The sequence below is a fragment of the Pseudidiomarina tainanensis genome (assembly GCF_900115255.1).
GTDB lineage: Bacteria > Pseudomonadota > Gammaproteobacteria > Enterobacterales > Alteromonadaceae > Pseudidiomarina > Pseudidiomarina tainanensis.
In genome coordinates, this window is the sequence record NZ_FOYU01000001.1 from 57672 (window position 1) to 114951 (window position 57280).

59 protein-coding genes and 4 tRNA genes (2 of these 63 only partly in view) are annotated in these 57280 nt (G+C 46.5%); 54 read left to right on the top strand and 9 right to left on the bottom strand.

Annotated features, from left to right (window positions below):
- The 4 genes from parC to BM292_RS00260 form a co-directional block, all read left to right on the top strand.
- On the top strand, positions 1-488 hold the final stretch of the coding sequence (parC, locus tag BM292_RS00245) for a DNA topoisomerase IV subunit A (protein WP_092854153.1). 1753 nt of this gene lie to the left of the window's left edge; the window shows 488 of its 2241 coding nt (coding positions 1754-2241); its start codon lies beyond the left edge, outside the window; it ends in the stop codon at positions 486-488.
- A 61-nt stretch (positions 489-549) separates the two neighbouring features.
- Positions 550-1284, top strand: coding sequence for a 1-acylglycerol-3-phosphate O-acyltransferase (locus BM292_RS00250; RefSeq protein ID WP_092854155.1), 735 nt, complete (start codon positions 550-552; stop codon positions 1282-1284).
- Positions 1277-1639 (top strand): ribonuclease E inhibitor RraB, encoded by a 363-nt coding sequence (gene rraB, locus BM292_RS00255; RefSeq protein WP_092854157.1) that lies wholly within the window; start codon positions 1277-1279, stop codon positions 1637-1639. Before BM292_RS00250 ends, rraB begins: the two co-directional genes overlap by 8 nt.
- 55 nt (positions 1640-1694) lie before the next feature.
- Entirely contained in the window at positions 1695-3056 is a 1362-nt protein-coding gene (locus BM292_RS00260; RefSeq protein WP_092854159.1) for a GntP family permease, read from the top strand.
- A 47-nt stretch (positions 3057-3103) separates the two neighbouring features.
- Here BM292_RS00260 and BM292_RS00265 read toward each other — a convergent pair whose 3' ends face one another.
- From BM292_RS00265 to pepA, 3 genes are read right to left on the bottom strand one after another with little or no spacing between them, the layout of a single operon-like run.
- A complete protein-coding gene (locus tag BM292_RS00265) occupies positions 3104-5953 on the bottom strand; it encodes a valine--tRNA ligase (RefSeq protein WP_092854161.1) in 2850 nt (949 codons plus the stop codon).
- Between the two features lie 18 nt (positions 5954-5971).
- Positions 5972-6427 (bottom strand): DNA polymerase III subunit chi, encoded by a 456-nt coding sequence (locus tag BM292_RS00270; protein WP_092854163.1) that lies wholly within the window; start codon positions 6425-6427, stop codon positions 5972-5974.
- Between the two features lie 12 nt (positions 6428-6439).
- A complete protein-coding gene (gene pepA, locus BM292_RS00275) occupies positions 6440-7945 on the bottom strand; it encodes a leucyl aminopeptidase (RefSeq protein ID WP_092854165.1) in 1506 nt (501 codons plus the stop codon).
- Positions 7946-8068: 123 nt separating this feature from the next.
- Here pepA and lptF point away from each other — a divergent pair, with 123 nt between their 5' ends.
- Positions 8069-9175, top strand: coding sequence for an LPS export ABC transporter permease LptF (lptF, locus tag BM292_RS00280; protein WP_092854167.1), 1107 nt, complete (start codon positions 8069-8071; stop codon positions 9173-9175).
- Positions 9175-10245 (top strand): LPS export ABC transporter permease LptG, encoded by a 1071-nt coding sequence (gene lptG, locus BM292_RS00285; protein ID WP_092854169.1) that lies wholly within the window; start codon positions 9175-9177, stop codon positions 10243-10245. Before lptF ends, lptG begins: the two co-directional genes overlap by 1 nt.
- A gap of 23 nt (positions 10246-10268) precedes the next feature.
- Here lptG and BM292_RS00290 read toward each other — a convergent pair whose 3' ends face one another.
- Entirely contained in the window at positions 10269-10811 is a 543-nt protein-coding gene (locus BM292_RS00290; RefSeq protein ID WP_092854171.1) for an RDD family protein, read from the bottom strand.
- A 199-nt stretch (positions 10812-11010) separates the two neighbouring features.
- On the opposite strand from BM292_RS00290, the gene BM292_RS00295 reads away from it, so the two are divergent.
- The 12 genes from BM292_RS00295 (at position 11011) to dnaB (ending at position 20286) form a co-directional block, all read left to right on the top strand.
- Positions 11011-11097: transfer RNA gene (locus BM292_RS00295), tRNA-Leu, on the top strand.
- A 308-nt stretch (positions 11098-11405) separates the two neighbouring features.
- On the top strand, positions 11406-13763 hold the full coding sequence (gene rnr / locus BM292_RS00300) for a ribonuclease R (protein WP_092854173.1): 2358 nt from the start codon (positions 11406-11408) through the stop codon (positions 13761-13763).
- 13 nt (positions 13764-13776) lie between these two features.
- Positions 13777-14523 carry a 23S rRNA (guanosine(2251)-2'-O)-methyltransferase RlmB gene (gene rlmB / locus BM292_RS00305; RefSeq protein WP_092854175.1) on the top strand — a complete coding sequence of 249 codons (747 nt, stop codon included), beginning with the start codon at positions 13777-13779 and terminating at the stop codon, positions 14521-14523.
- Positions 14513-14968 carry a hypothetical protein gene (locus BM292_RS00310; RefSeq protein WP_092854177.1) on the top strand — a complete coding sequence of 152 codons (456 nt, stop codon included), beginning with the start codon at positions 14513-14515 and terminating at the stop codon, positions 14966-14968. Before rlmB ends, BM292_RS00310 begins: the two co-directional genes overlap by 11 nt.
- Before the next feature lie 129 nt (positions 14969-15097).
- Positions 15098-15472 (top strand): 30S ribosomal protein S6, encoded by a 375-nt coding sequence (rpsF, locus tag BM292_RS00315; RefSeq protein ID WP_092854179.1) that lies wholly within the window; start codon positions 15098-15100, stop codon positions 15470-15472.
- A gap of 11 nt (positions 15473-15483) precedes the next feature.
- Positions 15484-15807 (top strand): primosomal replication protein N, encoded by a 324-nt coding sequence (gene priB, locus BM292_RS00320; protein WP_233340218.1) that lies wholly within the window; start codon positions 15484-15486, stop codon positions 15805-15807.
- Positions 15808-15817: 10 nt separating this feature from the next.
- Complete coding sequence (rpsR, locus tag BM292_RS00325; RefSeq protein ID WP_006956988.1) at positions 15818-16045, top strand: 30S ribosomal protein S18; 228 nt, start codon at positions 15818-15820, stop codon at positions 16043-16045.
- A gap of 43 nt (positions 16046-16088) precedes the next feature.
- Complete coding sequence (gene rplI, locus BM292_RS00330; RefSeq protein WP_092854183.1) at positions 16089-16541, top strand: 50S ribosomal protein L9; 453 nt, start codon at positions 16089-16091, stop codon at positions 16539-16541.
- 153 nt (positions 16542-16694) lie between these two features.
- Entirely contained in the window at positions 16695-17264 is a 570-nt protein-coding gene (locus BM292_RS00335; protein WP_245751784.1) for an RNA polymerase sigma factor, read from the top strand.
- Positions 17251-17781, top strand: coding sequence for a hypothetical protein (locus BM292_RS00340; RefSeq protein WP_092854185.1), 531 nt, complete (start codon positions 17251-17253; stop codon positions 17779-17781). The genes BM292_RS00335 and BM292_RS00340 overlap by 14 nt, the downstream gene beginning before the upstream one ends.
- A gap of 13 nt (positions 17782-17794) precedes the next feature.
- Entirely contained in the window at positions 17795-18742 is a 948-nt protein-coding gene (locus BM292_RS00345; RefSeq protein WP_092854187.1) for a DUF4097 family beta strand repeat-containing protein, read from the top strand.
- Positions 18743-18855: 113 nt separating this feature from the next.
- Positions 18856-20286 carry a replicative DNA helicase gene (dnaB, locus tag BM292_RS00350; protein WP_092854189.1) on the top strand — a complete coding sequence of 477 codons (1431 nt, stop codon included), beginning with the start codon at positions 18856-18858 and terminating at the stop codon, positions 20284-20286.
- Positions 20287-20296: 10 nt separating this feature from the next.
- Here the strand turns inward: dnaB and zur are convergent, their stop codons facing one another.
- Complete coding sequence (gene zur / locus BM292_RS00355; protein WP_092856791.1) at positions 20297-20737, bottom strand: zinc uptake transcriptional repressor Zur; 441 nt, start codon at positions 20735-20737, stop codon at positions 20297-20299.
- 69 nt (positions 20738-20806) lie between these two features.
- On the opposite strand from zur, the gene BM292_RS00360 reads away from it, so the two are divergent.
- From BM292_RS00360 to BM292_RS00475, 24 genes are all read left to right on the top strand, one after another.
- Positions 20807-22348, top strand: a complete 1542-nt coding sequence (locus BM292_RS00360; protein WP_092854191.1) for an amidase — start codon at positions 20807-20809, stop codon at positions 22346-22348.
- Between the two features lie 52 nt (positions 22349-22400).
- Positions 22401-23423: a tRNA dihydrouridine(20/20a) synthase DusA gene (gene dusA, locus BM292_RS00365; RefSeq protein ID WP_092854194.1), complete on the top strand. Its 1023-nt coding sequence runs from the start codon at positions 22401-22403 to the stop codon at positions 23421-23423.
- 176 nt (positions 23424-23599) lie between these two features.
- Positions 23600-23878, top strand: coding sequence for a hypothetical protein (locus BM292_RS00370; RefSeq protein ID WP_092854195.1), 279 nt, complete (start codon positions 23600-23602; stop codon positions 23876-23878).
- Positions 23879-24080: 202 nt separating this feature from the next.
- Positions 24081-25265, top strand: coding sequence for a dipeptidase (locus tag BM292_RS00375; RefSeq protein ID WP_092856794.1), 1185 nt, complete (start codon positions 24081-24083; stop codon positions 25263-25265).
- A gap of 347 nt (positions 25266-25612) precedes the next feature.
- Positions 25613-25924 carry a 30S ribosomal protein S10 gene (gene rpsJ / locus BM292_RS00380; protein WP_008488677.1) on the top strand — a complete coding sequence of 104 codons (312 nt, stop codon included), beginning with the start codon at positions 25613-25615 and terminating at the stop codon, positions 25922-25924.
- A gap of 38 nt (positions 25925-25962) precedes the next feature.
- The gene (gene rplC, locus BM292_RS00385) at positions 25963-26607 is read left to right on the top strand and encodes a 50S ribosomal protein L3 (protein ID WP_092854197.1); all 645 of its coding nucleotides are present in this window, start codon (positions 25963-25965) and stop codon (positions 26605-26607) included.
- Between the two features lie 18 nt (positions 26608-26625).
- Positions 26626-27231, top strand: a complete 606-nt coding sequence (rplD, locus tag BM292_RS00390; RefSeq protein ID WP_092854199.1) for a 50S ribosomal protein L4 — start codon at positions 26626-26628, stop codon at positions 27229-27231.
- On the top strand, positions 27228-27530 hold the full coding sequence (gene rplW / locus BM292_RS00395) for a 50S ribosomal protein L23 (RefSeq protein WP_092591572.1): 303 nt from the start codon (positions 27228-27230) through the stop codon (positions 27528-27530). Before rplD ends, rplW begins: the two co-directional genes overlap by 4 nt.
- 14 nt (positions 27531-27544) lie before the next feature.
- On the top strand, positions 27545-28369 hold the full coding sequence (rplB, locus tag BM292_RS00400; RefSeq protein ID WP_092854201.1) for a 50S ribosomal protein L2: 825 nt from the start codon (positions 27545-27547) through the stop codon (positions 28367-28369).
- Between the two features lie 16 nt (positions 28370-28385).
- Positions 28386-28664, top strand: coding sequence for a 30S ribosomal protein S19 (gene rpsS, locus BM292_RS00405; protein ID WP_026860408.1), 279 nt, complete (start codon positions 28386-28388; stop codon positions 28662-28664).
- 12 nt (positions 28665-28676) lie between these two features.
- Positions 28677-29009 carry a 50S ribosomal protein L22 gene (gene rplV, locus BM292_RS00410; protein WP_055438606.1) on the top strand — a complete coding sequence of 111 codons (333 nt, stop codon included), beginning with the start codon at positions 28677-28679 and terminating at the stop codon, positions 29007-29009.
- Between the two features lie 10 nt (positions 29010-29019).
- Complete coding sequence (gene rpsC, locus BM292_RS00415; protein WP_092854203.1) at positions 29020-29709, top strand: 30S ribosomal protein S3; 690 nt, start codon at positions 29020-29022, stop codon at positions 29707-29709.
- 11 nt (positions 29710-29720) lie between these two features.
- Positions 29721-30134 (top strand): 50S ribosomal protein L16, encoded by a 414-nt coding sequence (gene rplP, locus BM292_RS00420; RefSeq protein WP_092854205.1) that lies wholly within the window; start codon positions 29721-29723, stop codon positions 30132-30134.
- Positions 30134-30325, top strand: coding sequence for a 50S ribosomal protein L29 (rpmC, locus tag BM292_RS00425; RefSeq protein WP_055438609.1), 192 nt, complete (start codon positions 30134-30136; stop codon positions 30323-30325). Before rplP ends, rpmC begins: the two co-directional genes overlap by 1 nt.
- Entirely contained in the window at positions 30325-30588 is a 264-nt protein-coding gene (gene rpsQ, locus BM292_RS00430; RefSeq protein WP_092854207.1) for a 30S ribosomal protein S17, read from the top strand. Before rpmC ends, rpsQ begins: the two co-directional genes overlap by 1 nt.
- A 126-nt stretch (positions 30589-30714) precedes the next feature.
- Positions 30715-32685 (top strand): BCCT family transporter, encoded by a 1971-nt coding sequence (locus BM292_RS00435; protein WP_092854209.1) that lies wholly within the window; start codon positions 30715-30717, stop codon positions 32683-32685.
- A gap of 10 nt (positions 32686-32695) precedes the next feature.
- Positions 32696-34039: a tropomyosin gene (locus BM292_RS00440; RefSeq protein ID WP_245751785.1), complete on the top strand. Its 1344-nt coding sequence runs from the start codon at positions 32696-32698 to the stop codon at positions 34037-34039.
- Between the two features lie 53 nt (positions 34040-34092).
- Positions 34093-36114 (top strand): NADPH-dependent 2,4-dienoyl-CoA reductase, encoded by a 2022-nt coding sequence (locus BM292_RS00445; protein WP_092854211.1) that lies wholly within the window; start codon positions 34093-34095, stop codon positions 36112-36114.
- Positions 36098-36940 carry a PHP domain-containing protein gene (locus tag BM292_RS00450; RefSeq protein WP_245751786.1) on the top strand — a complete coding sequence of 281 codons (843 nt, stop codon included), beginning with the start codon at positions 36098-36100 and terminating at the stop codon, positions 36938-36940. The genes BM292_RS00445 and BM292_RS00450 overlap by 17 nt, the downstream gene beginning before the upstream one ends.
- Positions 36941-36993: 53 nt before the next feature.
- Positions 36994-37620 carry an L-threonylcarbamoyladenylate synthase gene (locus BM292_RS00455; RefSeq protein WP_092854216.1) on the top strand — a complete coding sequence of 209 codons (627 nt, stop codon included), beginning with the start codon at positions 36994-36996 and terminating at the stop codon, positions 37618-37620.
- Between the two features lie 6 nt (positions 37621-37626).
- Positions 37627-38460 carry a segregation and condensation protein A gene (locus BM292_RS00460; protein ID WP_092854218.1) on the top strand — a complete coding sequence of 278 codons (834 nt, stop codon included), beginning with the start codon at positions 37627-37629 and terminating at the stop codon, positions 38458-38460.
- Entirely contained in the window at positions 38441-39034 is a 594-nt protein-coding gene (gene scpB / locus BM292_RS00465; protein ID WP_092854220.1) for an SMC-Scp complex subunit ScpB, read from the top strand. Before BM292_RS00460 ends, scpB begins: the two co-directional genes overlap by 20 nt.
- 8 nt (positions 39035-39042) lie before the next feature.
- Entirely contained in the window at positions 39043-40101 is a 1059-nt protein-coding gene (gene rluB / locus BM292_RS00470) for a 23S rRNA pseudouridine(2605) synthase RluB (protein WP_092854222.1), read from the top strand.
- Positions 40098-41141 (top strand): agmatine deiminase family protein, encoded by a 1044-nt coding sequence (locus BM292_RS00475; protein ID WP_092854224.1) that lies wholly within the window; start codon positions 40098-40100, stop codon positions 41139-41141. Before rluB ends, BM292_RS00475 begins: the two co-directional genes overlap by 4 nt.
- Here BM292_RS00475 and BM292_RS00480 read toward each other — a convergent pair.
- Entirely contained in the window at positions 41138-41827 is a 690-nt protein-coding gene (locus tag BM292_RS00480) for an SIMPL domain-containing protein (protein WP_177203767.1), read from the bottom strand. The two genes, BM292_RS00475 and BM292_RS00480, sit on opposite strands and share 4 nt — an antisense overlap.
- Before the next feature lie 33 nt (positions 41828-41860).
- Between BM292_RS00480 and BM292_RS00485 the strand changes: the two genes are divergently transcribed.
- The 9 genes from BM292_RS00485 to BM292_RS00525 all read left to right on the top strand — a co-directional run bounded on the left by BM292_RS00485 (position 41861) and on the right by BM292_RS00525 (position 49316).
- Positions 41861-42331, top strand: a complete 471-nt coding sequence (locus tag BM292_RS00485) for a regulatory protein RecX (RefSeq protein ID WP_092854228.1) — start codon at positions 41861-41863, stop codon at positions 42329-42331.
- Between the two features lie 79 nt (positions 42332-42410).
- The gene (alaS, locus tag BM292_RS00490) at positions 42411-45011 is read left to right on the top strand and encodes an alanine--tRNA ligase (protein ID WP_092854230.1); all 2601 of its coding nucleotides are present in this window, start codon (positions 42411-42413) and stop codon (positions 45009-45011) included.
- Between the two features lie 229 nt (positions 45012-45240).
- On the top strand, positions 45241-45435 hold the full coding sequence (gene csrA / locus BM292_RS00495) for a carbon storage regulator CsrA (protein WP_092854232.1): 195 nt from the start codon (positions 45241-45243) through the stop codon (positions 45433-45435).
- Positions 45436-45637: 202 nt separating this feature from the next.
- Positions 45638-45730, top strand: a tRNA-Ser gene (locus BM292_RS00500).
- A 12-nt stretch (positions 45731-45742) separates the two neighbouring features.
- Positions 45743-45819, top strand: a tRNA-Arg gene (locus BM292_RS00505).
- Positions 45820-45845: 26 nt separating this feature from the next.
- Positions 45846-45922: transfer RNA gene (locus BM292_RS00510), tRNA-Arg, on the top strand.
- A gap of 233 nt (positions 45923-46155) precedes the next feature.
- Positions 46156-46383: an OadG family protein gene (locus tag BM292_RS00515; RefSeq protein ID WP_092854234.1), complete on the top strand. Its 228-nt coding sequence runs from the start codon at positions 46156-46158 to the stop codon at positions 46381-46383.
- A gap of 17 nt (positions 46384-46400) precedes the next feature.
- Entirely contained in the window at positions 46401-48182 is a 1782-nt protein-coding gene (oadA, locus tag BM292_RS00520) for a sodium-extruding oxaloacetate decarboxylase subunit alpha (RefSeq protein ID WP_092854236.1), read from the top strand.
- A 3-nt stretch (positions 48183-48185) separates the two neighbouring features.
- Positions 48186-49316, top strand: a complete 1131-nt coding sequence (locus BM292_RS00525; protein WP_092854238.1) for a sodium ion-translocating decarboxylase subunit beta — start codon at positions 48186-48188, stop codon at positions 49314-49316.
- A 216-nt stretch (positions 49317-49532) separates the two neighbouring features.
- Here the strand turns inward: BM292_RS00525 and BM292_RS00530 are convergent, their stop codons facing one another.
- Positions 49533-51647, bottom strand: coding sequence for a response regulator (locus BM292_RS00530; protein WP_177203768.1), 2115 nt, complete (start codon positions 51645-51647; stop codon positions 49533-49535).
- A gap of 164 nt (positions 51648-51811) precedes the next feature.
- Here BM292_RS00530 and gshA point away from each other — a divergent pair, with 164 nt between their 5' ends.
- Both gshA and BM292_RS00540 read left to right on the top strand, forming a co-directional pair.
- The gene (gene gshA, locus BM292_RS00535; RefSeq protein WP_342742005.1) at positions 51812-53407 is read left to right on the top strand and encodes a glutamate--cysteine ligase; all 1596 of its coding nucleotides are present in this window, start codon (positions 51812-51814) and stop codon (positions 53405-53407) included.
- Positions 53408-53410: 3 nt separating this feature from the next.
- Positions 53411-54019 carry a transglycosylase SLT domain-containing protein gene (locus BM292_RS00540; protein ID WP_092854244.1) on the top strand — a complete coding sequence of 203 codons (609 nt, stop codon included), beginning with the start codon at positions 53411-53413 and terminating at the stop codon, positions 54017-54019.
- A gap of 21 nt (positions 54020-54040) precedes the next feature.
- Here BM292_RS00540 and BM292_RS00545 read toward each other — a convergent pair whose 3' ends face one another.
- Both BM292_RS00545 and BM292_RS00550 read right to left on the bottom strand, forming a co-directional pair.
- On the bottom strand, positions 54041-55309 hold the full coding sequence (locus tag BM292_RS00545; RefSeq protein WP_092854246.1) for an HlyC/CorC family transporter: 1269 nt from the start codon (positions 55307-55309) through the stop codon (positions 54041-54043).
- 87 nt (positions 55310-55396) lie between these two features.
- Positions 55397-56188 (bottom strand): cytochrome C assembly family protein, encoded by a 792-nt coding sequence (locus BM292_RS00550; RefSeq protein ID WP_092856800.1) that lies wholly within the window; start codon positions 56186-56188, stop codon positions 55397-55399.
- A gap of 167 nt (positions 56189-56355) precedes the next feature.
- Here BM292_RS00550 and ffh point away from each other — a divergent pair, with 167 nt between their 5' ends.
- On the top strand, positions 56356-57280 hold the 5' portion of the coding sequence (gene ffh, locus BM292_RS00555) for a signal recognition particle protein (RefSeq protein ID WP_092854248.1). Its footprint extends 449 nt past the window's final position; the window shows 925 of its 1374 coding nt (coding positions 1-925); the start codon lies at positions 56356-56358; its stop codon lies beyond the right edge, outside the window.

Consider the following 57280-nt stretch of genomic DNA (forward strand, 5'->3'; position numbering starts at 1 on the left):
AGGTGCTTATGGCGAAAGATGACCAGCGTTATCTATTAGCTTCAGATGCAGGTTATGGTTTTATTTGTAAGTTTGGAGATTTGGTAAGCCGTAATAAGAACGGCAAGGCTATTTTGAACCTCCCAACTGGTGCCAAGATATTACCCCCAAGTACCGTCGGTGATCTCGAAAATGACCTGTTAGCTGTGGTATCAAATGAAGGTCGTATGTTGTTGTTCCCAGTTCGTGATTTACCTGAGCTAGCAAAAGGTAAGGGGAATAAAATGCTCAGTATTCCGACGTTGCGAGCACAATCACGAGAAGAATACGTGGTTGCGGCTGCTGTCGTCCCAGCAGACAGCCCGATTACCTTACTCGCTGGCAAGCGCAAGCTGACGTTAAAGCCTTCAGATCTTGAGCATTATCGCGGTGAACGTGGTCGTCGTGGAAATAAATTACCACGTGGATTACAGCGAGTTGATGCAATTACTGTTGAAAATCAAGACTGATCGGACGTTTTTCGGCGCCTAACAGGTTATACTAGCGGGCATTAGTTATTAAGGAGACTACATGCTCGCTGTTTTACGTATCGTACTGTTAGGTGTTTTTATCGTTGTTGGCAGTACATTGTTATTGTTAATTTGTATTTTTCGTCCATTCCATCGCAACAACACCGCGGTCGCTGCTCATTGGTATGGGCGTATGCATCGGTTATTAGGCGTCAAACTCGATATTCGTATTCCTGACGAAGTCAAAGAAAGCGGCCCGCACGTCTATATTGCAAATCATCAAAACAGTTATGATATTTTCACACTTGCCAGAGCGATGCCACTAAACACCGTTAGTATCGGCAAGAAGAGTCTGAAATGGATTCCATTCTTTGGGCAGTTATATTGGCTGGCCGGAAATATTCTCATCGATCGCAAAAATAAAGGTCGTGCTCACGGCACCATAGAACAAGCCGCCGAAGCGATTCGTGAACGTAAACTTTCTATTCTATTGTTTCCGGAGGGCACACGTAGCTATGGCCGCGGGTTACTCCCATTCAAAACCGGCGCGTTTCGTACTGCAATGCAAGCCAATGTCGATATCGTTCCAATTTGCGTGTCAAATTTGCATGGACGGATTAAACTGAATCGATGGAATAACGGCACCGTTATTGTGGAGATGTTAAAGCCCGTTAAAATTGCAAATTACAGCGCTGATTCTATTCGAGCTTTAGCTGCTCATTGTCATGAGCTGATGCAGTCGAAAATTAGCGAACTTGATCACGAACTGGCGCAAGGACAAACGACACATGGCTAATGATCTTTCTGAATTATTGAAGCAAAGTGACGAAACTGTTGATGCACTGCTAGCTGATGGTGCTGATACCCAAGAAAAATTTCAGATTGAACACCATTTAGTGAGTGCAGATTTTACCAAGCTTGAGAAAGCCGCTGTTGAGTTAGTTAAAGTTGGTTATCATGTTGATGACGCAGATGAGTTCGATCTGGATGATGGCTCACGTTTATTTGCATTTGTAGCTGTTAGTGAGGTAAAACTTGAGAAACAAGTTTTACAAGCACAGACCAAGGAAGTGACCAAGATAGCGGATATCGCAGGTGTCGATTACGATGGCTGGGGCACGTTTTTCGGTGAAGACGACGAAGAAGAGTAAACTGATTCGCTAATCACCGCGCCCTTTAAGAACAATAATAAAAGGGCAATACATAATGTTAGGTGATTTGGGGCTGGTTGCTGGATTAGCATTACTGATTTTATTGGCGCTGCGTGGCGTCAACATTTTATTGGCTGTACTGATTTCAGTGTTGGTTATTGGCGTAACTAATAACCTCCCCATTGAAGATATATTCCTCAAGCATTTTCCTTTCGGCCCTTCTGGGGCATTCAGCTTTGCTGGTAATTTTCTCCTGCTCTTTCTGTGCGGCGGCCTGTTCGGTCGCGTTATGGCGGCTAGTCATGCGGCGCAGGGCGTTGCTGTTGGAATTATGAGTTGGTTAGGACAAAAGCGTGCGTTGCTCATCGCTATGCTCGTCTGCGCGGTGTTAACTTACGGCGGCGTGGTCGTATTTGTGGTGATGTTTACCATGTACCCGATTGGCGTCACGTTAATGCGCACCGCGAATATTCCACGCCGTTTATATGCGGCAGCGATAGCGCTTGGTGCGGGTACGTTTACCATGACAGCGCTCCCTGGTACGCCATCTATTCATAATGTTATTGCTGCACGAAGCCTTTCTACCGATTTATTTGCCGGCGGTTGGTATGGTGTATTAGCTGCTGTGATTATGGCTGGTCTCGGCATGTGGTATCTGCAACGACAGTGGCATGCAGCTCAGCGGCAGGGCGAGGACTATATCGCGAACGATAAAGATCAACATATGGCAGCGTTGGCGCCCAAAGAAGGCGAACCGCTGCCAGGCCTAGGGCTTTCGTTAGCGCCTATTATTCTGGTGCTCGCCACGATTATTTTGCCAAGGATTCTACAAAGCATCGGTTTTGATAGTACCTGGCAGCAGTTTGCGTCGACTCAGCCAGTGTTATGGGCAAGTTTTGCCTTATTGGTGGGGAGTGCGCTGTGCTTTGTTCTTTTCCCGCCGGTTCGCAAGCAGTTCGTGCAAGCTGCAGGTCAGGGCGTTGACGACGCTCTATTACCGCTCATCAACACAGCTGCAGTGATTGGCTTTGGTGGTGTGGTCATTCAAACCACCGGTTTTCATGCCTTTGCACAGTGGTTGCTGGCATTAGATATTCCAGCCTTGGTATCCGTATTTGTCTCTGCGAACTTAATTTCCGGGGTAACGGCTTCTGCATCTGGTGGGTTACAGATCTTTATGTCGAGCTTGGCTCCAGCTTACCTTGAGGCAGGAATTGCACCGGAATTGTTACACCGTATTGCTAATTTGGCGGCTGGTGGGCTCGATTCACTGCCGCATTCTGGCGCAGTGATTGCGTTACTCACGCTGATGGGATTGACCCATAAAGAGGCTTATAAAGATATTTTTGTCGTGACGGTGGCGATTCCAATGCTCGCGGCATTTATTGCCGTAGTCGCTGCACTCGTGTTGGTTTAGAACACGAGTGCAGCGTAACGAACGGCAACTAGCAATCACTATCGATATTATAGTGCGGCTATCTTAGCGCGCTGTTGCTGCAACTGATGAAGTGTTTCTTCAGCTTCAGCTTGTTTGGCGCGCTCTTTCTCAATGACTTCCGCTGGCGCTTTGCTAACAAAATTCTCGTTGCTCAACTTGCGCGTAAACAAATCAAATTCTTTTTGCGCTTTTTCGATTGCTTTATCGAGTCGAGCAAGTTCAGCTGCTGTGTCAATCAGGCCAGCCATTGGAATATGAATTTCCATACGGCCAACTAACGCTGTGGCACTCGCTGGAGCCTCATCGTTTGCCCCTAAGAACGTGACTGATTCTAATTTTGCCAACGCGCTTAAGAAGTTTGCGTTTTGCTCAAGGCGCTGATGAGCCAAGTCATCGGCGTTTTTAAATAAAACCGGTAGTGGCTTGCTTGGGGATAGATTCATTTCACCACGAATGTTACGCACCGCGACGATGACCTGCTTGAGCCATTCCATATCGTCACGCGCGCTAGCAAATTGCTGTGCTTGCACTTGCGGATAAGGCTGCATCATGATGGTATCGCCGCTTACCCCTGCCAGAGGTGCTACACGCTGCCAAATAGCTTCGGTAATAAATGGTAGCAACGGGTGTAATAATCGTAACAACTGTTCCAATACTGTAACCAATGTATGGCGAGTGCCGCGTAGTTGTTCGGCGGTACCATTAAACAGAACAGGCTTGGTAAGTTCTAAATACCAATCGCAGAATTGATTCCAGGTAAATTCATACGCGATGCTTGCCGCTTGGTCGAAGCGATAGTTATCAAGTGCGCTACGGAACTGTTTCACGGTGTCGTTTAACTGTTCAATAATCCATTGATCAGCAAGCGATAGCGTCATTTCACCGCCATTTACACCGCAGTCTTGTTCTTCGGTATTCATCAACACGTAACGGCTAGCATTCCACAGCTTGTTACAGAAATTACGATATCCTTCGAGACGTTTCATATCCCAGTTAATATCGCGGCCCGTCGAAGCTAATGCCGCCAGGGTGAAACGTAACGCATCAGTACCATGAGCAGAAATGCCTTCCGGGAATTGCTTTTCGGTACGCTTCTTAATTTTAGCTTCGAGCTGCGGTTGCATCATGTTCGCCGTGCGTTTTTGCACGAGCGATTCCAAATCGATACCATCAATCATGTCGAGCGGGTCAAGAACATTGCCTTTTGACTTCGACATTTTTTGACCTTCTTCGTCGCGAATTAGGCCAGTAACGTAAACCGTTTTAAATGGTACTTGCGGCTTCCCATTCTCGTCTTTGAGGAAATGCATGGTCATCATGATCATGCGTGCCACCCAAAAGAAGATAATATCGAAGCCCGTTACCAGCACATCAGTTGGATGGAAGGTTTTCAGGTCATCTGTATTTTCTGGCCAACCGAGTGTCGAGAATGTCCACAGGGCAGATGAAAACCAGGTATCTAAGACATCGTCATCTTGACTGAGCTTAATATCACCTAAGTTATGTTTCGCTCGAACTTCCGATTCGTCACGACCGACATAGACATTGCCTTGTTCGTCATACCAAGCTGGAATGCGGTGGCCCCACCAGAGTTGGCGCGAGATACACCAGTCTTGAATATCACGCATCCATGAGAAATACATGTTTTCGTATTGTTTTGGCACAAACTGGATGTCGCCATCTTCAACAGCTTTCGTTGCAACTTCAGCTAACGGTGCCACACGCACGTACCATTGATCCGTTAAATGCGGTTCAATTGGTACACCACCGCGATCGCCATAAGGCACTTTATTGGTGTGCTGTTCAGTTTTATCGAGTAAACCTTGCGATTCAAAGTCAGCAACAATTTTCTTACGCGCTTCAAAGCGCTCTAAGCCTTGATATTCAGCAGGCAAGGTTCCGTCAAAACCATCAATACTTGGCAGTTCTTCACCGGTCGGGGTGTATAAGCCGGCTATCTCGCGCACGTGTGCGTGATTATCTAGAACGGCGATCATTGGCAGATTATTTCGTTTGCCAATTTCATAGTCATTAAAGTCGTGGGCCGGAGTGATTTTTACACAACCCGTACCGAATTCTTGGTCGACATAACTATCGGCAATAATTGGAATTTTGCGGCCGACAATTGGTAATTCGACATGCTTACCAATCAGGCTTTGATAACGTTCGTCGTCGGGATGCACGGCAACACAAACATCGCCTAGCATGGTTTCTGGGCGAGTTGTAGCGACGACTAGGTAATTCTTGCCATCAGCGGTCGTTGCGCCATCAGCTAGCGGATAGCGCAGGTGCCAAATGTGTCCCTGCTGCTCTTTGTTTTCGACTTCAAGATCAGAAATAGCAGTTTGCAGTTTCGGATCCCAATTAACGAGGCGCTTACCACGATAAATTAGGTTTTCTTCATGCAAGCGGACAAAAACTTCTTTCACCGCATTCGATAAACCGTCATCCATGGTGAAACGTTCACGATCCCAATCGACTGAATCACCGAGGCGACGCATTTGCGATGTGATGGTGCCACCTGATTGCGCTTTCCAATCCCAAATTTTATCAATGAAGGCGTCGCGACCTAGCTCTTGACGCGAAATCCCTTGCGCTGCTAGTTGACGTTCCACGACCATCTGCGTTGCGATACCGGCATGGTCACTACCCACTTGCCAAAGTGTATTGTAGCCATCCATACGTTTGTATCGAGTCAGCGTGTCCATAATGGTGTGCTGAAACGCATGCCCCATATGCAAGCTACCAGTGACATTGGGGGGCGGAATCATGATGCAATATGAATCGCCATGACCCGATGGTTTGAAGTAACCTTGCTTTTCCCAATTTTTATAGAGCTCTTGCTCAATGGCTTGCGGGGAATACGTTTTGTCCATAGAAACCTTCACTTCGTTCTATTTGGTTAATGAATTTATCTGCTCAGATGCTTTTACGGTTTGTAATTCAACACCTTGATGACGATAAGTTTTGTATCTTTCACGTGCGGCCTGACGCTCGTGCTCTGCGGCTGGAACACGTTCTAGTATAAGTCGAGCACCTTGCCAGTTTGGGATGTCGTCCATCAAATTGACAATAGCCGCTGTGCGTCGTTGCGGCACATTCGCTTCGGGCCAGCACAATTCGACCGGCGCGCCTTGTGGCGGACCTTCACCGACGAGGTTGTGCGGTACAAAAGCGTCAACGGGTGCTTGCCATAAGGCTTCATCCAATTGCTCAGCAGCGGCTTGGCTTGGGCACCACACACGCACACTGCGAAACTCACGCCATGCTTGAGTAATGCGCTCGCAAAAGAACTGCAGTTGCTGTTCTTCAGTGAGGTTATCGAGTACGTAGAAAATGCCTTGGGCCATAATGTGCTTGACTTAATCCTGTTCGCCAGAGGCGGTTCGATTAATGATAAATTGGGTTAGCAAAGGAACCGGTCTTCCGGTTGCACCTTTTTTCGCGCCACTACGCCATGCTGTGCCGGCGATATCAAGATGAGCCCAATGATACTTTTTGGTAAATCTTGATAAGAAACATGCTGCGGTAATGGTTCCAGCATCACGTCCACCAAGGTTAGCCATATCAGCAAAAGGACTATCTAGCGCATCTTGGTATTCATCCCACAGCGGCAATCTCCACGCTCGGTCGCCGCTTTGTTCTGACGCCGATAATAACTCATGAGCTAATGGGTTATGACTACTCATTAAGCCACTGGCGTGATGTCCAAGTGCGACGATACAGGCGCCAGTTAGTGTCGCGATATCGACCACAGCTTCTGGCTCAAAACGCTCGACGTAAGTTAGGGTATCACATAATACCAAGCGCCCTTCAGCGTCAGTATTCAATACTTCAACAGTTTGACCGCTCATGGTTGTCAGCACGTCGCCCGGCCGATAAGCGCGACCATCTGGCATGTTTTCACAGCCGGCAATGGCGCCGATAACGTTGATTGGTAATTGTAATTCAGCGATAGCTTGCATGGCACCTAGTACGGCTGCAGCGCCACCCATATCGTATTTCATTTCATCCATATTTGCTGCTGGCTTAATCGAAATACCACCAGCATCAAAGGTCAACCCTTTGCCAACTAAAACGATAGGTGCCTGCTCTTTTGCTGCGCCTTGATAATGCAACAGGCTCAACACCGATTCGTTTTCTGAACCACGACCGACAGCAAGGTAAGCATGCATCCCGAGTTCAGCCATTTCTTGTTCGGTTACAGCGTTAAACGAGAGGTTATCGTAATTCGTTGCGAGTTCTTCACAACGCTCAGCTAAATATCGTGGTGTGCAAATATTCGGTGGCATGTTCGCCACGTCGCGGCAAATTGACATGCCTTTAGCTACAGCGAGACCATGAGCAATGGCTTTTTCGCTAAGCGGTAATTCACGACGCGTTGGAACGTTAAAAACAAGCTTACGAAGTGGTCGACGCGGCTCTTCTTTACGAGTCTTCAATTGATTGAATGTGTAGAGACAGCCTTGTGCGGCTTCAACCGCTTGGCGCACCTTCCAATAGGTATCACGACCTTTAACGTGGAGCTCACTGAGAAAACAAACCGCCTCCATTGAACCGGTTTCGTTCAAAGTATGGATGGTTTTTTCTATAATTTGTTTATACTGACGTTCATCGAGCTCGCGTTCCTTACCACAACCTACGAGCAATACACGCTCGCTAAATATATTAGGAACGTTGTGTAACAGTAGCATCTGACCTGATTTACCTTCGAGGTCACCGCGGCGTAATAGGTTACTAAGGTAACCGCCGCTGACTTTATCGAGTTGCTCTGCTACACCGGATAGGCGGCGTGGTTCATAAACACCGACCACGACACAGGCAGAACGTTGCTTCTCAGGACTGCCGCTTTTTACGCTGAACTCCATATGTGCTCCCGTTGGTTGCGGTTGACAGTGGATCGCTGTCGTAGAATAATTCTTGTTAAAATGACAAGTTTACTTAAAATTCGCAGCATTTCCAGTAAAAAGCAATGTTAAGAGTGGGTTTCAGTGCGCATATTTCGCTATTTAATACGTGAAACATTTAAGTCTCAAATCGCCGTATTGGTGGTGTTGATGACTATATTTGTGAGTCAGAAGTTTGTTCGCGTATTGGCTGATGCTTCAGCCGGTGAAATTCCAAGCAACATTGTCATTCAATTGCTCGGATTAAACCTTCCTGCTTTAGCTGCACTTATCCTGCCATTGAGTCTATTTTTAGGTATTTTGTTAGCACATGGACGTATATACGCCGACAACGAAATGACCGTACTCCATGCTTGCGGTGTCAGCGAATGGTATGTTACACGAGTTACGTTGGTTCTCTCGGTTGTATTGGCGATAATCACTGCGACGATGACGCTTTATCTGGTGCCTTGGTCACTCGAACAAGAGCGCGTTGTTGAAGAAAAAGCGCGCAGTGAAAGCGGACTCAGTGTGATTATGCCAGGACGTTTTCAACAGGCGAGTAACCAGAAGGCGGTGATTTACGTACAAGGATTGACTGATAACGGTGATCTCGATGAGGTATTCGTCGCACAATCATTGCGCGATGAAAATGATCAGGTTATCGGCGGCAGTGCTGTTATGGCTGATCGTGGAAGCGTTCTCGCTGCCGAAACTGGGGCGCAGACACTCGTTTTGAATAATGGTATGCGTTACGCTCAAAGTTTTGTTGAGGGCGAGTATCAGATCATGCAGTTTGATGATTATCAGTTGCAGATTAAGGAACAAGAGGGCTCTGAGTATATCCGTAAACTGGAAGCCTACAGCACCTTAGAACTGATGCAAGAGCAAGATGCTGAAGCCCAGGCAGAGCTGCAGTGGCGTATTGCTATACCGTTAGCAATGCCGTTATTGACGCTCATTGCAGTGCCTTTGAGTCGGGTGAATCCGCGTCAGGGCAAGTTCGCGCGAATGGCACCAGCGTTATTAATATACCTCGGTTATTTTTTGACACTCATGGCGGCACGTTCAGCGGTTGCTGATGAAGCAATTCCGCCAACGATAGGCTTGTGGTGGATACATATTTTGCTATTGGTTTGCGGAGTTGCATTAATCGGTAAAGGAAGGCCTTGGGGGCTAAGAGCTATGGCTAAGCTGAAGAGGTCACGCTAATGTTTTCAATTCTTGATCGTTACATTGCGCGCTCGGTGCTAGTCACGTCATTACTCAGTTTGGCCGTGCTGAGTGGTCTATCAAGTCTGATTCGCTTCGTTGAGCAGTTAAAATCTGTCGGTAAAGGTACTTATTCGGTAGCTGATGCTGGTTTATTTGTGCTCTATAGCCTACCACGCGATATCGAAGTGTTTTTTCCCATGGCCGCATTGCTCGGCGGACTTATCGGCATGGGGATGTTGGCCAGTAACTCTGAGCTTGTCGTGATGCTAGCAGCAGGGCGGTCGCGGTTAAATATTGTCGGTTCCGTAATGAAAGCAGCTGTGGTGATGATGTTAGCGGTTATGGCGATGGGGGAATGGATTGCACCAGAGCTTGAATCACATGGTCGCGAACTGCGAGCTCGGGCGATTTCAGGCGGTAGCTTGATTTCAGCGCAGCAAGGTATATGGGCCCGGGATGGTTTGAGCTTCGTCAATATTGGCGAAGTTGAGAATACGGGAAGACTGCGCGACGTTACTATTTATAATTTTGATCAAAACAATGAATTAGAATCGATCACGCAAGGCAAAACAGCAACATATGCTGCCGATCAATGGCGTCTTGTCGATGTTACGAAAACGCAATATACCCTTGAAAAAATCATTCAATCGTCACAGCCAGCATTTATGTGGCAATCATCGTTAACCCCCGACAAACTTGGGGTGGTGACAGTTAAGCCGGAATCATTGTCGATTCGCGGGTTGGTGGACTATTTAGAATATCTGAAAAGTAACCGACAAGCTGCAGAACGCTACGAGTTAGCGCTTTGGCGTAAGTTATTGGCACCATTAACCGTCGCCGTTATGTTGCTGGTTGCACTGTCTTTTATCTTTGGACCGCTACGTTCAACCACTATGGGGGCACGTATCCTACTGGGGGTAATCACCGGTTTTGGCTTCCATGTCAGTAATGAAATCTTTGGTCCGATGGCACAGGTGTATCAACTGCCACCAGTACTGGGTGCGCTGTTACCGAGTTTATTGTTTGCCGCTTGGGCACTTTGGATGATGGGGCGCCGCGGCAGTTAACCGTGGCGCAGAGCAATCAATATCTATAATTCTTTCCAGTAATAGAGTTGGTTGGCTTCTTTTGACAGGGTAACAAGCTCAGTGCCGGCAGCGTAGTCGTGCCAAGCCCGCCGATTCTTAAAATCGACTAAAACCCACAAGTTACCAAGACCAAATGCGCAGGTGATAATGCGGATGAATGCTTGCTTCTTGGTTAAACGTTGGCCGTGTCGTTGCTGTACTTTTAATCGCCATGCCCGCATACCAATTGTTTGCCCACTGCGCCACCAAAACCAACCGAAAAATAGGCCAAGTACAGTCATTAGATAAATACCGTACAATGGCGTTTGATTCAGCCAATCGGCAGCCGTGAATGATTCGGTAAGCTCAATTATGCCCGCTTTACTGAGTATGCCCGGTAATAACATGGCAATACCCGAGGCCAACATTAATATGGCAACAGCAACCAACAAATCATAAACCATTGCCGCTAAACGTCGAAAGAACCCAGCACTCGGAAAGCTTGCATGAATTTGCGCCGTTGTTCGAGGCGGGTCTTGATTTAATTCTTCAGATTGAACGGTCATTGCTGCTAATCAGTCTCTCATTAAAATTGATGGGTATTATCTTAACCAAAACTGGCGTTGCAACACTAATTTTTAAATCAATTTGGTCATGAAATAATCGAACAAACAAATGTTCATTAAAATGTCTTGATTGACTGTAATGGTTCAGTATAATGCGCACCATACTTCAGCTAGCCAAGCTAGCGCAAAAGTCCCCAGTGCCTGGGTGGCGAAATTGGTAGACGCAGCGGATTCAAAATCCGCCGGGATAAAACCCGTGTCGGTTCGAGTCCGACCCTAGGCACCACTTCCAAAAAACTTAATCGTTATTCGTTACTGGTTATTCGAAAAAACAAAAACAAAAGCGTTGTTCGTTATTCGTTCGCTTCGCTGGTCGTCCGCTTCGCTGTTCGTCCGCTTCGCTGTTCGATAAATTCAAATCCAATTCTGCGGAATAACTTCTTTAGCTGCAATGAACTTGCGTTCTTAAGCTTTGGTCTTATGTTTAACGAATAACGAATAACGAATAACGAATAACGAATAACGAATAACGAATAACCTGTTATGCTTAGGTTATTCTTTCAGTGCAAGAACGCATTGCCAATTTGAGAAATTATGACATCTAAAGAAAACGAAACCCCCGAATATGAAGTAGAGATACCCTCGCGTGAGCAACTTCTCGAAGCAGTAAAAGCGCGCCTTAAGCCAATGCGCTTCGAAGAGTTAATCGAACAATTCCAATTGATCGACGAGCGTCAACATATCGGAATGAAGCGCCGATTGCGGGCCATGGAACGCGACGGCCAACTTATTTATACCAAGGCTAATGCCTACGGTTTGCCAGATCGAATGAATTTAATCAAAGGCAGAGTCATCGGGCATCGCGATGGTTTTGCATTTTGCCGACCGGACGAGGGCGGTGCCGATTTATTTATTCCTCATCACCAAATGTATAACGTGTTGCACGGCGATAAAGTGCTGGTTCAGCAACAAGGCACTGACAGTAAAGGTCGAATTGAAGGACGTGTCGTTCGAGTAATTGAACCACGCCAAGGCGATATTGTTGGACGCTATTTTGTAGAGCACAATATTGGCATGGTCGTGCCCGACGATAGCCGAATTAGTCAGGATATTTTAATCCCCGAAGGGCAAGCTAATGGCGCTCGACATGGGCAAATCGTTGTTGTTGAGATTACTCAGCGGCCAACGCGGCGAAGCAGTCCACTCGGTAACATCACCAAAGTACTTGGTGAACATATGGCACCGGGTATGGAAATTGAAATTGCCATTCGTGAACACGACATTCCAAATACTTGGTCAGCGGCGGTAGAGCAAGAGCTGGCGCGATTTGGTGAAACCGTGCCACCGGAAGCCTACGAAGGACGCGTTGACTTACGCCAGTTACCGTTGATAACCATAGACGGCGATGATTCTCGCGATTTTGATGATGCGGTGTGTGCTGAGCCGTATGGTGATGGCTGGCGTTTGTGGGTGGCAATCGCCGACGTGAGTTATTATGTGCGTCCGAATACTGCGCTTGATAAAGATGCTTTAGAGCGCGGGAACTCAGTCTATTTCCCCAACTTCGTTGTGCCTATGCTGCCCGAAAAACTTTCAAATGGGTTGTGTTCGTTGAATCCTGATGTCGATCGGTTATGTATGGTCGCTGAGATGGAAATTAACGGGCGCGGTAAGCTGCAAAAATCTAAATTCTATCCAGCAGTGATGAATTCACATGCTCGACTTACGTATACCAAGGTTGCTGCAATTTTAGAGGGCGACCCCAAGTTACGTGGCGAATATGACCACGTAATGAGTAACATTGAGCATTTGCATGGATTATTTAAGGTGCTCAAAAAAGCTCGTCAGCAACGAGCCGCCATTGAATTTGAAACGTTAGAAACGCGTTTTATTTTTAATGCGCAAAGAAAGATCGAATCAATAGAGCCAGTGCGTCGAAATGTCGCTCACACCATCATCGAAGAATGTATGATTATGGCAAACGTTGCGACTGCCCGCTTAATTGAAAGGCATGAAGAGGCGGGAGCGCTATTTCGGATTCACGAGCCGCCATCAACGGAACGGCTCAGCGCATTTCGTAGCTTCCTAGCTGAACTTGGCATCACCATGAAAGGTTCAGATGACCCGAGTCCACGAGATTATACCGAAGTATTGCAGCAAGTCGCTGAGCGCCCCGATGCCGAACTGATCCAGACCATGTTGTTACGCTCCATGCAACAGGCTGTTTATAGTCCAGATAACGCCGGGCACTTTGGCTTGGCGCTGGATGAATATGCGCATTTTACGTCGCCTATTCGCCGTTATCCTGATTTGATTTTGCATCGAGCCATTAAAGCGCTGCTGAAAAAACAGCAGGGGCCAAACTCAGCGCTTGAAGGTGCATGGATGTATCCTGATGATCAGCTAGATGAGTTGGGGGCGCATTGTTCGATGACCGAACGTCGCGCTGATGATGCGACGCGCCAAGTCGATGAGTGGCTCAAGTGCGAATATATGCAAGATCACATTGGTTCTGAGTTTGGTGGTGTTATTGCATCTGTGACAAACTTTGGTTTATTTGTGCGTATTGATGACATGCAAATTGATGGTTTAGTGCACATCAGTAACCTGTCGAACGATTATTATCAGTATGACGGCGATAAGCAGATGCTGATCGGTGAAAATAGTCGAATTGTTTATCGATTAGGTGATAAAGTCCGCATCCGCGTCAAGTCAGTTGATTTGGATGAGCGCAAAATCGATCTCAACTTGCTTTCTGCAGAAAGTCCTTTAGGCAAAAGCCGCCTACCGCAGGCCCGTCAAACTGGTAGGCGAGACGAACAGCGCAAACCGCCGGCAAATAGCAAGAAGCAGAAGAAGCAAGCTACGAAAGCACGCATAAAATCGAAGCGTAAAGCGACCGAAGCGGCACGCAAGGGCAAAAAGCCGAAACATAAAAAAGTAAGAAAGTGAGCTAAGTATCCCCATGAGCAAGAAGATTACAATATTTGGTATGCACTCGGTACGAGCTTTGTTAGAGCAACACCCTGAACGTTTGGTTGAGGTGTTTGCGACGCGTGAGCGTCAAGATAAACCGTTACAACTGCTAGTCAGTCAGGCCCAAAGGTTAGGGTTGCGTGTGCAGTTTGTGCCGAAGGCAACCTTAGATAAGAAAGCTGAAGGTGGTAATCATCAGGGTATAGCGATTACCGCACTAGAAGCGCCGCAGATGACTGAGAATGATTTAGATGGCTTATGTGATAAGGCTGGTAATAAAGCCTTGTTTCTAGTCTTAGATGGTGTCACCGACCCGCATAATCTCGGAGCATGTTTACGCACCGCCGATGCGGCTGGTGTGACTGCCGTCATCGTACCGAAAGACAAATCGGCTTCGATTACTCCTGTCGTTCGCAAAGTGGCAAGTGGTGCAGCAGAAACGGTTCCGTTTGTGCAAGTGACCAACTTAGCGCGCACCCTTAGGCAACTGCAAGACAAGCAAATTTGGGTAATTGGTACCGCCGGTGAAGCGACCCAAGAACTATACGCTGTCGACCTAAAAGGGCCAGTAGCAATTGTCATGGGAGCTGAGGGTGATGGCATGCGTCGACTCACTCGCGAAACGTGCGATGAATTAATTAAGATTCCATTGCTGGGCACCGTAAGTAGTTTAAACGTATCGGTAGCGACAGGCGTGTGTTTATATGAGGCGGTGCGACAGCGTCATGGCAGTTAAACGCGGTTGGAAACCGCTATTTATAGCGGCATTAGTTATTGTGATGCTGGCTTTGGCGTGGTTACCACTCGGCGATCTTGACCCTGGCGAGCGCTCGAACAAGCCATTTTTATATGTGACCTACCAAGTACAGGCAACCGCCGACGCTCAGCAGCTAGAGGATGTCTTATTTGATGTGCGCGAGCGTATTGAAAGTCGCCATGAATGGCGACTTTTAGACCAGCAGGAAAGTTATGGTTGGCAATTAGAAGTTACTGTTTCACATAATGAATTATTGCAGATAAATGGCCAACTGAATGCGCCATCAACTGAAGGCAACGCCAGCTCAGTCCAACGTTTTAAAGTGCAGGGGCCTATGGCAACTTTCGGTGCATTACCAGAACAGTATGTGAAAATTTTAATTGAGCTTGTAGAAAACGGCCACGAAGCGCAATCAAACTTGTGATTGCAACCGTTATAGGCTAAAATCCCGCCGCTTAAATCAGTCTGAAGTATTTTATTCATTTAAAAAGCGTTCCTTGCTGCTGAGGGTGTGACTGAGCCAGTTAGTAGCTATGAACCATAAGGAGCAGAAATGCGTCATTATGAAATCGTATTCATGGTCCATCCAGACCAGAGCGAGCAAGTACCTGGCATGATCGAGCGTTACAGCGAGACCATTAAATCAGGTAACGGTACCATTCATCGTTTAGAAGACTGGGGCCGTCGTCAGTTGGCATACCCAATCAACAAGTTGCACAAAGCACACTATGTGTTGATGAACATCGAAGCGACTGCTGAAGTTGTTGAAGAGTTGGAAACAGCTTTCCGCTACAACGATGCAGTATTACGTAGCATGATCATGCGCAAGAAAGAAGCAGTAACTGAAGCTTCTCCATTGAGCAAGAAAGACGAGCCGCGTAAGAGCGAAAGCCGTAACGAAGAGCAAGACGACAGCGAAGCGGCATAAGCCAATACGTTGTGTCTACTACTGTGGAGCCTGTGCAAAATCACTATCAAGTCAGTGGCTCGGTTATAAAACCGCCGCAATTGACGCACAGCCCGGCCGGCATTAGCCATTTACGATTTGTTCTAGAACACTTGTCTGAGCAAATTGAAGCCGGATTACCGCGCCGCAGCTATGTTCGTATAGTTGTTGTAATAAGCGGTGATAGCGCAGCACAGTGGGCAAAAGAATTAAACGTTGGAACTGCAGTACAAGTCACTGGTTTTTTGAATCGAATTGAAGATAAAAACGGTATTGGCAAATTGGTACTACACGCCCAGCAACTTGTGAAGATTTGAGGAGACCATCATGGCTCGTTTTTTCCGTCGCCGTAAATTCTGCCGCTTTAAGGCTGAAGGCGTTAAAGAAATTGATTACAAAGATATCGCTACTCTGAAAAACTATATCACTGAGAGTGGCAAAATCGTTCCTAGCCGCATCACTGGCACTTCTGCGAAGTACCAGCGTCAGTTGGCGCGTGCAATTAAACGTGCACGTTACTTGTCGTTGCTGCCTTACACTGATTCACATCAGTAAGCCGGCATCGCGAACGATCTCAGAAACTCAGAGGTAGCGTACAATGGAAATCATTCTATTAGACAAAATTGCCAACTTAGGTAGCTTGGGTGACCAGGTTTCAGTTAAGTCTGGCTATGCACGTAACTTTTTGTTCCCACAAGGTAAAGCAGTTCCTGCAACCGAAGCGAACATTAAAGTATTTGAAGAGCGTCGTGCTGAACTTGAAGCTAAATTGGCAGAAGAGTTAGCGGCTGCGCAAGCACGTGCAGAGAAAATCAATGCACTTGAGCCTGTAGTAATCAGCTCTAAAGCTGGTGACGAAGGTAAATTGTTTGGTTCAATCGGTACTCGCGACATCGCTGATGCAGTTACTGCTGCTGGCGTAGACGTTGTGAAAGCTGAAGTATTGTTGCCAAACGGCACCTTGCGTGAAGTTGGTGAATACGATATCGAGTTGCACTTGCACTCAGACGTATTTGCAACTGTTAAATTGCAAGTTGTTGCTGCTGACTAATTTAGTCACAGTTAGACAATCAAAAGAGCTGTCCATTTGGGCAGCTTTTTTTTTGGAAATTTTTCGAGCCGTGTAAACCTTGCTAATTATTCCTGCGACTAAAGAAACAAGACAAATGCAACACGCTGTACCAACTGCAATCAAGGACTAACAGTGACAGCCCAGATTCTTACATCAACACAGTTTGACGACCCTGATATTGCGCTGGCGAAACGCGCTGCAGGGGGTGATCTCGAAGCTTTTCGTGACATCTACGAGCGTCATCATCGACGCGTCTATGGATTGGTTCTGCGCTTGGCAGCAGATCAGGACGCTGCGCAAGACGTGACGCAGGAGGTATTTATTCAGTTGTGGAAAAACCTCGAGCGCTTTCGTGGTGAAAGTAAATTTAGCACTTGGTTACATACAGTGGCGACGCGAGTTGCCATTACCGAGTTACGCAAGCAAACCAAGCGATTGAATAAATTACAGCTTGCTGGAGATGACCAGGTGCAATATGAACAACAGCTTGTGCATGAAGATAGTGCTGACTTGAATGTGCTTGACCAACTACTTACGCGGTTACCGTTACAGATGCGCTGGGTTTTCGTGTTGCATTGCTTAGAGGGTATGCGCCACGAAGACGTTGCCGATGAGTTAGGTATCGCAGTGGGAACAAGCAAAGCTCAAGTGCATCGCGCCCGTGGTCTTTTAGAGGAGTGGCTTAGCTATGACAACGCCTGAGAAACAAACCCCAAAACTTGATGCGCTTATTCAGCAAGCTACGGAAGAAAACCGTGAGGTTACGCCACCGCGCGATCTTTGGCGAGGTATTGAGGCGAGTATAAGCCGTGGCCAAGTGACGTTGAAGCGCCAGTCTCATCATTATTGGCTTTGGTTTACCAGTGCGGCCGCTTCACTATTTGTTGTCGCCGGTATTACCTTGAGTTTATCAATGAATTCAGGAAGTAACGCTGTAAATGGACAACAGCTTGAATTGCTAACTATGGTGAACCAGCAACATCAGCAACAACGTCAAATTCTATTAACGAACTTTGAAGATGCCGGATTACAGCCGTCATTTTCAGAGCTACAAGCGGAACTCGATCAACTGCGTAGCGCTGCTGTGCAAGTAACTGAGCAACTACGTCTTGATCCTGATAACAGCGAGCTATGGCAGTTTTTGCAATGGTTACATCAACAAGAACTCGATTTATTAAAAGTCATGTATCAACAACCACGCACCTATCAACAGGTGTAAGAGGAGTACAACCATGAAAGTATTAAATATGTTGATTGGCGCCGTCATGATTGCGCTATCGTTTTCAGCGCACGCGCAAGGTGAACGTGTGGACCAGAAGCTCGATATTCCAGCGAATGCGCGCGTTGTCATCGATACCATGCGTGGTGATGTCGATATTCGTGGCGGATCAAAAAACGTTGCTCACGTAGCTGGGCGTTTAGATAAACATGCAGAGAAGTTTGTGTTTGAGTTAAATGGCGACACCCTGACGATTAAAGTTGAAATGCCAAAGCGTGGCAATTACAACGACGACGATGGTAATGAATTAACCATCACGCTGCCGGAAACGGCAAGAGTTGAAGCGCGAGGTGTTTCAGTTGACTTTACCTTGGCTAACTTTACGTCTTCGGTGACTGTAAATACAGTGAGCGGTGACATTGACGCAGAAAAACTGACCGGTAAGTTGCAGTTAGAATCAGTGAGCGGTGATATTGAAGCTAAATCGCTTTCCGGTGAGTTGGCATTACGCAGTGTGAGCGGTGATGTGAAAGATGATGGTAGCGATAGTTCACGTGCGACTTACTCAACTGTTAGTGGCGATGTAGAGGTCAAGACAAATGCTAATGTTGTGCGCGTTGAGGCTGTTTCCGGCGAAGTCGAGCTTGCTTTACAACGTATCGAATCACTTCACGTCAATAGCGTCAGTGGTGATGTGAAAGCACAATTGGAAGTAGCCCGCGAAGGTCGTGTTAGTGTTGAGAGTGTCAGCGGTGAAGTGACGATGTTGTTTAACGGCTCAATTGATGCTGATATTGACGCGAAGACCAGCGCCGGAGGTACGATTCGTAACCATTTAACGTCACAAAAGGCGGAAGAGTCAGCGTTTGGTATTGGTCAGCGTCTTAATCTTGAACTCGGCGAGCGCAGCGGCTCAATGAGCTTCCGTACGGTCAGCGGCGATATCGTTTTGAAGAAATAAAGTTTGCATTAAAGCAAAGCGAATCAGCAAAATTATGCTGATTCGCTTTCTTACTTGAGCATCATTTTGTATAGTCTCGCTTGGTAACTTCTAAATAGTTCATTGGGACATTCATGGCAGACAAGCGCAACGATAAGCAATCACGGCAAGGACAGCAAAAAGCAAAAGATGCCAAACTTGATGCAATAAAAACACCTCCTCATTCCATCGAAGCTGAGCAGTCAGTCCTTGGTGGCTTGATGCTGGACAATCAAGCGTGGGATACCATTGCCGGTGAGCTGATTGCTGATGATTTTTATCATCGCGGCCATCGTTTAATTTATCGTGCCATGCATCATTTGTCTGAGCGCACGCAACCAATCGATTTAGTTACTGTTTCTGAAGTTCTTGAAATATCAGGTGAACTCCAAGATGTTGGCGGGTTTGCGTATCTCGGAGAAATAGCAAAAAACACGCCGAGCGCAGCGAACATCCGAGCGTATGCTCAAATTGTACGTGAACGCGCAATATTGCGTGAAATGATTGCGGTCGCGAATGAAATTGCTGAGTCTGGGTTTGATACACAAAATCGCACTTCGAGTGAGTTACTTGATCTTGCTGAGAGCAAGGTATTTCAGATTGCAGAAAAGCGAACCAACGAAAATGAAGGTCCACAACCAATTTCCCCGATTTTGCAAAAGACCATTGATAGAATTGACGAATTGAGTCGAAGCAAAAATCATAATGGTATTACCGGAGCATCTACTGGTTTTTACGATCTCGATCAAATGACAGCTGGTTTACAGCCATCCGATCTAATTATAGTCGCGGCCCGGCCATCGATGGGTAAAACAACCTTTGCTATGAACTTGGCGGAAAACATTGCAATGCGTTCCGACAAGCCTGTTTTGGTGTTCAGTTTAGAGATGCCGTCAGAACAAATTATGATGCGTATGCTCGCATCACTCAGTCATGTCGACCAAACCCGTATCCGTACCGGACGACTGGAAGAGGACGAATGGTCACGTATTGCCTCAACCATTAATATTCTCAAAGATAAAAATAACATCTATATTGATGATTCATCTGGCTTAACACCAACGGAAGTGCGTTCACGAGCCCGCCGAGTGTATCGTGAGAGTGGTGGCTTATCGATGATCATGGTCGATTACCTGCAATTAATGACGGTGCCAGGTATGGCCGAAAATAGAACCCTTGAAATTGCTGAAATTTCTCGCTCGCTCAAGGCTCTCGCAAAAGAATTAGAGGTGCCAGTGGTCGCGCTGTCACAGTTGAACCGTTCATTGGAACAACGCACTAACAAACGCCCAGTGAACTCAGACTTACGTGAATCAGGTTCAATTGAGCAAGACGCCGACGTGATTATGTTTATCTATCGTGATGAAGTTTACCACCCAGAAAGTGAAGAGAAGGGTGTGGCAGAAGTCATTATTGGTAAGCAGCGTAATGGTCCAATAGGCAGCGTAAAGCTAAAATTTCAGGGCCATTATTCACGCTTTGATAATTTGGCTAAGATGGAAATGCCAGATGGGCCTGATTATTAGGCCCATCTGTTTAACGACAGTCTTTGCAGAGGCCGTGTGCCTCAATAGTTTGCGAAGCCACTAAGAAACCTTGACCCTCTGCCTGTTTCTTCAACGCATCATACACGCCATCAGATTGAATTTCTTGAACGGAACCACAGCGTTCGCAAATGAGCATTTGTACCGGATGTTGGTGGTCGAAATGACTACATAATACGTAGCTATTTGACGATGTGATCTTGTGAACAAAACCTTGCTCTTGTAAGAAGTCCAAGGCGCGATAAATCGTTGGTGGCTTTGCGTTCGGTACAGCCGCTTTCAGTTTATCAAGTAAATCATAGGCACCAATGGCACCTTCTTGTTCTGCAAGGATCTCAAAAACCTCGCGACGAGCTGGCGTTAGTCGAGCTCCGCGTTGTTCACATAATTTTTCGGCCTTGTTGACGAGGCGCTGGGTTTCTTGTGTGTTCATGAGCAGCAGTTTATCATCGGTTTCATCAGGCGCAAAGCGCCATCTATCAGTGACTTGAAAGGACAACAAATGAAAACAATAAAAGCATTTTGCTGGTTGGCGTTTTTTGCACTGCTCAGTGTGAATGTCTGGGCGGCTGATGAGCCGTCAATTGAGCAATTACAACATCAAATGAATCGTGGTGAAATTACCAGTGTTTCTTTGGTTGAACGTTATTTAGACCGAATCGCTCGGCATAATCGTGATGGCGCTGAACTGCAGGCTGTCATTACCGTGCAAGATAGAGAAAAATTAATTGAAATTGCAAAGCAACTCGATGAACAGCGCAAGGCGGGACAAGTGCGCAGCGCCATGCATGGTATCCCGGTTCTATTAAAAGACAATATAGATACGGCCGATGGCATGCCCAATACCGCTGGCTCGTATTTACTGCGCAATCATATGCCACCGGATAATGCATTTATTGTTGAGAAACTACGCGAAGCTGGCGCCATTATTCTGGGTAAAGCAAACTTGAGTGAGTGGGCAAATTTTCGTTCAACGAATTCATCATCGGGTTGGAGTAGCCAGGGTGGACTTGTTAAAAATCCATATGATCAATCGCGCACTGCTTGCGGTTCAAGCTCAGGCTCAGCAACAGCAGTAAGTGCTAACTTTATTACTGTTGCTGTAGGCACTGAGACTGATGGTAGCCTAGTTTGCCCAGCAGCCATTAACGGTATTGTGACTATTAAACCAACAGTAGGTCTACTGAGTCGCGATGGCATCATTCCTATTTCGGCGAGCCAAGACACCGCTGGGCCAATGGCGCGCAGTGTCGCCGATGCAGTTCATTTGTTGCAGGCCATGCGTGGCGTAGATGACTCAGATACTGCGAGTTATAACGACACCACGAACTATATTAAGCACCTGAAGACTGATGGTTTGAAAGGTAAACGGATTGGCGTGATGCGTGATTTAGCCGGTTACAATACCGAGTTAGACGAAGTATTCAATGGCCGTATTGAACAATTGAAAGCAGCGGGCGCGATCGTTGTTGATGGCCTCGAGTTTCCTAATGGTCGTAACTGGGGTGGCGATGAATACACGGTTTTATTGTACGAGTTCGCCCATGGCATGCGTGACTATTTTGAGCAGAGCCCTCATCCTGAGTTTAGCTCATTGGAAGATCTTATTGCTGCGAATAAGGCAAATGCGGGCATTACTATGACTTGGTTCGGACAAGAGTTATTCGAAATGTCGGTATCACGCCAAGCGGACAAAGAGGCTTACGAACAGGCGAAAGTTGATGCTAAACGTAAAGCCGGTGCAGAAGGAATCGATGCGGTGTTAAACGAACATCAATTGGATTTATTAATTGCACCAACGGTATCCCCAGCTTGGAAGATAGACTTAATTAATGGTGATCATTTCACAGGTTCAGCAAGCGGCGCTGCTGCAGTAGCTGGATATCCTCACATTACCGTACCAATGGGATTTGTTCAGCATATGCCTGTGGGCTTGAGCTTTTTTGGAACCGCTCGCAGTGAAGCGCTACTAATTGAAGCGGCTCACGCGTTTGAGCAGATGACCCAAGCGCGCCGTGCACCAGTTGTGGCTAGCCCTCACTAGGAGAGAATGGTAGAATCGCGCGCTCGAATTTAAGCCGCTGTGAAGACGTACGATGAATTACTATGATGCCGACAAGTTGATTGCTATTGCGCCGATGCTCGATTGGACCGATCGGCATTGTCGGTATTTTCATCGGTTATTGACTAAAAAATCCGTGTTATACACTGAAATGGTGACGACGGGCGCGATAATTCACGGCAAGATGGACTTTTTACAGTTTAACTCTGAAGAGCAACCTGTCGTTTTGCAACTCGGTGGCAGTGATCCTGGCGCAATGGCAGAGTGCACCGCACGGGCGGCTGAGCGTGGCTATCACGAAGTAAATATTAATGTCGGTTGTCCTTCAGACCGTGTGCAAAACGGTAGTTTTGGCGCTTGTCTGATGGCCGAACCTGATACTGTTGCTGCATGTGTAAAGGCAATGCGCGAAGCGGCGCCAAATACAATTGTTTCAGTCAAAACGCGGCTGGGCATTGATGAGCATGACAGCGATGAGTATCTTCAGGCGTTTCTTGAACCGGTGATGGATGCCGGATGCCAGCACTTCACCTTACATGCGCGCAATGCGTGGCTAAAAGGCTTAAGCCCGAAGCAAAACCGTGATGTTCCGCCGTTACGTTACGACCGCGTTTATCGTATGAAGGAACGTTTCCCACATCTGCACATCTCAATTAACGGCGGTATTAAAACGCTCGCCGAAATTAATACCCATCTGCAGTATGTTGATGGCGTAATGATTGGCCGCGAGGCTTATCAAAATCCTTATCTTCTAACCCAGTTCGATGAGTTATTAGGTCATCAACGTCATGTTGATGTCGAAGCCGTTATCGAGACTATGATCGCGTACACAGACCGCCATGTTGAGCAAGGTGGCCGCCCATGGCACGTATTGCGACACATGATTGGCTTATTTCAAGGTGGTCCCGGTGCGAAAAAATGGCGCCAAGTACTCAGTCAACTTGGTCCTCAAGCCATCGCCGCTCGCCCTGTACTTGACGCAGCCTATGCGGAAGTTATGTCAGCACGTGCGCATTTTGCCGAAAATTTAGCTAATTTCACAAACGAAATGAGTTAGCTTTTATTTTGCATCAATTTAGTCTTGCGCTATTCCGAATTAAAAATAGATAAATTAAGTTATTGAAATAAATATAAAAACATAAATAAAAATCTTTTTTGTAAAAGTTGGCACAACCTTTGCTTATCTCCTATTGACTAAATAATTAGTCAATAACACAAACTAGGAGATGACCCATGAAAACCACAATCACTTCAATCGTTGTTGCATCAGCTTTGTTATTTGGTTCAGCGCAAGCGCAAGAACAAGAACAACAAACCGACAGCAATCTCGAATCATATTTAACGCAAAGTATTTCTCAAGAAGTTAGTAATACGCGCAAACAAGTTAAAACTGAAAATCAACTTGAATTGATGCAGTACTTTGCTGAAGTAAAACTAGCTCTGAATCCATCGCGCATGTTGAATAACGTTGCCGAAGTTGCAGTTGAATTAATTTCTGGCAACGAGGAATAACAGCATGTGGATGCAATCCAGTTTACTTGTGGTAATGATGGCAGCACCAGTATTGGGTACCGTGGTTGCTGGTGCGGTCGTTATCGCCTCTACTGCGATGAGCGTCGACAAATCCAAGTGAATGCAACATAAACATGTGGTAGGCTGATTTTCACTGTTAATTCTTATAATAAGAGGAAGTTGTCGCGTGAATAAGCCACTTATGTTGGGGTTGGTTGGCGCCCTAAGTCTGACGGCTGCTGCTACTGCACAAGAGTACACAGCTAGTGAAAAGGCGCATGAAATTGCGCAGAAAAATTTAATCATTGATACGCATATCGATGTACCGTATCGCCTCAATAAAGCATGGGAAGATGTTACCCGTGCTACAGCAAACGGTGATTTTGATTACCCACGCGCAAAGCAAGGCGGACTGAATGTTCCGTTTATGTCGATTTATATTCCGGCACAGCTAGAGCAAACACCTGGAGCCAGTTATCAACTCGCACATCAGCTCATTGATAGCATGGAAGCCATTGCCTGGCGGGCGCCGGATAAGTTTGCAATGGCTTATAGTGTTGATCAAGTGATGCAGCAACAAGAGCGCGGCGTGATTTCAATCGCTCTTGGAATGGAAAATGGCTCACCGATAGAGGGTGATCTCAAGAATTTACACGAGTTTTATAACCGTGGTATTCGCTACATTACATTGGCGCATAGTCAATCGAATCATATATCTGACTCGTCGTACGATATTCGTCGTCAGTGGAACGGTTTAAGCCCGTTTGGTAAAGAGTTAGTGAAAGAGATGAATAATGTGGGTGTTATGGTTGATATTTCACATGTATCAGACGAAGCGTTCTGGCAAGCGGTGGAATTATCAAAAACGCCCGTTATTGCATCGCATTCATCGTTGCGTGCTTACACACCAGGATTTGAGCGCAACATGAGCGATGAGATGATCAAAGGCCTTGCGAAAAACGGTGGCGTGATCATGATTAACTTCGGGTCGTCGTTTGTTACGCAACAAGCGAACCGTTACGGTGATATCGTACGTAAGCAAATTGCGGCTATTAACGAACAGTACGGGGAAGGTAGTGAAGAAGCTGAGAAGCGAATTGCAGAAGTTCGTGCCAAAAATCCGTTCCCATTCGCAACGCTAGAAGAAGTGTTGGATCATATTGATCATGTTAAGAATCTAGTTGGCATTGATTTCATTGGTATTGGTTCAGACTATGACGGAGTTGGTGACTCGTTGCCGGTTGGATTGAAAGATGTGTCGACCTATCCAAACTTGGTTCAAGGCCTTCTTGATCGAGGCTACAGCGAGGAAGAAATTGAGAAGATTCTGTATAAGAACTTCGTTCGTGTTTGGCGCGAAGTAGAAACCTACGCCGCCAACCACTAATACCAGAAGCGCTATTAGCTGTTAGATATTCGATATTAGATCTTCAATTTCGAAATTTGGCTGATAGCGCAATTTCCTCGCATACAAACATGCACCTCAACCGCCCGAATATCTAATATCCAATAGCTAATATCATCCTTGCTTTTCCCCTGTAAAAGTGTATAATTCGCGGCCACAGTTGATGAACTCCTTGGAGCTCTCGTGAACTGTGTTAGGTTGCCACAGCAGTCCCGATAGGGGATTGAATGGATTTTTCGTTGAAAATACCACGCCCGGTATGCTGCCAGGGTGTCGGTTTTTTTCTGTGCTCTTTTTTAAATGCTCTTTAATTGAGGCTTTGATTTTTTATGGCTAATCAAAGAATTCGGATTCGCTTGAAAGCGTTCGATCATCGTCTGATTGACCAGTCGACTGCAGAAATCGTTGAGACTGCAAAACGCACTGGTGCTCAGGTACGTGGCCCAATCCCACTGCCTACACGCAAAGAACGTTTCACTGTGTTGATTTCTCCACACGTGAACAAAGATGCGCGTGACCAGTACGAGATCCGTACCCACAAGCGTTTGATCGACATCATGGACCCAACTGACAAGACTGTAGACGCGTTGATGCGTTTAGACCTTGCAGCGGGTGTTGATGTACAGATCAGCCTGGGCTAAGCGGGCAGTAATAGGATTACACACGAGAGGTTTTAACAATGGCTATTGGTCTAGTCGGTCGTAAAGTAGGAATGACTCGCGTCTTCCAAGAAGACGGCGCTTCTGTACCTGTTACTGTGATCGAAGTGACAGCAAACCGTGTGACTCAGGTGAAAACTGAGGAAACTGACGGTTACCGCGCGCTTCAAGTGACTGCAGGTACTAAAAAAGCAAACCGCGTTACAAAACCACTTGCTGGTCACTTCGCGAAAGCGGGTGTTGAAGCAGGTCGCGGTCTCTGGGAATTCCGCCTAGAGAACGGTGAAGGTGAAGATTATGCAGTGGGTTCTGAAATCACTGTAGAGATTTTTGCAGACACCAAAAAAGTAGACGTTACCGGTACCTCTAAAGGTAAAGGTTTCCAAGGTGCTGTTAAGCGCTGGAATTTCCGTACTCAGGACGCTACCCATGGTAACTCGTTGTCGCATCGTGCGCCGGGTTCTATCGGTCAAAACCAGTCTCCTGGTCGGGTATTCAAAGGCAAGAAGATGGCAGGTCAAATGGGTAACAAGCAAGTAACAGTACAAACGCTTGACGTTGTACGTGTTGACGCAGAACGTGGCTTGTTGCTGATTCGCGGTGCTGTCCCTGGTGCTATTGGTGGCGATGTAATCGTCAAGCCAGCAGTCAAGGCTAAGGCGTAACGTCTGAGGAGAATGGTGATGGAATTAACATTAAAAGACGCAAAAGGCGCTCTTGAAGTTTCCGAAGCTACCTTTGGACGTGAGTTCAACGAAGCTCTGATTCATCAGGTAGTCGTTGCTTATGCTGCGGGCGCTCGTCAGGGCACCAAAGCACAAAAGACGCGTTCTGAAGTATCTGGCGGTGGCAAAAAGCCATGGCGTCAGAAGGGTACTGGCCGCGCTCGCGCAGGTACTATCCGTAGCCCAATTTGGCGCTCTGGTGGTACTACGTTTGCAGCGAAACCACGCAGCCACGACCAAAAAGTAAACAAGAAAATGTACCGCGGTGCTATGAAAAGCATCTTGTCTGAACTTGTTCGTCAAGATCGTTTAATCGTGGTAGAGAAGTTTGGTGTTGAATCACCAAAAACTAAAGCATTAGCAGCTCAGCTTAAGTCTATGGATTTAAACGACGTTCTTATCGTGACTAAAGAAGTAGATGAAAACTTGTTCTTAGCAGCACGCAACTTGCATAAAGTTGACGTTCGCGACGTTCAAGGTCTTGACCCTGTAAGCTTGATTGCTTTTGAGAAAGTTTTGATGACTGCTGACGCAGTGAAGCAAATCGAGGAGGTATTATCATGATGCGCGAAGAACGTTTGCTGACTGTAATTCTGGCTCCTCACGTTTCTGAAAAGTCTACTGTGACTGCAGAAACTGCTAACACTGTCGTGTTCAAAGTAGCGAAAGACGCCACTAAACCACAAATTAAAGCAGCTGTTGAAAAGTTGTTTGAAGTTGAGGTTGATAGCGTTCGCACTGTGAACGTAAAAGGCAAAACCAAACGTACCGGCATGCGCTTCGGTAAGCGCAGCGACTGGAAAAAAGCGTATGTCACCCTGAAAGAAGGTGCGGACATCGACTTCGTCGGCGGCGCTGAGTAACAGGAGGAATTCACATGGCATTAGTTAAGTGTAAGCCTACGTCTCCAGGTCGTCGCCACGTAGTTAAAGTGGTTAACGAAGACCTGTACAAAGGTAAGCCTTACGCCCCGTTGTTGGATAAAAACAACAAGAAAGGCGGTCGTAACAATAATGGTCGTATTACTGTTCGTCACATTGGCGGTGGTCACAAGCATCACTACCGTATGGTCGACTTTAAACGCGACAAAGACGGTATCCCAGCGAAAGTTGAGCGTTTGGAGTATGATCCAAACCGTTCAGCAAACATCGCTTTGGTTCTGTACGCAGACGGTGAACGTCGTTACATTCTTGCTCCAAAAGGCATGAAAGCTGGCGATCAAATCGTATCTGGTTCAGATGCACCGATTAAGAGCGGTAACGCACTTCCACTGCGCAATATCCCAGTGGGTTCAGTGATTCACGCTATTGAAATGAAGCCTGGTAAAGGTGCTCAGTTGGCTCGTTCAGCTGGTGCGTCAGTACAGCTTCTAGCTCGCGATGGCGCGTACGTAACTGTACGTTTGCGTTCTGGCGAAATGCGCCGCATCCAGTCGGATTGCCGTGCAACCATCGGTGAAGTAGGTAACGCAGAGCACATGCTGCGTCAATTGGGTAAAGCTGGTGCGCAGCGCTGGCGTGGTGTTCGTCCTACCGTTCGTGGTGTGGCGATGAACCCAGTTGATCACCCACACGGTGGTGGTGAAGGTCGTACTTCTGGTGGCCGTCATCCGGTTACTCCATGGGGTACTCCGACTAAGGGTTATAAGACCCGTAAGAACAAGCGTACTGATAAGTTCATCGTACGTCGTCGCAACAAATAAGAGTTGAGGATTAGACATGCCACGTTCTCTTAAAAAAGGTCCATTTATCGACCTTCACCTACTGAATAAGGTGGAGAAAGCGTTGGAAGCCGGGGATAAAAAGCCAATTAAAACTTGGTCCCGTCGTTCAATGATTATCCCAGATATGATCGGCTTAACTATCGCTGTTCATAACGGTCGCCAGCACGTGCCAGTTTTCGTTTCTGACGAAATGATTGGTCACAAGCTTGGTGAATTCGCACCAACCCGCACTTATCGTGGCCACGCCGCTGATAAGAAAGCGAAGAAACGCTAAGGGAGACATAAGATGGAAGCTATTGCTATTCACAAGTTTGCCAAGCTTTCTGCGCAGAAGGGCCGTTTGGTAGCGGATCAGATTCGCGGTTTGCCAGTAGCGAAAGCGCTGGATATTTTGAACTACAGCCCTAAAGACGCAGCTGTGCTGCTGAAAAAGGTGTTGGAGTCAGCTATCGCGAATGCTGAACACAACGAAGGTGCCGACATCGACGAGTTAAAAGTTGCTAAAGTAATGGTAGACGAAGGTCCAACCATGAAACGCATCAAGCCTCGTGCGAAAGGTCGTGCTGATCGTATCTTTAAGCGTACCAGCCACATTACTGTGGTTGTATCAGATAGCTAGGAGATAAATTATGGGTCAGAAAGTACATCCTAATGGTATTCGCCTAGGTATCACCAAACCATGGAATTCAACCTGGTTCGCGAATACGAAAGATTTTGCTGATAACCTGCACAGCGATCACTTGGTTCGCAAGATGTTGAACAAAGAACTGGCTAACGCGTCAGTTTCACGTATCGTCATCGAGCGTCCAGCGAAGAGCATCCGCGTGACTATCCACACTGCACGTCCAGGTGTTGTGATTGGTAAGAAAGGCGAAGACGTTGAGAAGTTGCGTCAAGCAGTTTCTAAACTGACTGGTGTTCCTGCGCAAATCAACATCTCAGAAGTGCGCAAGCCTGAGCTTGACTCACAACTGGTTGCTGAAAACATCGCTGGCCAGCTAGAGCGTCGTGTAATGTTCCGTCGTGCTATGAAGCGCGCGGTACAAAACGCCATGCGTCTTGGCGCCAAAGGTATCAAAGTTGAAGTTAGCGGCCGTTTAGGCGGCGCGGAAATCGCACGTACCGAATGGTACCGCGAAGGTCGTGTTCCATTGCACACATTGCGTGCGGACATCGACTATTCAACCGCTGAAGCTAACACCACTTACGGTATCATTGGTATCAAAGTATGGATCTTCAAAGGCGAAGTTCTTGGCGGTATGCCAGTTGCTGAAGAAAAACCAGCAGCTCCAGCAAAACGCCCTAAAGGCCGTAAGTAAGGAGATACGATATGTTACAACCAAAGCGTACTAAATTCCGTAAGGTACACAAAGGCCGTAACCGCGGTCTGGCGCAAGCAGGTAACAAAGTTAGCTTCGGTACTTTCGGTTTGAAATCGGTTGAGCGTGGTCGTATGACTGCTCGCCAAATCGAAGCGGCTCGTCGTGCCATGACGCGTCACGTGAAACGTCAAGGTAAAATTTGGATCCGCGTGTTCCCTGACAAGCCAATCACTCAGAAGCCTCTTGAAGTGCGTATGGGTAAAGGTAAAGGTAGCGTGGAATACTGGGTAGCTCAAATTCAGCCAGGTCGTGTCCTGTATGAAATGGACGGTGTTTCGGAAGAGTTGGCGCGTGAAGCGTTTGACCTTGCGGCACGTAAGCTGCCATTCAAAACCACCTTTGTGACTCGGACGGTGATGTAATGAAAGCGAACGAACTGAAAGAAAAAACCGTTGAGCAGCTGAACGAAGAGTTGTTAGGTTTGCGTCGTGAGCAGTTTAACCTGCGCATGCAAGCAGCCACTGGTCAGCTGAATCAAACTCACATGTTGAAGCAAGTGCGTCGTGATATCGCACGTGTGAAAACTATCTTGAATCAGAAGGCAGGTGCGTAATGGCTGAAGAAAAACGTGTTCGTACTCTGCAAGGTCGTGTTACTAGTGACAAGATGGACAAGTCTATCACTGTTGCGGTAACCCGCCGTGTAAAACACCCGGTATATGGTAAGTACATTACCCGTACCACTAAGTTACACGCACACGACGAGAACAACGAGTGTAAAGCTGGCGATACCGTGATTATTCGCGAAACTCGTCCAGTATCTAAGACCAAGTCTTGGGCACTTGTTGAGATTGTAGAGCGCGCTGAAGTAATCTAATCGATTACAGACTAACGTGAATGCGAAACGGCTACCCTCGGGTAGCCGTTTTTTTATTTGCACAGGAAATCTGCCTAAACACCGCTATACTAACTACAAGTTTTTCAATTCAAGCAAGGACATAGAATGAATGATACTAACGCTCCTGCAAAACTAAACCCACCCGTTTTCTATAGTGCCGCTGGCCTTATCATCCTTATATTATTGTTCGCAGCAGTCGTTCCCGAAACCGCCGATGCAGTTTTTCAATCTGTTCAGGCTGCTATCATAGAGAATGGTAGTTGGTTTTACGTATTAGCTGTCGCAATCATATTAATCAGCGTGCTCTATCTTGGGTTTTCCAAAATGGGGGCGATTAAGTTAGGTCCCGACCACTCAGCACCTGATTACTCCAAGATAAGTTGGTTTTCGATGCTATTCTCTGCCGGTATGGGTATTGGTCTCATGTTTTTCGGTGTGGCCGAACCAGTCATGCACTTTTTGGCCCCTCCCGTTGCAGAAGCCGGTAGTGTCGAAGCCGCACGCGAAGCCATGAAAATTACATTCTTTCATTGGGGACTTCACGCATGGGCCATTTATGCCATTGTAGCTCTCATTCTTGCCTTTTTTGCATACCGCCACGGCTTACCGTTAACGCTACGTTCAGCCTTATATCCGTTAATTGGTGATAAAATTTACGGCCCGATTGGCCACATTGTTGATGTGTTTGCGGTAATTGGTACGGTGTTTGGCGTAGCCACCTCGCTCGGATATGGCGTAACGCAGATCAACGCGGGTATTAACTATCTGTTTGATATTCCGGTGTCTGATACCGTACAAATTTTGCTGATTATAGGCGTGACATTACTCGCAGTTATCTCGGTAACAACTGGTTTAGACAAAGGCATCCGTCGGTTATCTGAGCTCAATATGATTTTGGCTGTTTTGTTGTTGGTATTCGTATTGTTACTTGGGCCAACGGTCTTTTTATTACAAGCGTTTGTCCAGAATACTGGATCATATGTCTCTGAATTGGTGAATAACACCTTTAACTTATTCGCCTACGAGAAAACCGACTGGATAGGCGGTTGGACCGTGTTCTATTGGGGTTGGTGGTTGAGTTGGGCGCCGTTTGTTGGTCTCTTTATTGCGCGCGTATCACGCGGCCGTACGATTCGCGAGTTTGTACTTGGCGTGTTGTTGGTGCCAGCTGGCTTTACTTTGATGTGGATGACTTTTTTCGGTAACTCAGCGATTGATATGATTCTGAACAAGGGCGTGACATCGCTTGGTGAGATGGTCGAAAAAGATGTTTCCATCGCCCTGTTCGCGTTTCTTGAGCAATTCCCATGGAGTGGCTTTTTAAGTTTGGTTGCGACGCTAATGGTCGTGGTATTTTTCGTCACATCATCCGATTCAGGCTCAATGGTCGTCGATATGTTGTGCTCTAATGGCCGAGATGACACGCCGGCATGGCAGCGTATTTTCTGGGCCAGTGGTGAAGGGATTGTAGCCATCATTTTACTACTAGCTGGTGGCTTGGGCGCGCTACAAACCATGACCATAGCGAGTGCGTTACCGTTTACGATTATTCTTCTGATTGCAACGTATGGATTGATCCGTGCCTTGCGCGTTGACGTTCATAAGAAAGAAACGTTGCAAAATAATTACTTAACAGCATCGTCGCAAAGCAATAAAAATTGGCGTGAGCGACTGCATAATATTATTGATTTTCCGAGTAAATCCGTTGGTCAACGTTTCTTATTGCAAGTTGTCGAGCCTGCTTTTAAAGATGTTGCAGAAGAAATGGAAGCGAGTGGGTTAACGGTTACATTGCAGGTTGAAGACAAGAATCTTAAGACTTTCCGTGTTGTTCACGGTGATGAAATTGATTTCATTTATCAAGTGGAGCTCGCCTCTCATATTCAACCAGCGTTTATCTATGCCGAAGGCGAGCAGGAAGACGCACCAGAGGAACAGAAGTATTATCGTGCCGAAGTTCATTTGCGTGAGGGTGGACAAGATTACGATATTCTCGGTTGGTCACGCGATGCAGTGATTGGTGACATCATTGATCACTACCACAAACACATGCATTTTTTGCATGTACTGCGTTAAGGAACAGACGATGAAACTAAAACTGTTAACAGTAGCGATAGCGACTATGCTTACTGCGCCGAGCGCTTTTGCTCAATCAGCCGAGTTAACAAGTGCTGAGGAATTACAGCAATTGCTTGAGCAAATTGAACAGTTAAAACAGCGCGTCGTTGATTTAGAGCAGCGTGTTGCTGCACAACAACAAGAGCAGCAAACTTCTGTAGAAGATGTAGCGCCACGTCGGCAGGTGAAAAATTCAGCCTTAGCGGCGCGCGTGGAACGCTTAGAAGAAGATGTGCAAGAAGCTCAAAATGCGCCGATTCGTGTTGGCGGGGCGGTGCGGGCCCAATACGTGTGGGAGGATTACAATGATCCGCTAAAAGATCGGGGCGGTGATTTCGATTTTGACTTAGTGCGCATTGATTTTGGCGGCGAAATTGGTGATGTCATTCTTTCCGCGCAATATCGCTGGTTCCAGTATATGGATGTGGTGCATCACGCTTGGGTTGGTTATAACTTCAGCGAGAATTGGCAGGGACAATTAGGTGTCACGAAAGTCCCATTTGGTAACACACCATACAACTCAAACAGTTATTTTTTTAGTTCGAACTTTTATGTCGGCTTAGAAGATGATCATGATATCGGTGCAAAAATGCGCTATCGCGATGCCGACTGGGATTTCGATGTTGCATTCTTCAAATCGGATGAACTCGGCGGTGCTGATGGCCTTGCCACAAATAAATCTGATCGTTATGCCTACGATGCGGTCGGTATTCGCTTTGCTGATGAAGGGTTGTATGCAGAGCCTAATGCACTTGCTGCTGAAACCAATAGTTGGGCTTTGCGCGGTGTACGTAAATGGTCGTTTGACGACATTCGTTCAGCTGAGTTTGGCGCATCCGTGCAGTGGGGCGATATGAACGATGGCGTCGATAATGTCGGTGAGCGCAATGCTTGGGCAGTTCATGGCTTATACACTTACGATCGCTGGACATTTATGGGGCAAGTTACTCAATACGACTATGATATGGATATGGCGAATACCGGTATTATTGTTGGCGCCTACAACTATTTTGACACTATTCCCACGAAAGCCACTTTATACTCGGCAAACATCGCATACAGTCTTCCAGTAAAATGGGGGCCGGTTACTAATTTAACATTCTATAATGACTTTAGTTTAATGACCGACAAGCGGTTTTATTCTGAAGATACGCTAATGAACGTGCTGGGGGTTGCGGTTTCAGCCGGTGGCTTGTACACCTACTTTGATCTTGTTACCGCGCGCAATCAACCATTTGTGGGCGGCTCAATGAGTGGCAATGCAACAGACACCAATACCCGTTTCAACATCAATATAGGCTATTATTTTTAAGTAAAAATGAGTACAGTGACCTTATTCAAACAGTTGTTTAAGTTGAGGTCACTGTGACTACCAAATATCAGCATTTATTCCAGCCTTTAGATCTAGGCTTTACGCAACTCAAGAACCGCGTGCTAATGGGCTCGATGCACACCGGGCTTGAAGAAGAGAAAAATGGCTTTGATAAACTTGCCGCCTTTTATGCAGAGCGCGCAAAGGGCGGTGTTGGTCTAATTGTAACCGGTGGTATTAGTCCCAACTTCCGCGGACGAGTCAGTCCTTTTGGCAGTGAGCTGAGTAAACCTTGGCATGTCGCCAAACATCGCAAGGTGACAGAAGCCGTTCACGCAGAAGGCGGTAAGATTTGTATGCAAATCTTACATACCGGTCGTTATGCGTATCATCCTTTTTCGGTTGCACCGAGCAAAATCAAAGCGCCAATTAATCCGTTCGCACCGAAAGCAATGAGTGAACGCCAAATTCAGACGACCATTCGACATTTCGCACGTGCAGCGAAACTGGCACAGAAGGCGGGTTACGATGGCGTTGAGGTGATGGGTTCTGAAGGGTATTTGATTAACCAATTTATTTGTCCACGAACCAACAAACGCAACGATCGTTGGGGCGGTTCGTTTGAAAATCGTAGTCGCTTAGCCATCGAAATCATCAAAGCAATTCGAGCGGCTGTCGGAAAAGAATTTATTATTGTGTATCGCCTCTCAATGCTCGACCTCGTGCCAGACGGTAATACCTATGAAGAGGTTATCGAGCTTGGTAAAGCTGTTGAAAAGGCGGGGGTGACCATCATTAATAGTGGTATTGGCTGGCATGAAGCGCGGGTACCTACCATCGTCACATCAGTTCCACGCGGAGCGTTTAGCTGGATAACTGCGAAGGTTCGACAAGAATTATCAATTCCTGTCGTTGCCGTTAACCGTATTAACACACCAGAGGTGGCTGAGAAAATTTTAGCTGATGGCGAAGCTGATATGGTGTCGATGGCGCGTCCATTGCTTGCTGATGCGCGTTTTGTCGCAAAAGCGAGCCGCGACCAAGCAGACAAAATCAATACCTGTATCGCCTGTAACCAAGCCTGTCTGGACCATGTATTTGAGAACAAGCGCGCCAGTTGTTTGGTTAATCCGCAAGCGTGCTACGAGAGTGAGTTAGTATTTACTCCAGTAGCCGCAGCTAAACGCATTGCTGTTGTTGGTGCTGGGCCTGCTGGGCTTGAATTTGCCTGTCGCGCTGCCGAGCGTGGTCATTATGTTGATTTATTTGATGGTGCGGGCGATATCGGCGGGCAGTTTAATTATGCTAAGCAGATTCCGGGTAAGGAAGAGTTTCATGAAACTATCCGGTACTTTAAAAATCGCCTTGTCGATGCCGGCGTCAATGTTCACTTGAATTCGCGCCAAACCGCTGAAAGCTTAAGCTCTGGTGGCTATGATGAAGTGGTACTTGCGACCGGTGTTGTGCCAAGACAGTTAGATATTCCAGGAATTGATGGGCCGAACGTACTTGGCTATCTTGATGTGTTGCGTGATCATAAACCAGTTGGCCACAAAGTTGCGCTTATCGGTGCCGGTGGTATCGGTTTTGACGTGGCTGAATATCTCACAACTGAGCATTCGCCGACGTTAAATGTCAAGGAATGGTCACAAGTTTGGGGAGTTGATGAAAGCTATCAACATCGCGGTGGATTAATGCCTCCAGCTGCGGAACATAGCCCTCGTGAGGTTTGGTTATTGCAGCGCAAAACTTCAAAAGTTGGTGCTGGTTTGGGTAAAACATCAGGTTGGGTGCACCGCGCAACATTGAAGAAAAAAGGTGTGGAAATGGTGGCTGGCGTGACTTACCAAAAAGTAACTGACGAAGGATTATGGATTGAAGTGGACGGTAAGGAACAATTGCTAGCGGTAGATACTGTTGTTATTTGCGCTGGCCAACTTCCACAACGTGAGTTACATCAAGCCCTACAAGACAAAGGCGTCACAGTTCATCTTATTGGTGGTGCTGATGTAGCTGCTGAACTTGATGCCAAACGCGCTATACGACAAGGAGCTGAGCTTGCAGCCAGCATCTGATGCCGTAACACGCTACGACTTGCATTGTCATAGCTACTATTCCGATGGGACGTTAAGTCCAGCGGAATTAGTGCAACGAGCCTGCGAGCAGGGCGTTACTCATCTCGCGTTAACTGATCATGACTCTGTTGATGGTGTGAGTGAAGCGCAAGCTTTCATTGAGCAACATCAGTTACCTATTAAGCTCATTGTTGGCACCGAAATTACCTGTTCATGGGAAGGCTTCGAAATTCATCTGGTGGCATTAAACTTTAACGCCGACGCATCCAGCATGAAGGAATTACTCATGCAACAACAGCAATGTCGGCGCGACCGTTATCACGCGATGGTGGCCAAGTTGCACAAAGCGGGTATTGATGTGCAACCACCGATGGCACAAGCGATGACGATGCCTACGCGCAAACATTTGGCCGATGCATTAGTTGACGGTCGCTGGGTTAGTTCCTTCGAAACCGCATTTCGCCGCTATTTGGGCAAAGGACAGCAAGCGTATGTTGCAACTCAATGGGTGACTTTAGCTGATGCCGTCACTGCTGTGGTAGCTGCTGGTGGCGTGACAGTGATTGCGCATCCGCATGCTTATCAGCTGAGCAATAAATGGTTGCGACGATTGTTAACTCATGCCAAGGATGTTGGCGTAACCGGCGTTGAAGTTGCCATTGGCACACAATCACCAGGACAGCGAGAAGCTTTGGCAACGTTTGCTGAGGAGATTGGTTTGGCAGCCTCCGTTGGATCCGATTTTCATTACCCCGCACGATGGCGTGAACTAGGTAAAAATCTTTGTTTACCAGAGCGCTGTGTGCCAATATGGACGCTATGGTAAACAATATAATTAGGCTGTGTTAAAGCCACTGCCATGAGACGAATTTACTTATTATGAGCCAATATCTTAGTGTACATCCAGAAAACCCACAGAAGCGCTTGATGCAACAAGCCGCTGAAATTATTTTGCAGGGTGGCGTGGTGGTTTACCCAACCGATTCAGGTTATGCAATAGGTTGCCGTATTGGTGACAAAAACGCCATGGAACGCATTTGTCGTATTCGAAATATTGATAAAGACCACCATTTCACACTGATGTGCCGTGATTTATCAGAGCTCTCTACGTATGCACGGGTTGATAACCAAGCGTTTCGGCTGCTTAAAAACAACACGCCGGGAGCTTATACTTTTATTTTGAAAGGTACCAAAGAAGTCCCGAAGCGCCTGCTGAATCCCAAACGAAAAACGATCGGCATTCGGGTATCGGATGACCCAATAGTTATGGCATTACTTGAAGCCTTGGGTGAACCATTAATGTCGACCAGTTTAATTCTCGACGATAATGAGTTTGCTGAGTCTGATCCTTATGAGATTCGCGATAGATTAGACCTACAAGTCGAGCTGATTATTGATGGTGAGCATCGTGGTGAAGAGCCAACTACAGTGATTGACTTAGCCGACGATGTGGTCAAAGTAGTACGAGAAGGTGCTGGCGATATTTCGCCCTTTGCGGATTTATAAGCGGCGATGAGTAACGCTGACTTAACTACCGCACAACAACAATCATTACCGCTCGGTTTCGTTCGCGGTGAGCCTGTCATTGAGAAGCCAGAAGACCTATATATTCCTCCAGACGCACTGGAATTAATTCTCGAGAGCTTCTCGGGTCCGATGGACTTGCTGTTATATCTCATTCGCCGCCAAAAGCTCGACATTGTTGATCTTCCAATACTGCCAATTACCAAGCAGTACATGGAATATGTCGACATGATGAAGGACTTAAAACTTGAGTTGGCTGCTGATTATTTGGTGATGGCAGCGATGCTTGCTGAAATTAAAAGCCGTATGTTGTTACCACGCCCACCAAGCGAAGATGAAGATGAACACGACCCTCGTGCTGAATTGGTTCGACGATTACAAGAATACGAAGCCATACGCCAAGGTGCCGAGCACCTTGACGGCTTACCGCAAACCGGCCGTGACAACTTTTCGGCACACGCACAAACCGATGCTCACGAACTGATTGAACAACAGTTACCCGATGTGACGCTGGTTGAACTGGCCGTCGCTTTTAGCCATGCACTAGCTCAAGCTAAATTGCAAAATCATCATCAAGTGCAACGTGAAAAACTGTCAACTCGCGAACGCATGAGCCGAATCTTGGATTTATTGCAGACGAAAAAGCGTCTGCGGTTAAGCGATATATTCGAGCCGCAAGAGGGCCGAGCTGGCGTTGTCGTTAGTTTTCTTGCTATTTTGGAGCTTGTAAAAGAAGCTTTAGTCGAAGTTATTCAGGTTGATGCGTTTAGCGAAATTCACGTGACAAATCGAGAGCAAATTTATGCAGATTCAACAACTTAAGCAGGCGGTTGAAGCTTTATTATTTGTTGCTGAAACACCACTCAGTGAACAGCAGCTGGTGGATCATTTTGACTCGGAAAATGTGACAAAAAAGCAGCTCAAAGAAGTTTTGCGCGAGTTGCAAAGTGATTACCAAGAGCGCGGCGTTCAACTTATTTCAGTTGCATCTGGTTATAGATTTCAGACGCGCGCAGAATTGGGTGGTATAATAAGCCGTTTATGGCAAGAGAAGCCGCCGCGTTATTCACAGGCTCTATTAGAAACACTCGCATTGATCGCTTATCGTCAACCAATAACTCGGGGTGACATTGAAGAAATTCGCGGTGTGAGTGTCAGTTCAAACATTATGAAAACCTTGCAAGAGCGCGGTTGGATTAAAGTAGTTGGACATCGCGAAGTACCTGGTCGGCCGCAACTTTATGCCACAACCAATGAATTTTTGGACTATTTTAGTTTAAACGATTTATCTGAATTACCTGCAATTCCGGAACCTCCAGAGCGAGGCAGTCAAGCCGGGCAGACCGCTCAGATTAAACTTGAGATAACCGCTGAGACAGCGACAAATACAGAGTAATATCCACCATGAGTGAAAAACTGCAAAAAGTTCTCGCCCGTTCTGGTCATGGTTCGCGCCGTGAATTAGAGTCGATGATTGCTGCCGGACGCGTGAGCGTTAATGGTCAAGTGGCCAGTTTGGGAGAGCGCATCGATACCAGCGCCGTCGTACGTATTGATGGACGTGAAGTTAATATTAAGCCGCCTGAAGATGTGGTTTGCCGTGTCTTGATGTATCACAAACCTGAGGGCGAGCTGTGTACACGTCGTGATCCTGAAGGTCGTCCAACTGTTTATGATCGATTACCGCGTATGCAGGGTGCACGTTGGGTTGCGGTCGGTCGTCTTGATGTAAATACTTCGGGCTTATTGTTATTCACAACCGATGGTGAATTAGCCAATCGATTGATGCACCCAGGTCATCAAATTGAACGCGAATATTCGGTGCGAGTGTTTGGCGAAGTTACCGATGCAATGTTGCGTAAACTTAAGCAAGGCGTGCAATTAGAAGATGGCCCAGCGGCCTTTAAAGAAATTAAACGTGGTGGTGGCGAAGGCATGAACCAATGGTTTCGTGTCGTGTTAACCGAAGGCCGCAATCGTGAAGTACGTCGGTTGTGGGAATCACAAGGCGTTCAAGTCAGTCGCTTAATACGAGTTCGCTACGGCAATATCAAATTAGAGCAAGGGCTTCCGCAAAGTGGTTGGGGAGAACTATCGCTCAAGGATATTAATTACTTGCGCGAGTTAGTTGGGTTATCGGAAGAAACCCGGTCATTTATCGACCCACGCCAAGGTGAATCGCGACAGAAACGTTATTCCCGAGCCCGTCGCATCAATGCGCAAAAACTGCAGCAACGTCAGCCGGACACCAACGCGGCAGCCGCTGCACCAGAACAGCGCAGAGCGCCTCGACAGGATTCGCGAGCGAATACGCGAGAAGATTCAAGAAAGGATTCAAGAAAAGATTCGAGAAAAGAGCCACGCAATCCACGCGGCCAAAAGCCTCGTGCGGGAAAACCAACTTCTCGAGCTGGTGCGAACAAAAAACCTAAATCAAGTGGACGCCAACGAACGCGATCATGAAGTTGCTGGCAGACTGGGAACTTACCGGGCCACTACTTGTATTGTGGCCTTTTCGCAATGATGTGTGGCGCCAAAATGGCGAGCCAGCGCAACAACAATTACTCAAGCTGATTGAACATCTTGCACCTTATCATCGTGTCGTTATCGGCGTACATCCGAGTCGATATGATGGTGTTCGCGAGAGCATAGCGAGTGAAATTCAGCTGATTCCCATAAGTTATGACGATGCATGGCCTCGAGATATTGGCCCTCTGTGGGTTTTAGATTCGGCTCAACAACCGAACGCTCATGGATTTCAATTCTCGGCATGGCATGGGTTGTATCCTAACTTTCATAATGATCAACTTTTTGCAAAGCGCCTAGCACATCAAGCCCAAATACCTTTTACTCTGCATGATTTGGTATTTGAAGGTGGTGCTATCAGCACAGATGGCGCTGGCACAGCAATTATTCACAGTGTCAGTGTGGCACGTAATAACCCAACGTGGTCACGTTCCGATATTGAAGCATACATGTGTGAAACGCTCGGAATTAGTAACCTTTTGTGGTTACATTTTGCGCATCCTGATGATGAAACCGGTGGCCATGCTGATAACCAAGTCCAGTTTTTGGATAGGAGCACCCTGGTAGTCAGTCAGCCAACATCTTCCTCACCTTTATATCATGACTATACCAAGCAGCTGAGCCAGGCGCGAAGTTGGCGCAATGTCCGTGGTGAGGCATATCAGATTGTTGTGGTACCACAACCTCAATCACTGACACCTAGTTTTGAAGATTATCTAAGTGTTCAAGAACAGCCTGGTGTATTTCGTCGTGGCGTCCGACCTTTGCTTGCCAGCTACGTCAATTTTGTGCGTGTTGGCGATGTTGTCGTGGTGCCGCAGTTTGGGCTAGATACGGATGCTGAAGCACTCTCGCTTTTACGGCAAGCAGCACCGCAATTAATTGTTATTGGTGCTGCTGCTGATGAGTTTATAAAAGCGGGTGGGGCGTTGCACTGCATGACACTCAACCTGCCTGCAACAACGCAATTAACTTAATCTTCAATACGATAACTCACGCTGACTTGCGCGCGTAGTTCATTTTTTCCAGGAAGGCTAACATCCGCGGCTTCTTGCACGCGCATCATCGCCTGCTGGCGCACGGCGGGTGCGTAGCTACTTTCCTGAATCGACACAACGGAGCCGACATTGCTACCTGCAGCCGCAGCCATTTTTTGAGCTTTTTGATACGCATGTTCGACCGCTTGTGCGAGCAATTGCTGATAAATAGCGTCGGTTTCGCTGATAATAAACTCAACGTTCATAATATTAGTAGCACCGGCCTCTAGTGCCTGATCAACAATACTGTCGTACTGCTTTAAGTCGCGTAGCATGATCTGAATCTGGCGCGTGGCGGTATAGCCGCGAGCAATGCGCTTACCATCTACGTAATCGTATGCCGGGCTGGCACTTATTTGGTACGAAGTGATGTCCGCATCGTCTATTTGCTGCTCGCGCAGAAATGCTATGATTGAAGCGGTAACGTGGTCAATTTCTTGCTTGATAGTGGCAAGTTCTGCACCTTCGCGATTAACGCTGATGGTTAAATTCGCTTGGTCTGGTGCGACCATAGCTTCCGCGTGTCCGGTAACACTGATGGTTTTCGGCGCATCAGTTGTGGTTGGTTGGCAACCGACGAGAATTGCACTAAGTAAACTTAAGATAATTGCCTGGCGAAATAACATAGCGCCTCCAAGTAGGGTTGATAGCACATCATAATGACAGTCGACAATGAAACACAACAAGCAGAGGAAACACTCGTGCGTTTGCTGGCACGTCGTGAACATAGTGCTCGAGAGCTAAAGCAAAAGTTAAAACAACGAGGTTTCGACCACAAAATAATTGAAAAGGTTCTAAATAAAGCGCAGGAGAATGGTTGGCAATCGGATCAACGATTCGCGCAAGTTTGGATTCGCGCCTGTATTGCAAAGGGAGATGGCGTACGAAAAATTATGGCTCACGCGCCGCAAAAGGGGCTCTCGAGTGAATTGGTCGAGAAGATTTTGCAGACAGAACAGCCAAATTGGAACCATGCCTGTTACGAACGCTTAATCAAAAAATTTGGCGAAACGCCGCCGAATGATCAAAAGCAGCGTGACAAAATGATTCGTCACCTGATGCAACGTGGTTATAGTTTCAGCGAGATAAAGCAGGCGCTTGATCGTCAAGCAAACGCTGATGCAGACTAGTTTACCCGTTTCTTTCGTGGTAGCATTTCGCCCTATATTTTAGTCCATTTTTTACCCAAAACGTCTTAGGAAGTAGTCCATGCAAATGACCAGTGCGGAAATTCGTGAAGCGTTTCTCGCGTTCTTCGCTACCAAGGGCCATCATCGTGTCCCTTCAGCATCTTTAATTCCAGGTAACGACCCAACATTGTTATTTACCAATGCGGGCATGGTGCCGTTTAAAGACGTGTTTTTGGGCGATGAACAACGTGACTACTCGCGTGCAACCTCATCGCAGCGTTGTTTGCGTGCAGGCGGTAAACATAACGATTTGGAAAATGTCGGGTATACCGCACGTCACCACACGTTTTTTGAAATGTTGGGTAATTTTAGTTTTGGTGATTACTTTAAACGCGAAGCGATTCAATATGCTTGGGAATTTCTTACGGAAGAATTAAAGCTTCCCAAAGAAAAGCTTTGGGTGACTGTTTTCACCGAAGACGACGAAGCTTACGATATTTGGGCAAAAGAGATTGGCGTCCCAACTGATCGAATTTCACGCATTGGTGCGAAAGATAACTTCTGGGCCATGGGTGATACGGGGCCATGTGGGCCGTGCTCGGAAATTTTTTATGACCATGGCGAAGAAGTTTGGGGTGGTCCTCCGGGAACGCCTGAAGAAGATGGCGATCGTTATATCGAGATTTGGAATCTCGTCTTCATGCAATACAACCGTCAGGCAGATGGCACGTTATTGCCATTGCCAAAGCCATCGGTTGACACGGGTATGGGGCTAGAGCGTATTGCGGCGGTACTGCAGCATGTGCATAGCAATTATGAAATTGACCTGTTCCAAGCGTTGATCAGCGATGCAGCCAAAATTATCGGCACCGATGATTTAGATAATAAGTCACTGCGCGTAATTGCAGACCATATTCGCTCATGCAGTTTCCTAATAGCCGACGGTGTACAACCATCGAATGAAGGCCGTGGTTACGTCTTACGTCGTATTATTCGCCGTGCTGTGCGTCACGGGAGTATGCTTGGAGCCAATGGTACCTTCTTCCATAAACTTGTTGCCAGCTTGGTAGCTCAAATGGGAGCTGCTTACCCAGAGCTTGGTGATAAACAGAAAGTTATCGAGCAGGCATTGCAACGCGAAGAAGAACAATTCGGTAAAACGCTGGAGCGCGGGTTAAGCATTCTGAATGACGCGCTAGCAAGCCTAGAAGGTAAGGTGTTACCGGGCGAGCTGGTCTTTAAACTTTATGACACCTATGGCTTCCCAATGGATTTAACCGCCGATATGGCGCGCGAACAAGGCCTGACTATTGATGAAGAAGGCTTTAACGAAGCGATGGAAGCACAGCGCCAGCGTGCGCAACAGGCATCTAACTTTGGTGTTGATTACAATCAACGTCTGAAATCGAATCAGAAATCGGAGTTTTCTGGCTATACTGAAACAGCAGGCGAAAGCACAATTGTCGAAATATTCGTCGATGGTGAAGCGGTTGCAGAGCTTGGCGCCGGCAGTAAAGGTATTGTGGTGTTATCGCGCACGCCATTTTATGCCGAAAGCGGTGGTCAAATTGGCGATACTGGAAAATTAGTAGCCAATGGTGGCGAGTTCATTGTTGAAGATACCCAATATATTGGTAAAGCAATTGCGCATCATGGCCACGCTGCGACGGCTTTAAAAGTGGGCGATAAAGTTGCTGCGCATGTTAACGCTGAACGCCGTCAAGCGGTGAAGCGTAATCACTCAGCAACCCATTTATTGCACGCTGCGCTACGTAACCTCTTGGGTGAGCATGTGACACAAAAAGGCTCATTGGTCACTGCAGAGCGGCTACGCTTTGACTTTTCTCACTTTGAAGCTGTTTCGGCTCAGCAACTTGATGCGATTGAGCGCCAAGTGAATGAAGAAATCTTTAAGAATCACATCGTCAAAGCAGCGGTTATGCCAATTGAACAGGCGAAACAACAGGGTGCTATGGCGTTGTTTGGTGAAAAATACGACGACGATGTTCGCGTGCTAACCATGGGTGATTTTTCAATGGAGCTTTGCGGTGGAACACATGTCAACCAAACGGGTGACATCGGTATGTTCCGCATCGTTTCTGAAGCAGGTATTGCCTCTGGCGTGCGTCGAATTGAAGCGGTTACTGGTGCTGGAGCCGTACAATATACGCAACAGCAACAGCAGCAATTACGTCAAGCTGCCAGCATGCTGAAAACTGACACCATGCATGTGAGTGAGCGATTACAGCAACAGATTGATCGTAGTCGACAATTGGAACGTACTATTGATGAATTGAATCAGAAAATTGCTTCACAAGCTGGTTCTGATTTAGTTAGCGATGCTTTGGAAATCAACGGTGTGAAGGTTGTCCTGGCTGAAGTGAATAACGTAGAAGCAAAAGCGTTACGAAACATGGTTGATGATTTAAAAAATCAACTACAATCTGGTGTCGTGGTACTCGGATTAGCTGCTGATGGCAAAGTTAGTCTTATTGTTGGCGTAACCAAAGATTTGACGGATCGCGTGAAAGCCGGTGAGGTAGTCAATGTAGCGGCTGCCGAGGTCGGAGGTAAAGGCGGCGGTCGACCTGATCTAGCACAAGCGGGTGGTTCAGAGGTGAATAATTTGAGCAAAGCGCTAGTTGTTGCCAAACAGAAAATTGAATCATTATTGCGATAAGTTGCACAGCGAGGCGGATGGCTTCACGCTGAATCTGGGTGTGTTAGGTGGCTTTAATTGCTAAACTAACCGCCCTTTCGAAATATGCGATGAATAAATACGCAATCAAGTAGTGAATCTTATAACAATTGTGATATATTCAATGGGGCAGTAAATTAGACAGGCTGATAGTGCGGTAATGTTCTATACTGAACCGTATGGAAAACAGAAGTAGGGAAGGAGTAGGCGAATGTTGATCTTAACCCGCAGAGTGGGTGAGACCTTGATGATAGGTGATGAGGTCACGGTCACTGTATTGGGTGTAAAAGGGAATCAGGTGCGAATTGGGGTAAACGCACCAAAAGACGTCTCTGTTCACCGTGAAGAAATCTATATGCGTATTCAAGCCGAGCACCAAGACGGCGAGAAAACCGACAAAGAATAAGATTGCGTAAAAAAAGCTGACTTTTTAGAGTCAGCTTTTTACGTTTTGAGCAATCCTTCAGTAATTCGAATTTGCTTGAAAATAGACCGTTGTGTTGGAAATTTCGTCCAGATGCTTAAAAATCCCACAAACGATCAGCGAATTCCAAAAAATCGTTTGACATATTTGTCAACATCGCTAGAATTCAACGCCACAAGTAAGCGGTGAGGTGGCCGAGAGGCTGAAGGCGCTCCCCTGCTAAGGGAGTATAGGGTTTGTAGCTCTATCGAGGGTTCGAATCCCTCCCTCACCGCCATTTGTCAACAACGCACTCGTAGCTCAACTGGATAGAGTACTCGGCTACGAACCGAGCGGTTGGAGGTTCGAGTCCTCCCGAGTGCGCCATTTGTTGACAGTCAAAATTGAAATGCGCACTCGTAGCTCAACTGGATAGAGTACTCGGCTACGAACCGAGCGGTTGGAGGTTCGAGTCCTCCCGAGTGCGCCACTTCCTTCTGAAAAGCAAAAGCGATATTAGATATTAGATATTTGATATTAGCTAAAACCTACATACCCGATACTTCGTTCTAATATCTAATATCTAATATCTAATATCTAATATCTAATATCGCTCCCGCTTATACCGCCTATATTTTTGCTAAACCCTGCCTTTAATTAAATTGTGTTATCCTGAAGTTCGATTAGGATTAAAACAATAAACTCAACACAAGTGGGCGCTGCATGACGAACCTTATCTCAGAAGCATTCATGATTATGGTGACGGGAATGATCACCGTTTTTGTGTTTTTAACGCTATTAATTGGTGCGATGGCTCTTTTGCGCGTTATTGCGGGCAAAGTAGAGTTAGATTCACCAAATCAATCGTCTGATACGCAGCAACCAAGTTCGTCGCAACTCGCGGCAATTACAGCAGCGATTCATCAATATCGTCGCCAACATCGATCGTAAAAGTAAGGAGCGCTTTCATGACAAAACCTTTGAAATTGACCGAATTAGTCTTACGTGATGCTCATCAGTCATTGCTGGCAACGCGCATGCGGCTCGACGATATGCTACCGATTGCTGAAAAGCTTGATGATATGGGCTACTGGTCAATGGAGTCTTGGGGGGGTGCGACATTTGATGCTTGTATTCGCTATTTAGGCGAAGACCCATGGGAGCGTATTCGCGAATTAAAAAAGGTAATGCCCAAAACGCCTCAACAAATGCTATTGCGAGGTCAAAACCTGCTTGGTTACCGTCATTATGCCGATGATGTGGTACGACGCTTTGTTGAGAGAGCAAAACATAACGGTGTCGATGTGTTTCGCATATTCGATGCCATGAATGATGTCCGTAACTTAGAAACAGCAATAAAAGCCACCAAAGAAGTCGAGGGGCATGCGCAAGGTACTTTGTCTTATACGGTGAGCCCTGTACATACACTCGAAAAGTGGTTGGACATGGCGAAAGAATTAGAAGCGCTTGGTTGTGATTCGATTTGTATAAAAGACATGGCTGGCTTATTGCGACCGGAACCCGCGTTTGAATTAATTTCGGCGCTGAAAAAGACGGTGGATGTGCCGATAGCGATGCAGTGTCATGCCACTACCGGCTTGAGCACTGCAACCTATCAAAAAGCCATAGACGCCGGTATCGATATGTTGGATACCGCTATCTCGTCAATGAGTATGACTTATGGGCATTCAGCGACTGAAACGATTGTTGCCATGACGGAGGGTACAGCCAGAGATACGGGATTAAATCTCGAAGATCTGACCGACATTGCCAGTTATTTCCGAGAGGTTCGCAAAAAGTACGCACAGTTTGAGGGTTCATTAAAAGGTGTTGATGCGCGCATTTTAGTTGCGCAAGTGCCCGGCGGCATGCTCACCAATATGGAAAATCAGTTACGCGAGCAAGGCGCTACAGATAAATTTGATGAAGTACTTGAGGAAATCCCTCGAGTTCGTGAAGATCTTGGATTTATCCCATTAGTCACGCCAACCTCGCAAATTGTTGGAACCCAAGCCGTGTTAAATGTGCTGAGCGGCGAGCGTTATAAATCCATTTCGAAAGAAACCCGTGGTGTGTTGCGCGGTGAATATGGTGCGACTGCGGCTCCAGTTAATAAAGAATTGCAACAGCGTGTTCTCGACGGTGAGCAGCCAATTACTTGTCGTCCAGCTGACTTAATTGATGACGAGTTAAATAAGTTAACGCAAGAGCTCAAAACAAAAGCCAAAGAAGACGGTATTGCGTTAGCAAAAAATGAAATTGATGACGTGTTGACGTATGCACTATTTCCACAAATAGGCCTTAAGTTTTTGAAGAACCGTGGCAATCCAGATGCGTTTGAGCCAGCTCCAACTGGTGAGAGTGTTAAATCCGAGAGCGGTTCGCCAACATCGAGTTCGACTAACGAAAGCGGTGTGACCGAGGTTTACGACGTACGAGTTGATGGTCGCACTTTTACTGTGGAAGTTGCGCCTACAGGACAGATTACTTCGGCCACACCGACAGCGACACAGGCCAAAAAGTCTCAGCCGACGGAGCTTAAAGAAGTCAAAGCGCCGTTAGCCGGAAATGTATTTAAAGTTCAAGTTGAGCAAGGCCAAAGCGTGAAAGCCGGTGACGTTCTAATCATTCTTGAAGCAATGAAAATGGAAACGGACATCAAAGCCGAACATGACGGCACCGTAGCATCACTTACGACCAAAGAAGGTGCTAGTGTCAATGTCGGTGACGTTTTGCTGACGTTGGAGTGATACATGGACCGTATAATGACTTTGTGGGATAGCACCGCAATCGCAGCTTTTACATGGGGCGCCGCAATCATGATGATGGTTGGGGCTTTACTCCTGTATTTGGCCATTCACAAAAAGTTCGAACCATTACTTTTGTTACCCATAGGCTTTGGTGCCATCCTAGCGAATATACCGCAAGCAGGTTTCACAGAGCCAGGCGGCTTGCTTTATTACATTTACTATGTGGGTATTGAGACAGGTGTGTTTCCGTTGCTCATTTTCATGGGCGTTGGCGCCATGACTGATTTCGGACCACTGCTCGCGAATCCCAGAACTTTACTACTAGGCGCCGCAGCGCAATTTGGTATTTTTGCGACATTACTTGGCGCGATTGCATTAAATGGTCTTCCGGGTTTTGACTTTACTCTGGCTGATGCGTCGGCAATTGCAATAATCGGCGGTGCAGATGGGCCGACAGCAATCTTTTTAGCATCACGATTAAGTCCTGATTTACTCGGTGCAATTGCCGTTGCCGCCTATTCGTACATGGCGCTAGTTCCAATTATTCAGCCGCCAATTATGAAGCTACTTACGACGGAATCTGAACGTAAGATTCAGATGGAACAGTTACGTCCCGTGGCTCGTCGGGAGAAAATTTTATTCCCATTGGCGGTGTTATTCCTGACATTACTGTTCTTACCGACCGCAACACCGTTGGTCGGCATGTTTTGTTTGGGGAATTTGATGCGCGAGGCAGGTGTTGTCGATAGGTTGAGTAAAACCGCGCAAAATGAACTGATTAATATTGTCACCATATTTTTGGGGCTGGCAGTCGGTTCCAAGCTATCAGCGCAAGAGTTTTTGTCGTTACAAACTCTCGGTATTTTGGCCCTAGGTGCTGTTGCTTTTGGTATTGGTACAGCTTCAGGTGTATTAATGGCCAAACTGATGAGTAAAGTCAGTAAACAGCCGATTAATCCGCTAATTGGCGCTGCAGGAGTGTCAGCAGTACCGATGGCTGCGCGGGTAGTTAATAAAGTTGGTTTAGAAGCAAACCCACAAAACTTTTTGTTAATGCATGCAATGGGACCTAATGTTGCTGGCGTGCTTGGTAGCGCAGTCGCGGCAGGTATATTGCTGGCGCTGGTGGGTTAGTTAGAAAGCAATCTATGTCATGTGGTTAACAGCGCAGGTGATACAGTTACCGTCCTGTTAACCACAACATGAGAGTGTAAAAACCTGCAATAAATGCACTAAAAATCGCAATATAGATAAACCCTTTTAGTCCTTGTCGTAAAGTCCAACCGTGTGTTCTTAAATAGACAAACCACACGACGCTCAGAATGAGTGGAATTAAGAATAAAAATCGAGTCATGATTGCTTACCTGCTGTTTGTTGTCGTTGCTGCCACAATGCTAAATCAGCCACGGCTTGTCGAGCTTGTTCTAACAGCGGGTCGAGGCGTGTAATATTATCCGCTACTTCATTCACCGCACCCTCAGACATACTTTGTTCAAGTTTCGCAGCAACTTTGGAAAGCTTGGTTAATCCGAGGTTTGCAGCTGCGCCTTTCAGTGAATGGAAAAAGCGCTTAGCTTGGTCGTGTTGCCCTTTTGATAAGAACTCGACGACTTGTTGTGGCGCTTGGTGATAGTCACTATAAAGACGTTCTACGAGTGTTTGGTATAAGTTTAGGTTGTGCCCAAGCCGTTCCAGCGCACCGTTGAAATCGATGCCATTATGATTGGTTGGATAAACGATTTGATCCGTTGACTCATGTGCTGGCGTTGCCGAAGAAGCGGACTTGTGCGCTGTGTACTCACCTCGGACACACCATTTTTCTAGGGCATCAATGAGCCTCTCTTCATCAATCGGTTTACTAATATGATCTTGCATACCAGCAGCTAGCGAGCGTTCAATGTCTTCGCTAGTGCTATTGGCGGTCATTGCGATGATGGGCAACTGCTGATAAGAGAAGAAGCCGCGGATTTTTTCAGCTGCGGTCAGGCCATCCATTACCGGCATTTGAATATCCATAAATACCAGAGCATAATTTTTCGCCTTCACCATCGCGACCGCTTCTTCACCGTTACGTGCAACATCAACCACTAAACCCGCTTGTTGTAACATTTCTTTGGCGATCATTTGGTTAATATCGTTATCCTCAACCAACAGAACCGGTGCGCTACATATGTCCTCGAGTCGATTTGATGCTGTTGGAGTTTCGGTTTGCCCAGCAATAGCCAACGCTGAGCAAAGCACTCGCAATAACGCTGAGCTGGTATAAGGCTTGACGATATATTCAGCGACACCGATTTGTCGCGCCTGCTCAATCATATCTTTTGCATGATAGTTAGTGGCCAGAATTAAGCGAGGCAGCTGACCTTCTTGGCACAATAACTCTTGGCAAAATTCGAGACCACTGATACCGGGCAACTGCCAGTCAACAATCACTGCATCAAAATCGTGCTGCTCAAGAAGCTGGAGGCCTTCTTCGGCGGTACGGCAACTCACCACATCGACCGAATAACTGCGTAACAACTCGGTGAGCATCTCGCGAGTGGTCAAGTTATCTTCAATGGCAAGTACGTGCTTATGTTGCAAGCGTTTAATAAGAGAGTCACGGCTTGAATCGTCTTGATTCTTTTGTAGCGGGAAGCGCATTTCCAAAAAGAAGGTTGAGCCTTGCCCCAGTGTACTGATCACACCGAGACCATGTTGATTCATCAATTTTACGATGCGCTGACTGATAGCTAAGCCAAGCCCAGTTCCGCCGAAGCGCCGGGTTGTTGATGCGTCAGCTTGCGTGAAAGCGTCAAATAGTCGTGCGCGTTGTGCTTCATCCATGCCGATACCGGTATCCGTCACTGATAAACGCAAATAGACGTTCTCAGAGTCAACATCAAGTAAGGTTGCGGCAACGACAATCTCGCCATCTTCGGTAAACTTAATGGCATTGCTGACCAAATTAACTAGTACCTGATTTAATCGAAGTGGGTCACCAATTAAACGCGTTGGAATATTGGTTGGCAAATTTATAATAAACTCTAAATTCTTATCATATGCTCGATACGCAAACATGTCTGCTAGGTTCGCAAGCACTTCCTCTAAGTCAAAAGGAATCGCTTCAATGGTTAATTTACCTGCCTCGATTTTGGCGAAATCAAGTAAATCATTGACAATACCCAACAAAATCCGTGATGAACTCTCAATTGAGCGTAAATAGCTACGTTGTTGGTCATCAAGGTCGGTCTTTAAACTGAGCTGTGTCATACCAAGAATGGCATTTATCGGTGTGCGTATTTCGTGGCTAACGTTAGCCAAAAACTCACTTTTAGCTTGGTTTGCGGCAGCAATTGCATGCAACTGGCGCTCGCGCTCATCGATTGAGTTAGGTGTTGTGTTTGAAACAGGAGCAGGCGGCGCTTCTTGTTCACGTTGACGGCGCCGTGATAGCCATTTTTTTAACTTTCGTGGAAATTGCATCAACTGCCTCAAATCAACGTTACTGTTTCTTCGTTGGTCTATCATGCCATGCAAGCCATGTACTGCCAATGTTTAACAGTGATCAACTAGCATAGACTAACCGTTTATAAACCAGTAATATTTCGCCATAACTTATGGCTCGACGATATAAGGCAGGAAAAATTTTGCAGTCACAATTTGCCGAACTGTTGGCGACTCTCGCCAAATCCGAGCACGTTAACGCCTTACGAGGTATTCAGCGTGGCGTTGAACGCGAAACTTTGCGCATTACCGAACAAGGGAAGTTAGCAGCTACTCCTCATCCTAAAGGGCTTGGCGCCGCGCTGAAGCATCCTTTAATCACCACCGATTATGCTGAGACTTTAATGGAGTTTATCACGCCAGTCGCGTCAGATATCAATGTGACGCTTGAGCAATTGGCTGATATCCATAAAGTAACTTACCAAGAATTAGGTGATGAATTATTGTGGCCACTAAGCATGCCGTGCTTTGTAGGCTCAGCCGATGACATCGTCATCGCGCAATACGGCAAGTCGAACACTGGCAGAATGAAAACCCTTTATCGCAAAGGGTTAACTTATCGATATGGTGGCGGCATGCAGATTATTGCTGGCGTGCACTTTAATTTTAGTCTCTCAGATGAATTGCTTGCGTTGCTTGCCGAGCACGAGAATAAGACATTTAATCAAGATTTTATTTCGACAAAATATTTTCATCTTATTCGAAATTACAAACGCGTGTGCTGGATCATTCCTTATTTATTCGGCGCTTCGCCAGCCATTTGTAAATCGTTTTTACAACATACCGAAGACAATATTGAGTTTTCATCAATGGGGAAAGGGACTGTTTATCGCCCTTATGGTACCTCGCTACGCATGAGCGACCTTGGCTACACCAATAAAGAGCAGGCGGATTTAAAAATCACCTATAACACGCTTGAAGAGTACGTTGGTGGTTTACGTCGAGCGATTACAAAGGAATCGACAAGATTTAGCAAAATCGGCGTTAAAGTAGACGGTGAATATCGCCAACTCAACAATAATATCTTACAAATCGAAAATGAGTTTTACTCAGCCATTCGTCCTAAGCGAGTGGCGCGCTCGGGTGAAACGCCAACGCAAGCATTAGAGCGTGGTGGTGTTGAATACATTGAGGTGAGAGCGCTGGATGTAAATCCATTCAGTCCAGTAGGGATTACCGCTGAGCAAATCCGGTTTTTAGATTTGTTACTTATTTACTGTGCGATTTCGCCGAGTAAAGAAATGAGTTGGGATGAGCAGGTTATTGCCGATAAGAATTTTAACCGAGTGGTAATGGACGGTCGTAATCCTCGCCTAACGCTCAACGATAATAATTATGAGCGTCCAATTTCTGATTGGCTGGAAGACATCTTCGCTGATTTGCAACAAATAGCAAAGGTCATGGATGGAGCCAACCATAGCAGTGATTACAGCAACACGGTTGCACAACAGTATCGTTGTGTTTTAAATCCGGAGTTGACCTTATCGGGTCAGTTTCTATCGCATTTGCTCGAAAATCAGATCGACAATAGTGAGTTTGGAATGACTTTAGCTCGTCAGTACAAACAACAACTGACAGGAAAGCCCTTAGCATATTTTTCTGAAGCAGAATTTGAGCGTTTACGCGATGCTTCATTAACTGCTCAAGCCGATTTGGAAGCACAAGACGCAAATTCGAGTTTTGATGATTTTTTACAGGAGTATTTCCGCCGCGCTGCCTGTCAGTCGCCGGATTGTTAAGACATGAAATTACGACTTACGCTGATAGTCACCGCAATGACTCTGGTCGGTTGCGCTTCGGCGCCGCCGGAAGAACCTGAAAACTTGTGTCGGATATTCGAAGAAAAACGCGATTGGTATGATGCTGCCGCAGATATGCGGGACAAGTGGGGCGTACCGATTCAAGTCCCTATGGCGATGATGTATCAAGAAAGCTCGTTTAAACACGATGCGGTCCCGCCGCGCGATTATATTCTTTGGATTATCCCGTGGGGTCGAGTAAGTAGTGCATATGGTTATTCGCAAGCTAAGACAGCCACTTGGGACGATTATGTTCGAGAAACCGGAAATTCTTGGTCGTCTCGAGATGACTTCGAAGATGCGATCGATTTTATGGGATGGTTTATTTCGAAGAGTCAAAAAATCAATGGTGTTTCGAAATGGGATGCCTATGCACAATACTTAAATTATCACGAAGGTTGGGGTGGTTACCAACGTCAAACGTATCGTAGCAAACGTTGGTTGATGCGCACTGCAGAGCGCGTGAAAGCGCGCGCGAGTCGGTATGGTGCGCAGTTGCGTCAATGTGAGGATGATTTAAAACGTGGTTGGTTATGGCGCTTATTATTTTAATAAGCGCTATTACTTCTGTTATTACTTCTCTGGTAAAAAGCGCACAACTTTCACTAAGTTGTCGCTACTTTCAATCACTTCCATTGCGTAACCATTTATACGCAAACACAATGCTTGTTGTGGAATATCACCTAAGGTTTCGATAATTAAACCACTGACGGTTTTCGGGCCATCGGTTGGTAACTCCCAGTTCATTTCTTTATTTAAGTCGCGGATGTTAGCGACGCCCTCTACGAGTACCGAACCATCGGGCTGAATTTGGGTGGTCTCACTTGGTGCCGGCGTGATACTGGTTGTGAAGTCACCAACAATTTCTTCAAGGATATCTTCTAAAGTCACCAAGCCCTGAATGTCGCCGTATTCGTCAACCACTAGGCCGATCCGTTCTTTGTTACGCTGAAACTTTAGCAGTTGAACATTCAGCGGTGTACCCTCAGGAATATAGTAAATATCGCGGGCTGCACGAACAATTTCTGACTTATCCAAATCGGCATTATTTTTCGTCATGATTTGCATAATGTCGCGGGCATGCAGAAAGCCAACAGCATCATCAATCTCGTTGCGATAGAGCAAAATGCGAGTATATTGCGCTTGGCTCAGCTGCTTGATAATCGATTTCACGTCATCCTGTACATCGATACCAGATATTTCCGCGCGCGGAATCATGACATCTTCAACTGTTACTTTTTCTAAATCCAAGATACTAAGCAGCATCTCTTGGTGGCTCGACGGAATCATCGAATTTGCTTCATTTACCACGGTACGCAATTCTTCCGAGCTCAGTGCATCTTGGCCGGCAGCACCATTGGGATTAATGCCCAGTAACCGCATAAAACCATTGGTAATGAAGTTTACCGTTGCAACGAAAGGATACATGATGCGTAGCAATGGCTTCAGTACAATCGAGCTTGGGAAGGCAATGCGTTCAGGGTGTAATGCCGCAATTGTTTTAGGCGTGACCTCGGCGAAGATCAGTACTATCAGCGTTAAGCCAAACGTCGCGATAACAATTCCAGCATCGCCAAACCAGCGCAGACAAATAATCGTAGCAATTGCAGATGCCGCAATATTGACGAGGTTATTACCAATGAGGATGAGGCCGATAAGTCGATCTGGGCGATCAAGTAAATATTGGACGCGATTGGCTCCGGCATTACCTTGTTGAGCAAGATGTCGAAGTCGATAGCGGTTGACTGACATCATTCCAGTTTCCGAGCCAGAGAAATAAGCCGAAAGCAGTAACAAAACCCCGAGAATGATAAGTAGGGTCGAGGTGGATATCTCGTCCAAAAAATATTCCTATAATTTAAAACTGAACGACTAATTTAGCCAGCTAGGCAAACAAGTCAAGCACTTCGATAGCTTTTCAGCCATTAATTACAGCGAAAGTATAATATCTTTGACGAATCTGCTACCAAAGTAGGCAAGCGATAAAATAATGCTGGCGGCGACACTCGTAATAACCAGTGTTCGACCTCTGGCTTGTTTAACCTGATGCAAGTACAGCACCGCAGCATACAAACTAAATGCAACTAAACTGAGCACCGTTTTGTGAGCTTGTCCTTGTGCAAACATATCATTGAGGAAAATAAAGCCACTGATTATGGCCACTGCCAACAACAAGGTACCGGCACTCAATAACCGAAAGAAATAACGCTCCACTGTCATTAATGGCGGTAATAAACCGGTTAATGCTTGTGAACGGTGGTGTTTCAACACATAGTTGAGATAAAGCAGTTGAACCGCGTACAAAGTCGCCAACATGAGTACTGCATAGGCGAGTAATGACAGCAGTATGTGGATGACCAAGCCATGTGCTTCGCTCAGCGGCGCTCCCCAATTAACCGGGCTCACGACCATGAGAATGACGCTGACTGCGGCAAAAATATAAATAATTGGGCTCAGTAACAGCCCCCCCGCGCGGCGGTTACGCAGCAGGGTTAAACTTACGAGTAGTAATGCGACGGTGCTTAGACTGGTGGTGATATTTAAGTGATTAAAGTGATCAGTTTCCAAATATTCCCAGAGCAAGGCCACATGACTAACGATAGCGACCAAAGGCACAACGAATAATAGCCACGACGCTGGTTTCGCTTGCACCAGATTACGCCATAATAATATGGCTGAGAGTACATATAGTGCGACACTGAACAGAAGCAATATGGTCATGGCGGTTATCATTTTACTGTGGTTAAGAATGAGAATATTCCAAGTATATGCATTGTCGCGCTCAAACCCAATAGGATCAGGAAACTTTGCTTGATTTGCGATATACTCGCCGCCATATCGATATAAGTGCTAACAGATAAGTGCAAACAGAGAGTGAGCAGATTCGCATGTTTGAGAATTTAAGCGAACGATTGTCGCAATCGTTGAAGAACATTACCGGTCGAGGCCGACTCACCGAAGAAAATATCAAAGATACGCTACGCGAAGTTCGGATGGCGTTATTAGAAGCTGACGTTGCGTTACCCGTTGTGCGCGAGTTTGTGAGTCGCGTCAAAGAGCAAGCGCTCGGCGTAGAAGTAAACAAGAGTTTAACCCCTGGACAAGTATTCTTAAAAATAGTCCAGAAAGAACTCGAGCATGCCATGGGCGACGGTAATGTCCCAATTAATCTTGCGGCGCAACCTCCTGCGGTTATTTTGATGGCTGGTCTGCAAGGTGCGGGTAAAACCACTAGTGTGGGCAAGCTAGCGCGTTATTTGCGCGAAAAACAGAAGAAAAAAGTTCTTGTTGTGAGTGCAGACGTCTATCGTCCCGCTGCAATCAAACAGCTCGAAACATTAGCTACCGAAGTAGAAGTTGAATTTTTTCCTTCAAACACTGAGCAAAAACCAGTAACGATTGCGCAAAATGCTATTGATCATGCGCGCAAGAAGTTTTTTGACGTTGTGTTAGTGGATACCGCCGGTCGTACCGCCATTGATGAAGCCATGATGGCTGAAATTCAAGCCTTGCACCAAGCGATTAATCCGGTAGAAACGCTATTTGTAGTTGATGCGATGACGGGTCAGGATGCTGCGAACACTGCCAAAGCATTTAGCGAAGCTCTCCCACTAACGGGTGTGATTTTAACGAAAACCGACGGTGACGCGCGCGGCGGTGCAGCTTTATCTATTCGTCACATCACCGGTAAACCGATTAAATTCTTAGGTGTCGGTGAAAAGAACACAGCATTAGAACCGTTTCATCCAGATCGTGTTGCCTCACGCATTTTAGGTATGGGTGACGTGCTGTCGTTAATCGATGAGCTAGAAA

What these genes read in the sequence shown, in the direction of transcription:
- BM292_RS00250 (WP_092854155.1), top strand. Translation starts at nt 550, where the DNA reads ATGCTCGCTGTTTTACGTATCGTACTGTTAGGTGTTTTTATCGTTGTT.
- rraB (WP_092854157.1), top strand. Translation starts at nt 1,277, where the DNA reads ATGGCTAATGATCTTTCTGAATTATTGAAGCAAAGTGACGAAACTGTT.
- BM292_RS00260 (WP_092854159.1), top strand. Translation starts at nt 1,695, where the DNA reads ATGTTAGGTGATTTGGGGCTGGTTGCTGGATTAGCATTACTGATTTTA.
- BM292_RS00265 (WP_092854161.1), bottom strand. Translation starts at nt 5,953, where the DNA reads ATGGACAAAACGTATTCCCCGCAAGCCATTGAGCAAGAGCTCTATAAA.
- BM292_RS00270 (WP_092854163.1), bottom strand. Translation starts at nt 6,427, where the DNA reads ATGGCCCAAGGCATTTTCTACGTACTCGATAACCTCACTGAAGAACAG.
- pepA (WP_092854165.1), bottom strand. Translation starts at nt 7,945, where the DNA reads ATGGAGTTCAGCGTAAAAAGCGGCAGTCCTGAGAAGCAACGTTCTGCC.
- lptG (WP_092854169.1), top strand. Translation starts at nt 9,175, where the DNA reads ATGTTTTCAATTCTTGATCGTTACATTGCGCGCTCGGTGCTAGTCACG.
- BM292_RS00290 (WP_092854171.1), bottom strand. Translation starts at nt 10,811, where the DNA reads ATGACCGTTCAATCTGAAGAATTAAATCAAGACCCGCCTCGAACAACG.
- rnr (WP_092854173.1), top strand. Translation starts at nt 11,406, where the DNA reads ATGACATCTAAAGAAAACGAAACCCCCGAATATGAAGTAGAGATACCC.
- rlmB (WP_092854175.1), top strand. Translation starts at nt 13,777, where the DNA reads ATGAGCAAGAAGATTACAATATTTGGTATGCACTCGGTACGAGCTTTG.
- BM292_RS00310 (WP_092854177.1), top strand. Translation starts at nt 14,513, where the DNA reads ATGGCAGTTAAACGCGGTTGGAAACCGCTATTTATAGCGGCATTAGTT.
- rpsF (WP_092854179.1), top strand. Translation starts at nt 15,098, where the DNA reads ATGCGTCATTATGAAATCGTATTCATGGTCCATCCAGACCAGAGCGAG.
- rpsR (WP_006956988.1), top strand. Translation starts at nt 15,818, where the DNA reads ATGGCTCGTTTTTTCCGTCGCCGTAAATTCTGCCGCTTTAAGGCTGAA.
- rplI (WP_092854183.1), top strand. Translation starts at nt 16,089, where the DNA reads ATGGAAATCATTCTATTAGACAAAATTGCCAACTTAGGTAGCTTGGGT.
- BM292_RS00340 (WP_092854185.1), top strand. Translation starts at nt 17,251, where the DNA reads ATGACAACGCCTGAGAAACAAACCCCAAAACTTGATGCGCTTATTCAG.
- BM292_RS00345 (WP_092854187.1), top strand. Translation starts at nt 17,795, where the DNA reads ATGAAAGTATTAAATATGTTGATTGGCGCCGTCATGATTGCGCTATCG.
- dnaB (WP_092854189.1), top strand. Translation starts at nt 18,856, where the DNA reads ATGGCAGACAAGCGCAACGATAAGCAATCACGGCAAGGACAGCAAAAA.
- zur (WP_092856791.1), bottom strand. Translation starts at nt 20,737, where the DNA reads ATGAACACACAAGAAACCCAGCGCCTCGTCAACAAGGCCGAAAAATTA.
- BM292_RS00360 (WP_092854191.1), top strand. Translation starts at nt 20,807, where the DNA reads ATGAAAACAATAAAAGCATTTTGCTGGTTGGCGTTTTTTGCACTGCTC.
- dusA (WP_092854194.1), top strand. Translation starts at nt 22,401, where the DNA reads ATGAATTACTATGATGCCGACAAGTTGATTGCTATTGCGCCGATGCTC.
- BM292_RS00370 (WP_092854195.1), top strand. Translation starts at nt 23,600, where the DNA reads ATGAAAACCACAATCACTTCAATCGTTGTTGCATCAGCTTTGTTATTT.
- BM292_RS00375 (WP_092856794.1), top strand. Translation starts at nt 24,081, where the DNA reads ATGTTGGGGTTGGTTGGCGCCCTAAGTCTGACGGCTGCTGCTACTGCA.
- rpsJ (WP_008488677.1), top strand. Translation starts at nt 25,613, where the DNA reads ATGGCTAATCAAAGAATTCGGATTCGCTTGAAAGCGTTCGATCATCGT.
- rplC (WP_092854197.1), top strand. Translation starts at nt 25,963, where the DNA reads ATGGCTATTGGTCTAGTCGGTCGTAAAGTAGGAATGACTCGCGTCTTC.
- rplD (WP_092854199.1), top strand. Translation starts at nt 26,626, where the DNA reads ATGGAATTAACATTAAAAGACGCAAAAGGCGCTCTTGAAGTTTCCGAA.
- rplW (WP_092591572.1), top strand. Translation starts at nt 27,228, where the DNA reads ATGATGCGCGAAGAACGTTTGCTGACTGTAATTCTGGCTCCTCACGTT.
- rplB (WP_092854201.1), top strand. Translation starts at nt 27,545, where the DNA reads ATGGCATTAGTTAAGTGTAAGCCTACGTCTCCAGGTCGTCGCCACGTA.
- rpsS (WP_026860408.1), top strand. Translation starts at nt 28,386, where the DNA reads ATGCCACGTTCTCTTAAAAAAGGTCCATTTATCGACCTTCACCTACTG.
- rplV (WP_055438606.1), top strand. Translation starts at nt 28,677, where the DNA reads ATGGAAGCTATTGCTATTCACAAGTTTGCCAAGCTTTCTGCGCAGAAG.
- rpsC (WP_092854203.1), top strand. Translation starts at nt 29,020, where the DNA reads ATGGGTCAGAAAGTACATCCTAATGGTATTCGCCTAGGTATCACCAAA.
- rplP (WP_092854205.1), top strand. Translation starts at nt 29,721, where the DNA reads ATGTTACAACCAAAGCGTACTAAATTCCGTAAGGTACACAAAGGCCGT.
- rpmC (WP_055438609.1), top strand. Translation starts at nt 30,134, where the DNA reads ATGAAAGCGAACGAACTGAAAGAAAAAACCGTTGAGCAGCTGAACGAA.
- rpsQ (WP_092854207.1), top strand. Translation starts at nt 30,325, where the DNA reads ATGGCTGAAGAAAAACGTGTTCGTACTCTGCAAGGTCGTGTTACTAGT.
- BM292_RS00435 (WP_092854209.1), top strand. Translation starts at nt 30,715, where the DNA reads ATGAATGATACTAACGCTCCTGCAAAACTAAACCCACCCGTTTTCTAT.
- BM292_RS00440 (WP_245751785.1), top strand. Translation starts at nt 32,696, where the DNA reads ATGAAACTAAAACTGTTAACAGTAGCGATAGCGACTATGCTTACTGCG.
- BM292_RS00455 (WP_092854216.1), top strand. Translation starts at nt 36,994, where the DNA reads ATGAGCCAATATCTTAGTGTACATCCAGAAAACCCACAGAAGCGCTTG.
- BM292_RS00460 (WP_092854218.1), top strand. Translation starts at nt 37,627, where the DNA reads ATGAGTAACGCTGACTTAACTACCGCACAACAACAATCATTACCGCTC.
- scpB (WP_092854220.1), top strand. Translation starts at nt 38,441, where the DNA reads ATGCAGATTCAACAACTTAAGCAGGCGGTTGAAGCTTTATTATTTGTT.
- rluB (WP_092854222.1), top strand. Translation starts at nt 39,043, where the DNA reads ATGAGTGAAAAACTGCAAAAAGTTCTCGCCCGTTCTGGTCATGGTTCG.
- BM292_RS00475 (WP_092854224.1), top strand. Translation starts at nt 40,098, where the DNA reads ATGAAGTTGCTGGCAGACTGGGAACTTACCGGGCCACTACTTGTATTG.
- BM292_RS00480 (WP_177203767.1), bottom strand. Translation starts at nt 41,827, where the DNA reads ATGTTATTTCGCCAGGCAATTATCTTAAGTTTACTTAGTGCAATTCTC.
- BM292_RS00485 (WP_092854228.1), top strand. Translation starts at nt 41,861, where the DNA reads ATGACAGTCGACAATGAAACACAACAAGCAGAGGAAACACTCGTGCGT.
- alaS (WP_092854230.1), top strand. Translation starts at nt 42,411, where the DNA reads ATGCAAATGACCAGTGCGGAAATTCGTGAAGCGTTTCTCGCGTTCTTC.
- csrA (WP_092854232.1), top strand. Translation starts at nt 45,241, where the DNA reads ATGTTGATCTTAACCCGCAGAGTGGGTGAGACCTTGATGATAGGTGAT.
- BM292_RS00515 (WP_092854234.1), top strand. Translation starts at nt 46,156, where the DNA reads ATGACGAACCTTATCTCAGAAGCATTCATGATTATGGTGACGGGAATG.
- oadA (WP_092854236.1), top strand. Translation starts at nt 46,401, where the DNA reads ATGACAAAACCTTTGAAATTGACCGAATTAGTCTTACGTGATGCTCAT.
- BM292_RS00525 (WP_092854238.1), top strand. Translation starts at nt 48,186, where the DNA reads ATGGACCGTATAATGACTTTGTGGGATAGCACCGCAATCGCAGCTTTT.
- BM292_RS00530 (WP_177203768.1), bottom strand. Translation starts at nt 51,647, where the DNA reads ATGCAATTTCCACGAAAGTTAAAAAAATGGCTATCACGGCGCCGTCAA.
- BM292_RS00540 (WP_092854244.1), top strand. Translation starts at nt 53,411, where the DNA reads ATGAAATTACGACTTACGCTGATAGTCACCGCAATGACTCTGGTCGGT.
- BM292_RS00550 (WP_092856800.1), bottom strand. Translation starts at nt 56,188, where the DNA reads ATGACCATATTGCTTCTGTTCAGTGTCGCACTATATGTACTCTCAGCC.